The 57,671-nt window shown below is 59.6% G+C and carries 36 protein-coding genes and 1 pseudogene (1 of these 37 running past the window's edge); 11 read left to right on the forward strand and 26 right to left on the reverse strand.

The window, feature by feature from the left end; genetic code table 11:
• Nucleotides 1-952: 952 nt before the first annotated feature.
• Entirely contained in the window at nt 953-4,696 is a 3,744-nt protein-coding gene (locus tag IFT98_RS00005; RefSeq protein WP_192049944.1) for a hypothetical protein, read from the forward strand.
• A 1,126-nt stretch (nt 4,697-5,822) separates the two neighbouring features.
• On the opposite strand, the gene IFT98_RS00010 is transcribed toward IFT98_RS00005, so the two are convergent.
• Nucleotides 5,823-6,389, reverse strand: coding sequence for a hypothetical protein (locus IFT98_RS00010; protein WP_128588747.1), 567 nt, complete (start codon nt 6,387-6,389; stop codon nt 5,823-5,825).
• Nucleotides 6,390-6,577: 188 nt separating this feature from the next.
• On the opposite strand from IFT98_RS00010, the gene IFT98_RS00015 reads away from it, so the two are divergent.
• Entirely contained in the window at nt 6,578-6,871 is a 294-nt protein-coding gene (locus IFT98_RS00015) for a helix-turn-helix domain-containing protein (protein WP_192049942.1), read from the forward strand.
• A 645-nt stretch (nt 6,872-7,516) separates the two neighbouring features.
• Here the strand turns inward: IFT98_RS00015 and IFT98_RS00020 are convergent.
• The 7 genes and pseudogenes from IFT98_RS00020 to copM all read right to left on the reverse strand — a co-directional run bounded on the left by IFT98_RS00020 (nt 7,517) and on the right by copM (nt 14,948).
• Nucleotides 7,517-8,047, reverse strand: coding sequence for a hypothetical protein (locus IFT98_RS00020; protein WP_192049940.1), 531 nt, complete (start codon nt 8,045-8,047; stop codon nt 7,517-7,519).
• The gene (locus tag IFT98_RS20955; RefSeq protein ID WP_244650978.1) at nt 8,044-9,231 is read right to left on the reverse strand and encodes a site-specific integrase; all 1,188 of its coding nucleotides are present in this window, start codon (nt 9,229-9,231) and stop codon (nt 8,044-8,046) included. The genes IFT98_RS00020 and IFT98_RS20955 overlap by 4 nt, the downstream gene beginning before the upstream one ends.
• Nucleotides 9,232-9,273: 42 nt before the next feature.
• Nucleotides 9,274-10,155: a hypothetical protein gene (locus tag IFT98_RS20960; protein WP_244650977.1), complete on the reverse strand. Its 882-nt coding sequence runs from the start codon at nt 10,153-10,155 to the stop codon at nt 9,274-9,276.
• A complete protein-coding gene (locus tag IFT98_RS00030; RefSeq protein ID WP_192049938.1) occupies nt 10,155-12,605 on the reverse strand; it encodes a tyrosine-type recombinase/integrase in 2,451 nt (816 codons plus the stop codon). The genes IFT98_RS20960 and IFT98_RS00030 overlap by 1 nt, the downstream gene beginning before the upstream one ends.
• Before the next feature lie 2 nt (nt 12,606-12,607).
• Nucleotides 12,608-13,333: a site-specific integrase gene (locus IFT98_RS20965; protein WP_244650976.1), complete on the reverse strand. Its 726-nt coding sequence runs from the start codon at nt 13,331-13,333 to the stop codon at nt 12,608-12,610.
• Nucleotides 13,334-13,995: 662 nt separating this feature from the next.
• Nucleotides 13,996-14,520: pseudogene (nadE, locus tag IFT98_RS00040) on the reverse strand (NAD(+) synthase); the annotation flags it as partial.
• Between the two features lie 86 nt (nt 14,521-14,606).
• On the reverse strand, nt 14,607-14,948 hold the full coding sequence (gene copM / locus IFT98_RS00045) for a CopM family metallochaperone (protein ID WP_192049932.1): 342 nt from the start codon (nt 14,946-14,948) through the stop codon (nt 14,607-14,609).
• 239 nt (nt 14,949-15,187) lie between these two features.
• Between copM and IFT98_RS00050 the strand changes: the two genes are divergently transcribed.
• Complete coding sequence (locus IFT98_RS00050) at nt 15,188-16,741, forward strand: sensor histidine kinase (RefSeq protein WP_192049930.1); 1,554 nt, start codon at nt 15,188-15,190, stop codon at nt 16,739-16,741.
• 116 nt (nt 16,742-16,857) lie between these two features.
• Here IFT98_RS00050 and IFT98_RS00055 read toward each other — a convergent pair whose 3' ends face one another.
• From IFT98_RS00055 to IFT98_RS00075, 5 genes are all read right to left on the reverse strand, one after another.
• Nucleotides 16,858-19,743 (reverse strand): ribonucleoside-diphosphate reductase subunit alpha, encoded by a 2,886-nt coding sequence (locus tag IFT98_RS00055; RefSeq protein ID WP_122797220.1) that lies wholly within the window; start codon nt 19,741-19,743, stop codon nt 16,858-16,860.
• Between the two features lie 534 nt (nt 19,744-20,277).
• A complete protein-coding gene (locus tag IFT98_RS00060; protein WP_192049928.1) occupies nt 20,278-24,714 on the reverse strand; it encodes a SpvB/TcaC N-terminal domain-containing protein in 4,437 nt (1,478 codons plus the stop codon).
• A gap of 112 nt (nt 24,715-24,826) precedes the next feature.
• Nucleotides 24,827-29,608 (reverse strand): Tc toxin subunit A-related protein, encoded by a 4,782-nt coding sequence (locus IFT98_RS00065; RefSeq protein ID WP_192049926.1) that lies wholly within the window; start codon nt 29,606-29,608, stop codon nt 24,827-24,829.
• A 166-nt stretch (nt 29,609-29,774) separates the two neighbouring features.
• Nucleotides 29,775-33,350, reverse strand: a complete 3,576-nt coding sequence (locus tag IFT98_RS00070; protein WP_192049924.1) for a Tc toxin subunit A — start codon at nt 33,348-33,350, stop codon at nt 29,775-29,777.
• 181 nt (nt 33,351-33,531) lie between these two features.
• Nucleotides 33,532-35,055 (reverse strand): fumarate hydratase, encoded by a 1,524-nt coding sequence (locus IFT98_RS00075; RefSeq protein ID WP_192049922.1) that lies wholly within the window; start codon nt 35,053-35,055, stop codon nt 33,532-33,534.
• A 330-nt stretch (nt 35,056-35,385) separates the two neighbouring features.
• On the opposite strand from IFT98_RS00075, the gene IFT98_RS00080 reads away from it, so the two are divergent.
• Both IFT98_RS00080 and IFT98_RS00085 read left to right on the forward strand, forming a co-directional pair.
• Entirely contained in the window at nt 35,386-36,492 is a 1,107-nt protein-coding gene (locus IFT98_RS00080) for a diguanylate cyclase domain-containing protein (protein ID WP_192049920.1), read from the forward strand.
• Nucleotides 36,485-37,414 (forward strand): iron-sulfur-binding ferredoxin reductase, encoded by a 930-nt coding sequence (locus tag IFT98_RS00085; protein WP_192049918.1) that lies wholly within the window; start codon nt 36,485-36,487, stop codon nt 37,412-37,414. Before IFT98_RS00080 ends, IFT98_RS00085 begins: the two co-directional genes overlap by 8 nt.
• Nucleotides 37,415-37,613: 199 nt before the next feature.
• On the opposite strand, the gene pyk is transcribed toward IFT98_RS00085, so the two are convergent.
• Nucleotides 37,614-39,068 carry a pyruvate kinase gene (pyk, locus tag IFT98_RS00090; RefSeq protein WP_192049916.1) on the reverse strand — a complete coding sequence of 485 codons (1,455 nt, stop codon included), beginning with the start codon at nt 39,066-39,068 and terminating at the stop codon, nt 37,614-37,616.
• A gap of 190 nt (nt 39,069-39,258) precedes the next feature.
• On the opposite strand from pyk, the gene IFT98_RS00095 reads away from it, so the two are divergent.
• Together IFT98_RS00095 and IFT98_RS00100 are read left to right on the forward strand one after the other, a co-directional pair.
• Nucleotides 39,259-39,633 (forward strand): tetratricopeptide repeat protein, encoded by a 375-nt coding sequence (locus IFT98_RS00095; RefSeq protein WP_056843377.1) that lies wholly within the window; start codon nt 39,259-39,261, stop codon nt 39,631-39,633.
• Nucleotides 39,634-39,755: 122 nt separating this feature from the next.
• Nucleotides 39,756-40,118 carry a PilZ domain-containing protein gene (locus IFT98_RS00100; protein ID WP_122797469.1) on the forward strand — a complete coding sequence of 121 codons (363 nt, stop codon included), beginning with the start codon at nt 39,756-39,758 and terminating at the stop codon, nt 40,116-40,118.
• Between the two features lie 15 nt (nt 40,119-40,133).
• Here IFT98_RS00100 and IFT98_RS00105 read toward each other — a convergent pair whose 3' ends face one another.
• Genes IFT98_RS00105 through IFT98_RS00115 form a run of 3 tightly spaced genes read right to left on the reverse strand, consistent with a single transcriptional unit; the run spans nt 40,134 to nt 43,263 of the window.
• Entirely contained in the window at nt 40,134-42,023 is a 1,890-nt protein-coding gene (locus tag IFT98_RS00105; protein WP_192049914.1) for a DUF4350 domain-containing protein, read from the reverse strand.
• On the reverse strand, nt 42,020-42,727 hold the full coding sequence (locus IFT98_RS00110; RefSeq protein ID WP_192049912.1) for a 4'-phosphopantetheinyl transferase family protein: 708 nt from the start codon (nt 42,725-42,727) through the stop codon (nt 42,020-42,022). Before IFT98_RS00110 ends, IFT98_RS00105 begins: the two co-directional genes overlap by 4 nt.
• Before the next feature lie 41 nt (nt 42,728-42,768).
• Nucleotides 42,769-43,263, reverse strand: coding sequence for a SprT family zinc-dependent metalloprotease (locus tag IFT98_RS00115; RefSeq protein WP_192049910.1), 495 nt, complete (start codon nt 43,261-43,263; stop codon nt 42,769-42,771).
• 164 nt (nt 43,264-43,427) lie between these two features.
• Between IFT98_RS00115 and ttcA the strand changes: the two genes are divergently transcribed.
• Nucleotides 43,428-44,252, forward strand: coding sequence for a tRNA 2-thiocytidine(32) synthetase TtcA (gene ttcA, locus IFT98_RS00120; protein ID WP_122713312.1), 825 nt, complete (start codon nt 43,428-43,430; stop codon nt 44,250-44,252).
• Between the two features lie 128 nt (nt 44,253-44,380).
• Here the strand turns inward: ttcA and IFT98_RS00125 are convergent, their stop codons facing one another.
• From IFT98_RS00125 to minC, 6 genes are all read right to left on the reverse strand, one after another.
• Nucleotides 44,381-46,519 carry a mechanosensitive ion channel family protein gene (locus IFT98_RS00125; RefSeq protein WP_192049908.1) on the reverse strand — a complete coding sequence of 713 codons (2,139 nt, stop codon included), beginning with the start codon at nt 46,517-46,519 and terminating at the stop codon, nt 44,381-44,383.
• Between the two features lie 117 nt (nt 46,520-46,636).
• The gene (locus IFT98_RS00130; protein WP_192049906.1) at nt 46,637-47,926 is read right to left on the reverse strand and encodes a M18 family aminopeptidase; all 1,290 of its coding nucleotides are present in this window, start codon (nt 47,924-47,926) and stop codon (nt 46,637-46,639) included.
• A 123-nt stretch (nt 47,927-48,049) separates the two neighbouring features.
• Nucleotides 48,050-48,685: an RluA family pseudouridine synthase gene (locus tag IFT98_RS00135; protein WP_122797233.1), complete on the reverse strand. Its 636-nt coding sequence runs from the start codon at nt 48,683-48,685 to the stop codon at nt 48,050-48,052.
• A 90-nt stretch (nt 48,686-48,775) separates the two neighbouring features.
• Nucleotides 48,776-49,030 (reverse strand): cell division topological specificity factor MinE, encoded by a 255-nt coding sequence (minE, locus tag IFT98_RS00140; protein WP_122479337.1) that lies wholly within the window; start codon nt 49,028-49,030, stop codon nt 48,776-48,778.
• The gene (gene minD, locus IFT98_RS00145) at nt 49,030-49,842 is read right to left on the reverse strand and encodes a septum site-determining protein MinD (protein ID WP_122479336.1); all 813 of its coding nucleotides are present in this window, start codon (nt 49,840-49,842) and stop codon (nt 49,030-49,032) included. Before minD ends, minE begins: the two co-directional genes overlap by 1 nt.
• 152 nt (nt 49,843-49,994) lie before the next feature.
• Nucleotides 49,995-50,732, reverse strand: a complete 738-nt coding sequence (gene minC, locus IFT98_RS00150) for a septum site-determining protein MinC (protein WP_192049904.1) — start codon at nt 50,730-50,732, stop codon at nt 49,995-49,997.
• Between the two features lie 139 nt (nt 50,733-50,871).
• On the opposite strand from minC, the gene IFT98_RS00155 reads away from it, so the two are divergent.
• On the forward strand, nt 50,872-51,801 hold the full coding sequence (locus IFT98_RS00155; RefSeq protein ID WP_122801167.1) for a lipid A biosynthesis lauroyl acyltransferase: 930 nt from the start codon (nt 50,872-50,874) through the stop codon (nt 51,799-51,801).
• A gap of 107 nt (nt 51,802-51,908) precedes the next feature.
• Here the strand turns inward: IFT98_RS00155 and IFT98_RS00160 are convergent, their stop codons facing one another.
• The 3 genes from IFT98_RS00160 to IFT98_RS00170 all read right to left on the reverse strand — a co-directional run bounded on the left by IFT98_RS00160 (nt 51,909) and on the right by IFT98_RS00170 (nt 54,672).
• Nucleotides 51,909-52,688, reverse strand: coding sequence for an MlaA family lipoprotein (locus IFT98_RS00160; protein ID WP_122713308.1), 780 nt, complete (start codon nt 52,686-52,688; stop codon nt 51,909-51,911).
• Nucleotides 52,681-53,979 (reverse strand): serine/threonine protein kinase, encoded by a 1,299-nt coding sequence (locus IFT98_RS00165; RefSeq protein WP_122479332.1) that lies wholly within the window; start codon nt 53,977-53,979, stop codon nt 52,681-52,683. Before IFT98_RS00165 ends, IFT98_RS00160 begins: the two co-directional genes overlap by 8 nt.
• A 180-nt stretch (nt 53,980-54,159) precedes the next feature.
• Complete coding sequence (locus IFT98_RS00170) at nt 54,160-54,672, reverse strand: DUF2062 domain-containing protein (protein ID WP_122713307.1); 513 nt, start codon at nt 54,670-54,672, stop codon at nt 54,160-54,162.
• A gap of 146 nt (nt 54,673-54,818) precedes the next feature.
• On the opposite strand from IFT98_RS00170, the gene IFT98_RS00175 reads away from it, so the two are divergent.
• Together IFT98_RS00175 and IFT98_RS00180 are read left to right on the forward strand one after the other, a co-directional pair.
• Nucleotides 54,819-57,050 (forward strand): DNA internalization-related competence protein ComEC/Rec2, encoded by a 2,232-nt coding sequence (locus tag IFT98_RS00175; RefSeq protein ID WP_192049902.1) that lies wholly within the window; start codon nt 54,819-54,821, stop codon nt 57,048-57,050.
• Between the two features lie 80 nt (nt 57,051-57,130).
• On the forward strand, nt 57,131-57,671 hold the 5' portion of the coding sequence (locus IFT98_RS00180; protein WP_192049900.1) for a MotA/TolQ/ExbB proton channel family protein. Its footprint extends 95 nt past the window's final position; 541 of the gene's 636 nt are visible here — the first part of the coding sequence; it begins with the start codon at nt 57,131-57,133; the stop codon falls past the right edge of the window.

The raw sequence follows: 57,671 nt of genomic DNA on the forward strand, positions 1-57,671 counted from the left end.
CGGCCGACTTGGATTTTTTGAACCTCAAGCAGCGAGGGCCTCAAAAATCGGTGGGTACTTCAGACCTTCCCTAGGTGATCCCAAGGCACAAGCATGAACAGCAAAACAAGGGTCGGAAGGCCTGATATCAGAGCTGGGAAGACACGTGCCTTGAGGCTATATGTGTCGAATTGGCTGAAAATTTCCATGTATTTATCCGTGACTATCCATAACACGATCTCGCAGCAGATCTTCAGTGTTACCCGGCGCCATTTTTGCGACGCGAGGATGAATGACCATGGGAGATGAAGGTCGATCATCGCACGGTGGTCTTTGAACTGGCTAGTGGCCATCCAAACATTTTTCGCGTGATCAGCCAGGTATTTTTGGCGTTCTGCTCGAATTTGCGAAAGATCGGGTGTCACGAAATGCAAGGAGTTGGCGAAACCGTTTATTGTTGCGAGTTTTATTCGCCGGTCCATTTACACGGGGTGGCGTAGGGATAGAGATGCTTATTGGTCAAACGGGCCTTCTGGAGGAAGACTCGAAGCGCCCAGTAGAAGCTGCGATGGTTGGCGAACTGAGCTTTTATAGCGGGTTGAGATACTGCCGCTGTCCCACTTCTGGGAGCTTCCGCGCAGCGGCTTTTGCATGATCGAACTAGTGCCTTAGCCCCGGTTAACCGCAGGGAGGCTGGGCAGAACCTGCGAAAGTTAGTAGACCTAGAGTGCCTATTTGGATAGGCCATACTGAAACAGTGCCATGTCCATGATCCGCGCTTTCGGGTAAAGAAGCTTTTTCTTCGCTGTGTAGAGTGTCGGAAAATGAAATTCATTCTGGCTGATAAGGTCATTGGGTCGATATCCGACTTGTCTGCGGGGAGGTCCCCTTTCAGGCATCTCAGGCATAATCGGATCCATGTTCTCGGTGATCGAGATTTCAGTCTATTAGTCATGTGAAAAAGGATTGCGACATGCAGTGGATCGATGAGGCGGGGTTAGCAAAATGGGCGAAGAGGATTGACGCTCGCGCGCACCTTCCTGACCTGGTAGCTGACTTGATAAGGGCGTCCATCACCGATGCTAGCCGATTTCGATTTCCGGGCGGGGATGCTGGCCAAGTTCGAGGCTGGGATGGCGTCCTTGAGACAGCTGAGCCGGCTGAGTTTGTACCCGCTGGCAAATCCAAATGGGAATTTGGAGCTGGTGCGGGTGCAAGAAAGGCCACCGATGACTACAACAAGCGGACAGGGAAAACAGACCCCGTCGAGATGGCTGAGAGCACTCTGGTGCTGGTAAATCTGGAAAAATGGGACACGCCTCGGGAGCTTCTCACGGAATGGGAAAACGAGAGGACTAGGGAGGGTAAGTGGAAGAAGGTCATTTATCTCGATGCCGTCGAGTTGGTCCACTGGCTTGATCTACATCCAGCTGTGGCGGCGCTGTACGCAAGAGACGTCTTGGGTAATGCGCCACGCAATGGTGCGCTCAGCACGGACGAGTTTTGGGAGATGTACAGCTTGCGTTTCAAGCCTCGTTTGCACGAGAAGGTTGTGCTGGGAGACCGTCAGGAGATTGCCGAAGAGTTGCTTCAAAACCTCGCTGGGCCAGCTCAAGCAATCATGCTTGGGGCTGAGACGGGGATTGAAGTTGTTGCTTTTGCAGTCGCGGCGATCAGGATGGCCCCTCCCGACATCAAAAGAGCGTTGGAGGTGAAAACGTTGATTGTCGAGACTGAGGCCGCAGCACGTTTCCTAAGCCAGCGTACAAACCTGACATTCATTACTACAAACGATGGCGATCGGATGTCAGGTGTCCTTGCCGCTAAAGGGCCGACTTTGTCCGCAGTAACTGGGGTTCAGGCCAGAAAGCACAAGTCGCTTAAGCGATCATCAGCGACTGGAATGGTTGACGGCTTTACGGCGATGGGAATTGAGCGCGACGAAGGGTATGAATTAGCTCACCGATGTGGGCGTAGTCTCACAATTCTTGAGCGACTGATTTCCAATCGACCCTATTCTCCGCCCGAGTGGGTAAGTGGCGCCGCGTGGATGAAGGCCGCATTTCTAGCAGGCGGTTGGTCCATCAATCAGAAACTCGACCGGCTTTTGGTGGCGGAGCTTTCTGGGGTGGGGGAATACGCGGATTTGGAAGAAAAGCTGCTTCCTTCCACTATGTTGGCTGATCCCCCTTTTGATCGGGTCGGTGAATATTGGCAAGTGCGGGCCCCGGTTGATGCGTTCAGCTTCTACGGGCAGTTGATTGGTGAGCAGGATTTGCAGCGTTTCAAAGCTGCGGTGCTGAAGGTTTTCAGTCATGTAGTGGAAGAGCCGTCTCGTGATGAAAAATTTACCCTTCATTACGTCTCCCCTGCGGACTACAGCAAATGGTTGAGAGAAGGGCTGGCGCTTACGCTCCTGATTATCGCGACGATGGACCAGGTCGGTGGGTTGTATATGAATCAGGCGACCGCCCAGCAGTTCGTTGATGAAATAGTTAGCTCACTGCCTGAGTGGGGGAAGAATCACCTGACATTAGTGGGGCTGTCGGGTCAGACAACCTTGATCGCAGAGGCTGCGCCTAGCCCTTTTTTGACGGCCCTCGAATCTATGTTCGAGGGCGAGCAGGACAAGATCGTTGGTTTGTTTCATGACAAAGATGACTGGTCATTTGGCGCATCGGGTCCTTACATCCAGATCCTCTGGGCGCTTGAGGTTTTAGCTTGGGATCCGAAGCTTTTGAATCGAGCTGCGATAGTGCTAGCAAAGCTTGCCGAGCTGGATCCAACACCGGACTCAAACAGAGTCAACCGTCCGATCAATAGCTTGAGGGACATTCTGCTTACCTGGTCGCCCAACACCCATGCGACTCTTCGCCAGCGTATTGCATGCATCGATAGCGTGCTTTCCAAGGTTCCAGCGGTAGGATGGCAGCTTTTGGTCAAGCTGCTCCCACGGTCGCATGACTCTGTGTCGCCAACCCAAAGACCCAAGCTTCGCGATGTCGCATCTGTAAATCCAGAGGAGCTTACATTTGGAGTAGTTTGGGATGCACAGCATGCTGTGGTAAGTCGTGCAATCAAATTGGCTGCTGATAATGAAGAAAGGGCAATAGTGCTGGTCAACTCCTTCTCTGCCTTCAGGCCGGACGACCGAGCGGCTGTGCTCTCGTTTATTGATTCGTATCTGGCCACGCATCAGTCGGACGCAGATAGCCCTGTCTGGAGTGCACTTCAGGCGATGGCAGCCAAACACGAGTTTTATGCAGACAGTGACTGGGCTATTGAGGAGGAAGAGCGGCTGAAGATTCAATCTCTTTTGGATAAGCATCGCCCTGTCGATCCGATTTACCAGGACAAGCAGCTGTTTGATGACTGGTCTCCACATGTCGGGCGTTATCAGGAGCTTACAGACTTGGATCCTGATGTTCTAAGAAAAGAGGCTTTGGCCCGTATCCTAGAGCACGCCGGCCCACTTGGTATACTTGAACTCACAAAAAAGGTCGCCATTCCGACGCTCGTGGCTCAAGCAATCGATATCGAACAGATCACTCAAACAGATCTTATCAAGCTAGTTGAGGCCACGGTAATTCAGTCTCCCGTTCCCGAGCTGGCCCTCTACGCATCAGCACTTGGCGCACAAAGATACGGAGATTCTTGGTCTCAGATTATTGAGGCCAAGATATTTCCATTGGTGCCTGACGCAGGAGATAAATGTTATTTGCTGCTCGGTTGGCCGGTTAACAGCTGGACTTGGGATTTTGTTGAGTCTCAAGGGCCGGAAGTTCACGAACAATACTGGCGGCGTCTTAACATCGTTCCGAATGATGGGGCTTCGGACGATTTGATGAGGGTCGTGAAAGAGTTTCGTGCTGTCGAGCGGAGCCTTGACATCCTATGCCTAGGGCACCGCAGGCTAGCTGAGTTTGATTCTGAGATGATTATTGCTCTCCTTTTTGAAGGGTTACGGCAATCTGATAGCAAACAAAGTGGAACGATGCTCTCTTATTACTTGGAATCAGCTTTCAAAGAGCTTGACGGGCGTGATGATGTTGAGCCCCTTGCCATCGCGCGGTTGGAGTACGCGTATCTACCTGCAATTCAGGATCAGCGACGACCCTTGGTTATCTATAAGCAGATGGCCGATGACTCGGAACTTTTTGTAGAGATTCTGTCCCACGTTTTTAGAGGTACGAACTCGCCTGCAAGGAAGGATTTGACAGATCACGAAAGGAATATAGCGAGCGTGTCATTCAGGTTGCTTTCAGCTTTCGAAACATTGCCTGGAGCTACCGCAGAGGGTGTTGATCAAGCGAAGCTTGAGTCTTGGATTGCAGGTGTACGTACGGCGGCGTTTGAGAGAGACATTGCCGATATTGCGGACCAGCATATAGGTAAGACTTTCGCGCACTCCCCGCAATTCGATGTAGCGGCAATTTGGCCTCCGACTGAGGTTTGCATGGTCATAGAAAACCTTGCTTCAGAGCAAATTGAAAAAGGTTTTGAGATGGAGTGCTTTAACAAGCGTGGCGCTTACATCAAATCGTTTGGAGAAGGTGGGGCTCAGGAACGAGTGCTTGCAAGTCAATACTCAATTTGGGCAGCACTGGCCGTGGAGTTCACCCGGACATCTGCGATGCTTGAAAGGGTGTCAGAGTCGTGGGGGCGGATGGCGGATATGGAAGATCTTAGTGCGGAAGTCGATAAGCTGAAACGCTGATTTCCCGAGTCATTATTGCGAGTCAGGTCTCCTGACTCGCAGTGACTCATCGTGCGTTTTGCAGATCTAGGATAGCTCTTCTAGGGGATGGGGAGTGCCGGCTAGTGCGGCCTCAATATTGGGTCTAGTGATGGAGGAGTTAGAAAGTGGGCGCAGCATTACGACCCAAAGAGGCCGTTCGTGGAGGTTAGCTGCCCGCCGCGAAGGGCAGTTATGGGTAGGTTCTGTTGAAAAAGTCAGCTTCGAATTCCACGCCAGAAAAGTACGCGCCTGAGATTGAAATCTGAATTTCAGGCAGAAGGTTCAGGACTCGGATTTCACGTAGCAGCGTGCAACAGAGATGTTTTCATCCCACAATATTCGAGTGTTTTAGGAAAGCCGACTTTTTCAACACAGTCGGTAGATAGCGGTCTGTCAGTGCACTTGGGCGACAACAGGACCGACCTGCCCAACATTCGAATAGCAAAGTGCAAATTTTGCACAATGCTAATCAACCCGGCCTCTAGGTATGTAGATAGCGGCACTCGGTCCTGACAGCTGTCGATTCGGAGCCCTTTCACATGCTAAACGCACAATGACGTAACGCTATTTTTTGTTCGTAACATAGCTACGTTACGCAAAAAAAATGCGTTACGACCATAAGAACTCGTTTTGACAATTGAACCAAGCACGTAGCAAAGTGGCTTGTGACACGACGCTACTCGCCTTCTCCGAAAGGTCGCGTGGTTTGCGCATGAGGTTGACAACGCACCCGCTGCCAACCGTCGATGTACAACAGTCTGCCATTCGCTCCACAGAGTTCACACGTACGAGCCGCGTGCTGCTCCGCAAACATGATCCATTCGTTAGCACGAGCATCACGGCCAGCTACCAAGATCCGTAGCGTTCCCATCTTCTCCACCGCGCCCACTAGGTAGGTCGGGGCATGTCCAGTAGATTCGTTTGCGTGAGACAAGAGCGAACAGAGTGTCTCTACGATTGCGAGCCACCCGTCACCACAGTCAAACTGAAAATGCATCGAGGCATGAAACGCGGCAGGGAATCGGCACCTGAGATCTAATTCGAGATCAACCTGTTTGTCCATTCGAGAACCTCTTTAGGCTGAGTAAATACAGTATGCGATGGGCTAGCGGCGGAGCTTGAAAGTGTTCACACCATTCCGCTCCAGAGTCTCAATTGCCTTGTCAACAAACACCTCCATTTGGTCCATATACTTTGTATTTTCCTCGGGCCCGAGTAGGTCCCGCTTCAGCACAGCCGCGTTGCGCGACTCTGCCTCACGGCGAGGTCGCTCCCTTAGCTTCATAGCAAGGCCAGGAACCCTTTCCGGAGACAACGTCATATGCCAAATTGGTGAGCCTGGGACGTGCTGATCAAGCTGGAGGTGAGCTTTATAGAGATCAGCAAAATACGTCCAACCTAAGGACGCGAAGGAAAGGATGCCGTAGTCGCTCCCACTTCGCGTGGTGACCCACAAGCTTTCGCCACGGGAATGAATCTCGGAAATGTCCGACGTCTCGATCCGGTGCCCGTCCGCGAAGTTTCCAAATCCATCTGCACATACGTGTCCCCAAACCTCACCAGTCAACATGGCGGGGGGCTCAACCCTCGCATGCGTAATAAAACCGGTGAATACGACCCCGATGGCATCTGCTTTCAGCTTTAATATGTCAGCTTGAATTCTGTCATTCATTCCGTAGTACTCATAACAAATGAGGGGGGACGTGCCCCAAAGGCAGGTGTGCCAAGCGGTGGCGGGCAACCAAAGCCCGAGAATCGTTGGACTCCAACCGAATAAGATATATCTTATATTCGCCTATCGTTGATTCAAAAAATAGCTCATCCCTGCGTCCAATGCTAGCTTTGCTCGGGCGATGATTGATGGATTTCAACGAAGCTGTCGGCTTGGCCGTGCAGGCATTACGTCGTCACAAAGGACTCACGCAAAAAGACTTCTTAGGCACAGTATCCATTCAATATTTAAGCGACTTAGAACGTGGCAAGCGAACGCTCTCGCTTGCAGTTTTAGCGCGAATCTGTGAGCGGCTGGAGGTGCATGAGGCTTTGCCCCTGATTCTGGCCAAGCATTTCATGCAGTCCGCCACCCCTCTGCTCCAGACCATTAGAGAGATTGAGCGGCAGCTCTATATGGCAGGATTTATTGAAAATCCATAAAGCTGGTGAGGGTCAGGCCTACCCTTTTGCCCAGAGCTGGCGGATGTCCCTGGGTCTCAAGATAATGTTAGGGCTACCATGGAACGTCTTCATCGACGGGCTGCGGCTCTGGCCATGTCGCCGGTATGAAAGAGGCAGAGGTGGTGCAGACGCTGCCGGGCCTTGAGCCGGACGATTCTCCGTCCATCCACGAAACTCTGCATCGCCTGAACACGGAGTTGGAGAATCCTCGGCGGCACGGATTCCAAACGGTCTGAGTTCACTACGCCACTCTGCGGAACTACATAGGCCCAATCACTAGAAACCGGAACCTCGGGGAGGTTGCGTTAAAAGGACTCAAGTCTCTGGTTGGGGAGCCTGGCTTAAAGCTTACCAAGTCCGCTCATTCGATGAGTTCCAGTACATTTGCATCTGCCATGACCTTCGGAGCTGCATTTTCGCCTGCGGGCATGGGACCTTCAGCATCCAAAAATCGTTAGATAATCCACTTTCCGAGGAGCAGCGGCATCGCTTGGGGCTCTTGCATCGACTAGCTAGCGGTTGCAGAGGTACATAGCCGAGCTTCTCAGCAGGATCCCTAGCGGAAACCCCACCAACCCAGATCCAAATCCCACTTGGACTTGTTCGGCGCAGCTGATATAGCACCTAGCTTTCGGGGGGAGGGGACCTATCGTCAGTGCAAGATTTGATTTTTGTAAGCTCGTCTTCCAGAACGGCTATTGCATATTTAAGCTTGGAAATATCGATGTTGAGCTTACCAATCGTGTCCTGATCTTTCTTGTACTCGACCATGTAGAAGTCGCGTGCTTGTGCCGTCAGCTTATTCGTCGCAGTCAGAGATTTAACGCTTGTCCGAGCATCTTCCAACTGTGTAAACCAGTACAGAATCTCTAGCCTGCTCTGCTCCAGGAGCTGCTCTGGCGACTTTGTATTGGCTTTCGCAATCACCTGATTCTTTTTCTGCTGCTCACGCCCGGCTTTTATTCGCTTAAGCTCTACCGCTGGCCATTCTCGATGATAAATGGTGTTTCGGTGCACGTTGGCCAATTTGGCTAATGTCGTGACGTTCACAGGCAATGAGAGGTCCTTCTCTATTCTCTTGAGAGCTTCGTTTAGGCTGTAAGTTACGGTATCAAAGCTTTCAGCGTTCTTTGTGTCGTATGGTGCTGCACTCATATAGAAATCTCCATGCCTAAGCTTTTCAACACACCTTCAGCTTCAGATATCGCTAGTTTCAACTGTGCGATTGACGCCGCGATTTCATCGGATGCTCGAAGTTCGGCATAAGGTACAGAAGGGTCGCTTTCGATTTTTCTTAATGCCAGGGTGTTCTGAACGTAAACTTCTCGCCATTTTGGCGCATTCGCCGACGTTACAACCGCGTTTTTACAACGATTAGGGTTGCAGCGTAGCGAACCGATGCACGGAAGCGATTCATCCTGTTCGTCAGTGGCGTTACCATAGCAATAGCCTTGGCCGACGTTAATGACCGCGAAATTCAACTCGGCCATTCGATCAAAAATTTCCTCTTTCGAGTATCCAGCTTCCAGATAGCCTTTGAAATAGGCTGCGAGGCGGTTGCGGTGGGCGGCTGCGTTATCGCCAGCATACCCGCCATCTGGGTCGCATGCGTTGACGATAAACTCTCTTTCAGCATCAAACCGAGAAGGCGCGTCTCTACCACCGCCAGATACCAAAGCGTCACCGATGCCGCCATAGTCGATGGTCACGGTTTTATGAGGACGCTGCTCAACTCTGCTCGCCAAATGGCCGAAGTGCTTGAGCTGGTACGAAATGAAAGGCAACCCTACTGACGCCCGGAACATCTGATTAGCTAACGAGTGTCGCAGGGTGTACGGCGATACTTGTAGCGATTCAAGCTCTTCATGCGTCAGTACCTTCGCCAGAAATGTTAGGATTTGGTGACTCAACCCATGTCCACTAACCGAGTTTGCTCCTTCTTGCATCGAAGGCTTGATAGTGTTCATGTTTGTAATGAGATACGGGTTTTGCTTGAAGCGGTTCAGAGTACGTAGCACTTTCACTGCGTCCAGAACGGCGGGAATCGCTACCCATTTGTCTTCGAAAAGTTTTCCGTAGACATCTTGGCCTTTGAGCACTGTGCTGACGATCAAGTCGTGGCCGAAGTCATCTTTAGCCAGACATTCATCAGCAGTGCAGCCTGACAGCTCCGAGGGGCGCATGCCAGTATACTGGGCGATGATATAGGTAGCACTGTTATTGACGTGCGTTATGTACTCATAGAAGTTGTTGTCAAACTGGGTATCCGTTAGTTTGCCAACCGCTTCCTTGTCTTTAAAGAAACCGGGCCGTTGTGAAGACCAGTAATCTCTGTCCATTTCATAAAGGAATGGAATAATTTGTTCGCCAGTGTATCCCCGTCACGTCATACGTATTGTGATATAGATGTCATATGACCTTCGCGTGAGCTTAACTCGCTTGGCTTCATCGTAGCCAGCCAGGTCCAGTCGGCTCAAAGTGTCGACGTCAGTAATGTCTTCTTGTAATGCTTTTAAGAAGTCTACTACGGCAAAAGACGCTGCGCGCGAGCATTTTTCAAATACGTTGTTTGGAAGCCACTTTTGCTTATTTCTCGTTTTTTTATTGGTTAAGCAATTGCTTTGCCAGCCCAACCCTTCCAAATCAACGTGAGCAAGTGGCTCTGCTAGAACATTTTCGAGCATGAAGTTAGAGCTAAGAATTTGAAACCCTTTCAGAGTTACGGTTCGAAACGAACGCTCGAATGTCTTGGCCTCTATTTCATAATCTTCTTCGGTAAAGTCGGAGAGACTGAAGTGCGACTTTTCAAAGAAATCCTCACCTTGCTCCAAACGCTTGCGTTCAGACATTTGGTCAAAGAACGGAATGGTGGATTTAAAAATGTCGAGGACGGTGTGGGGCTTGTAAGATTTTGGTGTGCGCCTGATTCGCAAGGCGCCAGGAATTTCCAATGTGCACAGTATCGCCATCTTAATTTCAAACAAAATGGTCGTGTTGAGGCTGTCGTATGCTCCAAAGTCGATTCTGGATTTCGCACCTTGGATATCCCTGGCCAAAATGGCAGTGCCATCATCAAAGTCCCATATTGAGTCTTTCACTTGGCTTTTTTTGCTAACAGGCAATTCCATCATCGCATTCGTCAAGCTCAGAGCATTCAAGCCGCTTTCCGGATTAGCGAAGGTAGCTATAATTTCATTGCCTAAGTGGCGAAGAAACTGCTGCCTAACCGGTTTTATTTTGCGTACCAATGTTTCAAAATTCATCAGAGGGTTACGCCTTCAACCAAGGGACTCGTAATGATATGCTCTGACAAACGCTCCGCTTCGTCTAGTTGTTCAGCGGTAAACCCCTGTTCTGACGGCGTCAGGATGCTGTCCAATACCTCTAGGTTCTCTTTGATGATTGCGCCGTAAGGTGTTTGGCCAATAGTACTCGTTGCCAACATTGATTGATACTCCCGGCGCATTGCGAATAGCTCAGGCAAATGTCCTGCTGTAATGATTGAGTTGCTGCACGAAAGGCATTTATTCAGAAGTGAGCAGGCACTGCCTTTTTTGTACGTCGCCAGTTTTTTGATCTCTTCAGGCGGATCATACACATTTCGGCATTTAACCAAGCCGTTACTGATGGCGATCGGAGAGTTTTCAGTCTCTGGAGTCGTAGTTATTTTTGAAGCATTAATTTCGGGTGCTTCCTGCGCGACCGCTTCTTTGTGGATTTTTGCGAGTGCGCTCTCTAGTACGTCACGGGCTGTTTTGCTGAATTCTAACTTATCTAGATACTGAATAGTCGTAGAAAGCGATTTGTGACCGAGGATAATCTGAATCTCGCGCAGGGACACGCCTTTTTCAACCAGTTCCGCTACCAGGCTAGGTCTTAGCCTAGAGGCTGATATATTCAGATCTTCGCCATCCTCATTCTTCAGGCGATGGTCTCGCGCAAACTGATTCATGACTAGATTGATGACTGTTGAGTCTTCGAAGGACCTTATCTTCCCTAGCTCAGTCTGTTTCCTGGATTCATAAATGAATAGCCTACTTTTTACCGCGTCATCAGCGCGCGCGCGTATGTTGCGAGTCAGGTAGGCCACCTCTGCGAAGATTACTTTAACTTCCTTGCTTTGGTTGATAGTCAGCCAGGTTAAATCGGCCTCTACCAGATCCAAGTGTAGTTGCTTCTCTCCGTCCGAGCGCTCTTTCCAATAGCGAAGATATGGTCGTTGAGTTAGCTCATGGCACTCAACGAAATCATCGATGTTTAGTGATTTCAGAGAGTCGGCATTGAGGCCTGTAATTTGCGCGAGCCTGGTGATGTAAGGTGCCATGTGTCGGGACGTTATTTGATAAATTACACCCCAGCTCTCATACGTTTCGATCAGGCCAAGGCCTACATACGATAGTATTCTAATGAATCCTTTTTCGTATTTGTCGCTCAGATTAGCAGAGCCAGGGCCGATTATTCGGCAATTTAGTTTGTTTTCAAAGATCCACCGGGCATTATCCAGAGATGCGAATCCTCTCTTGAGTTCACCATTGCTGTCGACGGGATCAAGACCCCCTCCGAAAGAAGCATAATCCCTCGTGAGATTGTTGAGCTTTAGTCGCTCACTATCACACGCCTGTTTTATTTGAGTCCGTACTGCCGCAGGGTACGGTCGATACTCATCGGTCTTTCTATGCGTTTTAAAACCTTCAATGTCGATGAAGGTTGTCAGTCCCAATCCTTTGATCTTTATTGCTCGCTTGTACATCGAGCGGACCGCAGAGAGCAGTGAGTCAGCAGTATGGGTGGACAGCCCACCGCACTGGATCTTGTCTACTAGAAATTTTCTAAAGTTAGCTAGATAGTTGGCAAAGAAATATTCTTTAGTGTCCTCATTTCCAGAAAACCCAATCTCTTTTAAGTGCTTTACAGCGTATCTAAAACCTTCACTGTAGTTGGATTTGGTCGAGTCTGTTCTGCTCCCCATGGAGGCAGCAGCAAATATATGAAGTAATTTCTTGAAAGGGATCGCAGGATCCTCTGTAACTAAGTCCTGGTAGGAGGTTACAGGGCTCTCTCTTAGCTCGGTTAGCAGTTTTCTAAATGAAGGCTTGCGGGGCGATGTCAGCTTTTTATAGTCATCCTCAGCATTTCGTTCGGCAACGGTCTTATAATCAGATGCGATTACACCTAGCCCTTTCAGGTCTTCGATTATTTCATTGTAGGTCTGGGCTACCAATGGAAGCTTCGCACGTGCCCATTTCAAGTTTTTCATTCCTTCCATTTCGTAAAGACTGGCTCTGGAAGCAATAACTTGGGCGGCCACTGGAATTTCTTTTTTCTCGGTCTCGGAGAGCCCTTCGTACCAAAACAGTAGCTTGCGGCGCCATTCATTGGCAATTGATGGATGACCGAGAACTACGATGTTCTCGTTGATCATCTTTTGAAGCACTGAATTGATAATTTCGCCACGCGAGCAAAATACGGATCCCTCACACTCCAGTTCTCTTTTGAGGTAGGTATACGCTAAACAAGGCTCTCCTTTCTGGCCGAGCTGCACCGTAAGCAATGACTGCCTACTGCTCTTCATTCTGTCAGCCCAAGACTCAATGGACCGCGTGATCACATCCTCGTCACGCTTTTTGGGCCTGGCCGCTTCTGGCTGTGGTTCTTGGCTTTGTTGTGCTTCCTGCTCTTGGCTTTGTTCGTCTGAGGATTGGTCACTCGGCATCATTACTTCTTATCGCTTGCGTTTATGCGCTTGGTGGTTCTTTCTCGCAGCAGCTTCATCTCGCCCGCCTTCGTCCTCAGCTCAGTACCGGGCTTGCGCAGCTTCTCGTAGATGTCGTGGGGTATCTTGGTGTATCCCTCGGACGTCGTTGTGCTGTTGTGGCCATAAGCCTTGGCGAGCAGTGCGAGCCTCTCCTCGTAGTTTTTTCCAAGATCCGGACTGCCAAGCATTAGATAGGCTCCGCCATGACGGAATTTATGCGGTGAGATCATCCGCTTTATCCGTCCCGCACTCATGGCACGCTTGCACACACGTTCAAGCAACTTTTCCACGCTTTTCGTTTTGAACGGGGTGCCTTCGGCATTGAAGAATGCAGGGGTCTCTGCTGGGCTTTTGTAGCGACGAGCCCATCGCCGGTAAAGTGGCGTCTGGTGGTATTTCTCGATGCGTTCTAAGGACGTCCTGCTCATCAAGGTCAGCCGGGGCTTGATGTTGTTTTTCTTTCCTTTGCTGCCTTTGACGTTTAGAGGTGAGTAGTCAGCGTTGATCGGGATGTTCGTTTCTGGGGAGACAAGGTGCAGGGTCTGATGGGCTAGGGCATCACGAATGTCTTGAAGCGTAATTCGTGGCACTTCAGACACACGTAGGCCAGAGTCATACATCGCTTGCAGCAAGCACCGCTCACGCTCTGAGTGTGCTTTGAGGATCACTGCTTCCAGTTCTGCCATGCTGCCGGGCTGGATGATGCCTCGTGTGTCTGCACTACCCGGTCGAAGTGGGCCATGTTCATATGGGTTGTCTGCCCGAAGGGGAGGCGTAGTACCAAACGGCTTGCACAGGTGCTTGGAGAACAGGTGGTTGTATGTTGTGTCCCGTGATTGGACTGTCGTCGAGGCGAGACCGTCTGAGTCGAGCTTGGAGAGGTACGCTTCAAGGTGACCCAGTCCTACGCTCAGCAAGGCATCATCACGATCACATGTCCTGTACTCGGGCTTAGCATTCAAGTACGTCAGGAGGTAGGAAATTCGTCGACCGTATGAAAGGACGGTTGGGTCTGCGAGGATGGTGTTTCTGTAATGTCGGTTGAGGTAGGACGACACTAAAGGGAGAAGGCGCTCATCGTCAGCGAACAGAGCACTGCCGGTTACCCTCACTAGCGGCTCTATGGATTCAGGCTGAGCGAGGAATCGCTCTCGGAATGGGCCATGGGCCAAGACCGATTCAGTGAGGTCTAGCTCTTTGCGTCGAACTGCTACCACCTTCATTTCTTACTGCATCCATATCAGTTTCACAGCTACTGATGTTCAGTATCCTCTGATTGTAAGTTCTTAGGAAGCCTCTGAGACGGGGGGTTTAGAGGTGGTTGTGCAGTTTAGTGTAGGGGGGAAGATATGACGGCTTCGGCGGCGTGGTCGGTGCCGATCACCAGCCCATTGTTGGCATTGGCAATGGTGTACTGCGCGACCATGCGGATCCGCGCCTTGACATTGCCCATGACGAAGTCGCGGCGAGCATCGCTCAGCTCATGCAGCTGGGTGGTCTGCTGGGCCAGGCCCTGTACGGCACTGGCGATGTTGACCGTTTCCTCGACATCGGCGCGAATGAAGCGCATGGCAGCAGACGCGTCGTCCTCGTCGTGCTGGACATTGTAGGGCAGGCGCACTGCGATGAATCGGTAGTCGGTTTCACCCGTGCTCTCGCGCAGTTCCTCGATGGCCAGCTGTGCCAGGCGTCCGGCCGTGAGCGAATCGACCCCGCCGCTGATGCCCAGCACCAGGACCTTCAAGCCGGCCGTGGTCAGGCACTGCTTAATGAACGCCTTGCGGCGTTCTATTTCCTGGTCGATGGCGTGGTCGTCGGCGAACGGGGGGACCACGGCCAGGGCGGCGGCGATCTCGCTTTGGCGGTTGCTCATGGGCGGACTCCTTGAAGGTGGGGTTCGAGCGGGGAGGATTGAAAGCTTACATCGAAATGGCCGGCGCTACCGGCCGAGCTTTCGAATCACTTCTTATGCTTCTTGACCCATGTCTCCATCTGATCGATTTCTGCCTGCTGGGCCTTGATGATGTCTTCGGCCAGCTTGCGCATTTCCGCATCCTTGCCGTATTTCAACTCGATCCTGGCCATGTCCAGTGCGGCCTTGTGGTGGGCCAGCATGCCTTTGGCGAAAGCGACGTCGGCGTCGGTTTCCATGCCGCCTTCGTGCATGGATTTCTGCATGGTCTCCATGCTCATCATGTATTCATGCTGCATCGGCGTCATCTCGCTGTTGCTGTGCGACATTTCGGCGGCAAAGGCTGGGGCGGCCATACAGGCCAGGAGCAGGGCGGCAATGGTTTTCATGGTGGTGACCATCCGGAAGTGGGTTCGATGGGTTGACGGGTAACCGTTGGGAAGGTTCCGTATTCGGTGTACCAAGATGTACGTCACGCTTGTAGGTGCGTGACAGCACTGTGCCGTGGACGTGCATTTGTGTAAATTACGCACGCGTCAGGTCCTCATTTTTTTTAACCGAACCTGCCCTCCAGTCACGGACGACATTCTCCAATAAGCTTCTTCACTCTTCGTTCGGAAACTGAACAATGCATGAGATGTCGCCGAGCGAAACGGTTCGAACAGCCCTTCAAGTTTCCCCTGGCCGCCTCAGGAAACAACACGAGCTGGTCGTTGAGTTCGGCGTCAGATCGCTGCGAGTGCGTGATCTGGACGGGTTGTTGAGCGAAGCGTGCGAAGTTGTCGCGCAAGGCATGATGACCCCCTTTGCAAAGATCCTTCGGCCCCTCCCGGAAGGCACGGACTTTCTTTTGGCCTATGGCGTCGGCTGGGATGAGTCTGATATCGGGACCGCTACCGTCGGTGCCGATGAAGCGAGTCCTGCTGGCTATGCCTATGCCGCCGATCGTCCCGTCCTGTCCAATCATCTGGGCCAGGAACATCGATTCCGAACGCCCGAGCTTCTTCGCAAATATGCCATCGAGCGCGCGATCAACGTTCCTATACGAGGCGCCAGCGCACCTTATGGAGTGCTCGAGGCCGACAGCAGTGAAGGTGACGACTTCATCGAGACTGACGTGGTATTCATGGAGGGAATTGCCAATATCATCTCCATGGCTGTGGATCGCATTGCAATAGACGAAGACGCGCGTAGGCATAATCCATACTCGGAAAGTATTCTCAACGCGAGTCCCGATTGCGTGAAGATCATGTCTGCCGCAGGCGAGATCGAGTTCTTCAACGTCACCGGATTGTGCCAGATGGAGTTCGATCATCTTGATCAGGTGTATGGGTTGCAATGGGCTCAGTTGTGGCCCGAGGAATCGCAAGGGGTGATCACCGACGCTCTGCGGCGTGTGAGTGCAGGGGAATCGGTAAGGTTCGAGTCCTATTGCCCAACCGCCAAAGGGGACCCACGGTGGTGGGACGTGACGGCTGCGCCAATCGTAGGGCCGAACAACCAGATCGAAAAAGTCATTGCCGTATCGCGTGACATCACTGAGCGGCATAAGCACGAAGTGCAGTTGGCGTCCCTGATCGAGATGCAGAACAATAAATTAAGCGCCTCGGATCTGCACCTCGAGGAGATTCACCATCGAGTGAAGAACAGTCTGCACTTGGTCAATACGCTGTTGCTGCTTCAGGCAAACCTGGCAGTGGAGGATGCGGTCAAGTCTCAGCTCAAGACTGCAGCAGCCCGCGTCTTGACCATAGCCAGCGTGCATGAGCGGCTCTACCAAGGTGCCGGTTCACGTACCGTAGACACGGCTGAATACCTGGAAGCCCTGCTGTGTGATCTGGGCAAGGCGTTCGGGGAAACCCAGATAGCCTTGGATGTCGACGCCATTCAGCTTTCACATGAGCGTATGGCGCCCTTGGGTCTGATAGTTTCAGAGCTGATTACCAACTCCCTGAAATACGGGAAAGGGAGAATCACCGTAACTGTCAGGGATGCCAAGGATCACGCCCTGATCACTGTTTCCGACGAGGGCGATGGTTTTCCGGAAACCTATCCCAAGCCTGCTGGCACAGGACTGGGAATGAGGTTGGTCAAAAGCTACTCGGGATTTGGCAAGAATGCGGTGTCGGTGGATAGATCAGCGCAGAAAAGCACCATACACGTGCGCTTCAAACTGAGCTGAGCTGAGCTGAGCTGAGCATGACCAGGCCTTGGGCTTAAAACGCCTGAAAGCGAACACAAAAAAGCCCGCCTTACGTGACCGTGAGGCGGGCTTTTTTGTGTTTCAGCGGTTGCTGTTTACTGACAGGCTTCGCAATCCGGCTCGTCAATCGCACACGCCTTGGGCACCGGCGCCGGGCCAGCTGGCGCGGCCTGCATCGGGGCGCTGTTGCCACCGCTCGACACTGCATTGAGGTTGCTGGTGCTGATGGTCGACTTCTCGGTGCTGGTCGCGGCCAGGGCACGGAGGTAGTAGGTGGTCTTCAGGCCACGGTACCAGGCCATGCGGTAGGTCACGTCGAGCTTCTTGCCCGAAGCGCCGGCGATGTACAGGTTCAGCGACTGAGCCTGGTCGATCCACTTCTGGCGACGGCTGGCTGCGTCGACGATCCACTTGGTGTCCACTTCGAACGCGGTCGCATAGAGGTCTTTCAATTCCTGCGGGATGCGTTCGATCTGCTGCACCGAGCCGTCGTAGTACTTCAGGTCGTTGATCATGACCGAGTCCCACAGGCCGCGCGCTTTCAGGTCGCGAACCAGGTAGGGGTTGATCACGGTGAACTCGCCCGACAGGTTCGATTTCACGTACAGGTTCTGGTAGGTCGGCTCGATCGACTGCGAAACGCCGGTAATGTTGGCGATGGTCGCGGTCGGCGCGATGGCCATGATGTTCGAGTTGCGAATGCCTTTCTGCACGCGGGCACGGACCGGCGCCCAGTCCAGCGATTCGTTGAGGTCGACATCGATGTACTTCTGGCCACGGGCTTCGATCAGGATCTGTTGCGAATCCAGCGGCAGGATGCCCTTGGACCACAGCGAACCCTGGAACGTCTCGTAGGCGCCACGTTCGTCGGCGAGGTCGCAGGACGCCTGGATGGCGTAGTAGCTGACCGCTTCCATCGACTTGTCGGCGAACTCGACGGCGGCATCGGAACCGTACGGGATGTGCTGTTTGTACAGCGCATCCTGGAAGCCCATGATGCCCAGGCCGACCGGGCGGTGCTTGAAGTTGGAGTTGCGCGCCTGCGGCACCGAGTAGTAGTTGATGTCGATCACGTTGTCGAGCATGCGCACGGCGGTGTTGATGGTGCGCTCGAGCTTGGCGGTGTCCAGCTTGCCGTCGGCAATGTGGTTCGGCAGGTTGATCGAGCCCAGGTTGCAGACCGCGATTTCATCCTTGTTGGTGTTCAGGGTGATCTCGGTGCACAGGTTCGAGCTGTGGACCACGCCCACGTGCTGCTGCGGCGAGCGCAGGTTGCACGGATCCTTGAAGGTCAGCCATGGGTGGCCGGTTTCGAACAGCATCGAGAGCATCTTGCGCCACAGGTCTTTGGCCTGGACGGTCTTGAATACCTTGATCTTGTTGTACTCGGTCAGCGCTTCGTAATACTCGTAGCGCTCCTCGAAGGCCTTGCCGGTCAGGTCGTGCAGGTCCGGTACTTCGTTGGGCGAGAACAGGGTCCACTTGCCGTCGTCGAAGACACGCTTCATGAACAGGTCGGGGATCCAGTTGGCGGTGTTCATGTCGTGGGTACGACGACGGTCATCACCGGTGTTCTTGCGCAGCTCGATGAATTCTTCGATGTCCAGGTGCCAGGTTTCCAGGTACGCGCAGACCGCGCCCTTGCGCTTGCCGCCCTGGTTCACTGCCACGGCGGTGTCGTTGACGACCTTCAGGAAAGGTACGACGCCCTGGGATTTACCGTTGGTGCCCTTGATGTACGAGCCCAGCGCGCGCACTGGCGTCCAGTCGTTGCCCAGGCCGCCGGCGAATTTGGACAGCATGGCGTTGTCGTGGATCGCGCCGTAGATGCCCGACAGGTCGTCCGGTACGGTGGTCAGGTAGCAGCTCGACAGCTGCGGACGCAAGGTGCCGGCGTTGAACAGGGTCGGGGTCGAGGCCATGTAGTCGAACGACGACAACAGGTTGTAGAACTCGATCGCACGGTCTTCCTTGTTCTTCTCTTCGATCGCCAGGCCCATGGCCACACGCATGAAGAAGATCTGCGGCAGTTCGAAACGCACGCCATCCTTGTGGATGAAGTAACGGTCGTACAGGGTCTGCAGGCCCAGGTAGGTGAATTGCTGGTCGCGCTCGTGGTTGATCGCCCGGCCCAGTTTTTCCAGGTCGAAGGTGGCCAGCACGGGGTTCAGCAGTTCGAACTCGATACCCTTGGCGATGTAGGAGGGCAGCGCTTTGGCGTACAGGTCGACCATCTCGTGGTGAGTGGCGCTTTCGGCCACTTCCAGGAAGCTCAGGCCTTCGGCGCGCAGGGTGTCCATCAGCAGGCGGGCGGTGACGAACGAGTAGTTCGGCTCGCGCTCGACCAGGGTACGCGAGGTCATCACCAGGGCGGTGTTGACGTCGGTGAGGGCCACGCCGTCGTACAGGTTCTTCAGGGTTTCCTTCTGGATCAGACCGCCGTCGACTTCGGCCAGGCCTTCGCACGCTTCGTTGATGATGGTGTTCAGGCGACCCATGTCCAGCGGGGCCAGGCTGCCGTCGGCCTTGGTGATGCGAATGCTGGGGTGCGCTTCGACCGGTGCGTCGGCGGGCGTGCGAGTGGCGCGCTCCTTGGAGCGCTCGTTGCGGTAGATCACGTAGTCGCGTGCGACCTTCTGCTCGCCGGCGCGCATCAGGGCCAGTTCGACCTGGTCCTGGATCTCTTCGATGTGGATGGTGCCACCCGATGGCATGCGTCGCTTGAAGGTGGCGGTGACCTGTTCGGTCAGACGCGCGACGGTGTCGTGGATGCGCGACGAGGCGGCGGCGTTGCCGCCTTCAACTGCAAGGAACGCCTTGGTGATGGCCACGGTGATCTTGTCGTCGGTGTAGCCGACCACGGTACCGTTGCGCTTGATCACGCGCAGTTGGCCTGGAGCGGTCGCGGCCAGATCCAGATTGGCATCGGTGGCCTGCGGCGCCTTGGCCGGCGAGTTCTCGCGAGTTGTGTCGGTTTGCATGGGGTGAGTATCTCCACGTTCAAAAATTCGAGCGGACGCCAATCATTGGGTCCGTCACCAAAGAGCTATCAGCGGAAGGCCGAGGCCTTCAACGCTTGGATGTAGGAAAGAGCTGAAAATGCTGCCATCCGCAGGCAGCGGTAGGCGGGGAATTCTTTAGTGCAAAACAAGGAAAAAGCACACTGCAGGGGCTTGAGTTCAGGCTTTGACTTATGCTTGGATTTTTTCGGCGAAACCCTACATGTAGTGGTTTTGCGCGCCGGGGATACAAGATAATGCGGTCTGGGGGTCATTGCAAGGTGCCAGACTGTGGATAACATGTGGGTATTGTGTGGGTGACGGCGCCAGCCCGCGCCGTGTCTGGACTGGAGACAAATGACCGTTTGTCCCCGGACTTTTGCTGAACGTAGCCACAGGCCCAGTAGACAACCGACGCTCACCGGGCTCGGCGAGCGACGCTATCGCTTCCTGGCTCGACAGGTCGGCGACATGCCTCCCTGCGAGCAGTGTCCGCCGGGCTGGCGGCGGCAGGTATCAAGCGCTGGCAGCGCGCATCGCCAGCACCTCCTCGGCCGTGTCGTTCTCGTCCTCGCTGACCCCGTACCACGGCGTATAGCGCTGGCGGCGCAACCAGCCCGCTGCGGTCCAGGTTTCCGTCGGCCGTCCCAACGCGTCATAGCACTGCAGGTCATGGTAGCTGTGCTCGGCATCGCGATGGCTGGCGTCATCGACGTAGCGATCACTGTTGGCGAAGTACGGCCGGTACAGGCGAATCACCTGTCCCTTGGTGTCGTACTCCACGCGCTGGCTGACCCGCCAGCGCGGATCGGCATGGGCATCGTCGGCCAGCAGCATGCCGTCATCGTCCACCTGGTGAGCCATGCCGGGCTCGACCCGCTGCTTGCTTTGCAGGTTGCGCCCGAAGCCGTCGAAACTCTCGATGCTCATGCGTACCTGGCGCTCGGGGTCGCCGGGGTAGCGATCGGCCTGGAACACGGCCACGCGCACCGGCTGGCGAGGATAGCTGGCCAGTGGCGCCAGGGTCTCGGCGACCGCGTCGGCCAATAGGCCCTGCTGCCATCCCTGGCGAGCGGAGGCACGCAATTGCCCACTCAGGGTCACGCGACCGGCCATTACCTGCTCGCCCAGCGCGTAGCTGTCGGTCACACCAAGGGCGGGCAGCTCGCCCATCCAGGTATCGCTTTCATGGATATAGGCAATGGCCCAGTCGCCCAGGCCGGCGGCGTTGTCAGCAATCGCTTCGGCAATGCTGCCGGCCATGGTCTGGCCCTGCAACGGTGCAAAGCCCACCGGCTCGCCCATCTCGGTGCCGAAGAAGCTGCTCAGCGACAAGCGCCCGAAGGCGTCGTAACTGGCTTGCTGGCGGTTGTCGTTGGGGTCGACCACTTCCACCGGCTGCAAGTGCCGGTAGTCGTACAGTGCCTGGGTAGTGCAGCCATCGGCGGCAATCACCTTCACCGGCAGCAATTGGTAGGCATCGTATTGCACCCGTGTTTCACCCACCGCCGGGCTCTGCCGATAGGCCTGGACCTTGTAGAACGCCTGGGCATCACCATAGGTGGCATACCCCTGGCGCACCGACCACAGCACGCGGTCCGGCTCTTCGGGCAGAAACGCCGGCATGGGTCGATAACCCAGTTCCACCAGCTTGGCGTTCAGCGCCTGTGGTTCCAACACCTCTGCATAGGCTTGCAGCGCCGCATCATCCAGCTCGGCCGCCTCGGCGAAGTCGGCCAGGGCGACGAAGCTGGCGTTGCCGTCGCTGCACCCCTGGTAACGTTGCATGCTCAAGGCGGTCAGGGTCCGGGGCGCCGCATTGCCCAGCAAACCGTCGTCACGCAGCAGCGCTTCGTAGCTGAGTTGGGCCAGTGTCACGTCGGCCTTGGGCAGCGACCAGGCATTGCCACGCGCTCGGTAGGGCAGGTGCAAACGCCAGTACTGCGGGTCATCGGCCAAGTGAATGGCTTGAGCGCGGCTTTCGCTGAAGTAATAGCGATGCTGGGCCGGGTCGAATGCGTCTCGCCACCAGGTCCGCTCGTGTTCATCGCTGCAGGGTGGGGTGTCGATCTCGTGCTTGCGCCGGGCATAGGCGATGCTGACTGCGTGAGTCACTGCGCCGAACGCATCGGCGCGCAATTGCACGGCGTGGCTGCATTGCGGGTCGTCGGCGATTCGCTCGTACTGATAGCTCAGGGTTTCCAGCGTCATGGGCAGCAGGGTGGCGTAACGCTGCTGGGCGCTGCGCGGCTGCAGCAGGCGCAGGGCAGGGCGCTGTACCTGCACCGAATAGGGCACCGCCGCGCAGGCTTGACCATCCAGGCCGAACACTTCGGTGCGCAGCACCTGACCGCTGAGCGCCCGGGCCATGTCATGGCGCAAGGCTTCGCCCCGCTCCGTGACGATGCTGTCATTACCGGTCTGGGCGTCGTGGCGCAGCAGCAGGATCGGGCCCAGCGTTCTCGCCTGCGGGTCATGCTCGGCGATGCCATGCAGGACTTCGTCCACTGCTCGGCCAGTGTGGTACCAAGTCTTGGTCAGCAGGGCTGGCGAGGTCGACTCGGCACTGGCCGACGCAGCTTCGGAGTCCGTGGCGATCACCAGGCCGAAGCCACGCATCTCGCGCTCATGGCCATCGTAATGACCGCGGCGATACTGCACGCGCTGGCTCAAGGTATTGCCAGTGATCTCGTCGTGCTGGGTCTGGCACACCACCACGTGCACCGCAAATGGCAGTTCGGCGACCGGCACCAGCCCTGCGACCAGCTGCTCGGCTTTTTCATCCAGCCATTCCTGTGCCGAACTGCGGTAGCGGGCCTGGGTGTCGGCGCCCATGTTGTTGTTCGAACCCAGCAGCAGGTAGGGCTTGCGACCCGAGGTGAAATCCAGCCGCCAATGCTGCCCCGGCAGGTGCGGCACGCTGATCACCAGGCTCGAACAGCCCAGCCCTTGCAGGTCGGCGACACTGACCTGCCAGGTGTTGTCGTAACGCAGGCCCTGGGGCCAGGCCTGCAGTACCGGTTCGGCGAAGCCGTTGCCGCTCTGGTTCAGGAACACCTGCGCATGCTCGCTGCTCAGGTAGATCAAGTCCGCGGCGCCGGAGCCATCCAGGTCGGCCAGGCGTACCCGCGACGCATCGAACTCACCGAAGGCAAACGGCAGGCTGGCCATCTTGAAGCTTTTGCCGAATACGCCGCGGCCCAGGTTGGGCCAGCAGCGCAGCTCGTCGTGACGAATACGGATCAAGTGTTGTTGACCACTGCCCAGTACGTCGCTGAACGCCACCAACTCATGCTGGCTGTTGCTGGGCAATGGCAGCGCGTCGTCGGCGTGGGCAACGTCACGGGGCAGGGCAAAGCCTTTGTCGCGCGCGCTGGGGTACAGCCGCACGCTGCGGCTGCCGATCATCGCGAAGTCGCGCAGGCCATCCCCAACGAGGTCGGCCATCTGCCCTTCGGCATTGAAGAACTCCAATGGAAAGGCATCGAACGGCTGGAAACCGGACCAGGCTCGATCGTTGCCCAAGGTGAAGAAACCACTGTAGCCAGGCTGGGCGACGATCCAGTCCAGGCGGCCGTCGCCGGTCAGGTCACTGAGGAACTGGCGAGCGGGTTTGCGCGCATCGGCCACTGGTTGCTTGGGCAGTTGCTGCCACGCTGCGTAGGCCACGACATCGGGGTCTTGCTGGGCGGGGTCGCGTACCGGTTCGCGGTAGAGCCAGCTGTTGTCCTGGCGGTAGAGTACGCCAGGCAGGCCCTCGCCGTAGAGGTCGACCAACTGATAAGCCTGGCCATCATCGAGGCCCGGCATCGGTTCGAACTCGCGGTAACGGGCGTCTTCGAAGCTGAAGTGCTCGTAGCGAAATTCCAGCGGCGGCTGCTCGACCATCTCAGTGCCTTCACAGGCCTGAGCAATGGCGGCCGTGAGCAGGCTGTAACCGTGACACTGGCGATATTCCAGCCACAAGCGGTTGACCAGCACGGGTTCGCTACCCAGTACGTCAAATCGATGGAACATCAGCACCTGATGGCAACGGCGCAAGGTGCGCAGTTCGAAACCGTAGGCAAAGCTGGCAATGGGGTCAGGCCGCAGCGGCCAAGGCTGGCTGGCGGCGTAGGTCGGTACGCCGCCCTGCTCGATGGCGCGTTCGCCATAGTCCAGCACCAGCTCGAAATGCCAATGCTCGGGCAGGCTGTTTTCATCCCACAGGTAAAGCGCTGCATGGGCACTGGGGTTGCCGTAACGCACGCGGCTCAGGTAGCGCTGGGCGCTGTGGTCGCGTTCATCGTCTTCAGGAAGGCCGATACCGTCTTCGGCGCGGTACTCGTAGAGGATGTGATCGCCGCTGGGTGTTACCGACTCTTCCAGCAGCCATTCGCCGACCTGCTGCGGCGCATGGGCGGGGAAGACGCGTGCGCTGGCGCGTTTGCCATACAGGTGCAGGCCGCCATCGCCGCCATGCACCAGCCAGAACCCGGCGTCGGCATCGTCCGACTGCCAGTGTTCGATACGCGCGAAGCTGCCTTCGACCCTGGGGAAGTGACGAGTCACTCGGTAACTGGCCCCCAGCGCCTGGCCACGAAAGGTATGAACGGTGGTGCTGACGATGGCGCCCTGGGCATTGCGCTCGGGCAGCAGGACATCGCCGCCCGGGCCGACCATCTCGTCGTCGGCGGTGTACGCCGGCACGCCTTTTTGCGTGCGCCGGGCGATGCTCTCGCGGCTCAGGCCCCAGCCCATGCCGCAGGGGCCGTTACCGGCGCCGCTGCTGTAGCTCAGGCCCAGTTGCGGGGTGGCGCCGCGGCCCGGTGACAGCGGCAGCGCAATGCTGAACGAGGCAGCGCCGCTGGCGCCCACCGAGCCCCAGCCCTTGCCGATGCTCTGGATGGCGCCGCCGCCTTTGGGAAGTGAAGGCGTGTTGATCGCCAGTGAGGTGTCGTGGTGTGTATTCATGAGTAGGTATCACTGAAAATGGCACAGAGACCGGGCGCTAGGCCCGGTCGTTGAATGCTGAGTCGCCTGGTTCGCGGGCAGAGGGCTCTGCCCGCGAAGGCGGTCGCCTGATCTACGCCGACTTGGCGGTGTAGCTCACTCGCACGATCACATCGCTCAACGCCGCCAACAGCTCAGGCGTGGAACGGGTGAAGCGCAGGTTCCAGGTCGACACCGCCCCTGTGCCTTCGAACGGCAGGTAGCGCTCGTCGTCGAAGTTCAGGGTGAACATGCCGTCGTCGTCGACCCCGCTGGACAGGGCGATCTGTTGGCTGGCGCGCATGTTTTCCCAGACGTTGGCGCCCACTGTGTCGCCCATTTCGACCTTGCTGTAGGTTTGGGTGAGCACGGCCGCCAGGTCCTCGTAAGGGCCCAGCACCGCCGGCAAGGTCACGCTCACACGTTTGATGCGGCGCAGGTACTGGCCGGGGTAGTCGCTGTCGAAGAGGCCCTGTTCCAGCTTGATTTCCAGCCCACCGGTCTTGCCCAAGTCCTCGACGATGGTCGCCCACGGCTTGGCCTCGGTTTCCTGCAGACGGCGCACCGACACGGTCTTGGTGATCTCCAACGAGCGCGCATTGCGCTGCAGGTACGCCGCTTCCATCTTCATCAGGTTGAGCTTGAGCGACTCACCGGCGGTGAGGCCGCGGTAGCTGTCCTTCCAGGCTCCCGGCTGAATGAAACGGGTCTTCAGGTCGGCAATCTCGTACTGCCAGCACGCCTCGGCCGCCAGGCACAGCGACAGGGTGGTGTCGTAGGCCTGGTAGTAGAAGGTGGCGAACTGGCCGTTGAGCCATTGGTAGAGCTGGGCATTGGTGAAGCGCTTGTTGAGGAACTGGAAGGTGGTAGCCGCTTGGTCGACCATCAGCTCGGTCTGTCGAAGTTGCTCGGCGGTGACCTTGGCCTGCTCGTCGTGCACCGCCAGCTGCGCGTCTATCTGTTCGATTTCACGCTGGGCCTGCTCTTCGGCGTGCATCCATTCCTGATGGCGACGACGGTATTGCTCGGTGCGGTCCAGGGCTTCAGCCGCGCCATGGAAAGCAGTGGCCATGCCTTGGGCCACGGCGGTGGCAATGCCGGTGACGCCTTCCAGGCGCCAGCCGCCGGTGGTGGCGCCGACGATGACCCCGCCGGCCATGCCGGCGATCACGCCGCCCACTGCACCGACCTGGTTGGGCGCTACCTTGAGGCCCTCGCCAATGGCCTGGGAGACGAAGCCCACCCCTTCGGCGACTCGACCTTGCAGATGCAGGGCGCCGGCAGACACTTCCCCGGCGCTCACGACTTCAGAAGCCAGGGTGGCGTAATGGCTCAAACGGTTTTCAGCGATCGCACGGCTGGCCAACAGCGCCTTGCGGCCTTCGGCCTCCACACCCTGAACCAGCTGCTGCAGGACGATGGCCAGCTTGGCCATGTCCCAGGCTTGCTGCTGTTGCATTTCCTGCAGTTGGGCATTGTCCTTGCGTTCTAGCAACGAGAGCAGGGTGCTGCCGAACTGGATCAGGTTTTCTACCGCAGCGCTGGCACGATTGTGCATGACGCTGAAGCGGTAGTGCGGGATTTCCTGGCCGAGCAATCGACCGCTACCGCCCCCGGCGGCTGCGGAGCCGAACGCCGACATCAGCGCGCGTGGATCCAGCGGCGCGGCGAACAGTGGCAACTGCAGCGGCTTGCCGTCCAGGGTGCGGTTGTGGCGCAGGTTGCGCAGGCGGGCTTCGGCGGTGTCCCAGTTCTGCACCAGCTCGCGGTTCAGGGCCACGCGCAAATGCGGGCTGTCCAGTTCAGGCACCGTCGGGTCAGTACTGAACGGCATCAGTGCCAGCGGTGGTTGCTGGAAAATGATCAGAGAACGGCCATCGTTTTCGGCGGCGCTTTCGGCCACCAGGCGCTCCTGCTCGATCAGACGCTGCTCGAAAGCCCGCAGGTTCAGGTTGACGGAGTCGGACAAGGTCTTCAGGGTCAGCGGGCTCCAGCCACTGACCAAGCGCTTGTCCGGGCGTGGGCCGAGCAAATCCAGCACGCGCACGTACCACAGCTTCGCTTCGTTCAAGGCATCCGGGGTCAGCTGGCGATACGCTGCATCACCGCGGTCCAACAAGTTTTTGATGAAGTGGCTGTACACCGCCTTGCGGTAATGCACGGGGTTGTCGCTGGCAATGCCGTCGGGGTCGATCGGTGCGCGAGTCGAGCGCTCGCGGCTCAGCTCGTCCACCAGGGGCCGCACGTTCCAGTAGTCCGGCCGGCCGCTGCTGTCGCTGCGGCGGCCGGGGTCGAAGATGAAGCTGAGCCAGTATTCGGCTTCGCTGAACTGTTGCTCGGTGTTCAGACGGTGGCTGATGAGGAAGGGCAGATGGAAGAACAGTTCCCAGAAGTACAGGCCATTGGCGCCTTTGAAGTCCATCATGGGATCGATCCCGCCACTGCTCAGCGCTGGCTCGGGCTGGGTCTGTGTGTCCCAGGAGAGCAGGTTCTCCAAGGCAATATTGGCACGCTCGATCAGATTGCGAGCGAACAGGGTGTTCATGCGGATCGGTTGGCGATTCGCGTTGTTCTCATCGTTCTTGACGATAGTCGAGCCGGTGAAGTCGATGTACTCGGCGGTGCCGAGTGTAGGGTGGGCATGCAGTGAGATTTTTGGTGATCGCATGGCATCGCCGGCGCCGATCGATTGAAGCTCGATTTTGGTGGCTTTGCAGCAATGCCCGATAGTGGTTTGGGCCGACCCAATGTGCTCGGTGACCCAGACACCATGGATCACGGTGAAGCTATTGTCAGGCCAACTGGTGGACCAGCCCGGACGTAGGGTTTCCGGATTGATGGAAATGGTAACGGTGCGCATATGCTGCCTGGGCAACAGTTCGAGGCTGCTACTTCCCACGCTTAGATTGACCTTGCCGGTCATGCTCGCAGGGGTGGGGGTGTGCATCGATGAGGGGCGGCCAAGGAAAGGCCAATAGCGGGTGACCCGTAACTCTGGGGTTGTGCACTGGGCGTAGAGGAAGATCGGTATCACTGAATGCTGAGGCTGCATTACCATTAGCAGCACATCGCTATTGGACAAAGAGATCAGGTGCCGGAGCATTTCGATTCTTACGTACTTGCCTACCAAGTCAGCGCTGCCGCCAGCGGCATTCACCGTCACAGCCCCGTCACTGGCAGTGTCGCTGAGCAGCGGAGTTGATCCCAAATTCCCGGAAAGCCAGAAGTAGGTTTGAGCGTTGCGTTTGTAAACACCTGTGGACGAAAAGCTGGAACCCTCAGTGAGCCGTACCCAGCCCGAGGTAGCATTGGTCGCTGGCAGAGTCAGAGACATGACCAAGTTGCTGTTGCCCGTAATCGTCAGCACGACTTGTGTAGGGCTGCTGTGGCTAGTGAAGGCTTGCGCCACGTCGGTGGTAAAGGTGACCTTATTATTAGCGGGATTGAATGTCACCGAGCTCCCACTCTGATTCTGGGCGATCCTGCTCTGCCATCCTGCATGGTTCCAGCCTTTGGCACCTGCCGTATTGTCGGCATGGGGGGAGGAGGAGGTGACCGATTTGATCGAGATCACTGCGCCGGCTATCGGGAACTGAAAACGACTGGCATTCGCATGTCCCATCAACCTGCACGCGCGCAACACCAACGAACGCATGTTGCCGGTGTCGCCGACATCGTTGTCCACCTTGCCGCGGGCGGGGAAAAGTGCCATCGCATTGAAGTTCTTGTCGAGCTTCAGGGCTTTGAGCATTTTGTAGGTATCGGCGCTGCCATCGCCGCTGGTACCGGGGGTATAGCCGCCATACATGGCCAGGAACAGAGCTTCTGGCGAGGTGGAGGTGTCCACCACCGCGACCACATTAATGTCCGGCGAGCCATCGGCCAGGACGACGGCGTTCTGGTCCGCCTCAACTTCCAGATAGCAGAGCGGAGCGCTCCAGCTTTCATCGTATTTCTTGTAGGTCAGGTGAAGCCGGAGTTTGGATGCCACTACGGGTTTGGCGACGCCCAACGTTCTGGGGGGATAGGTGCCATTCTGAGGCGACTCGGTTTCCAGCGTGCCTGCGGATGAGGCATCCACGGTGTCGGCCAATTCTACCCATACCACGAACAGTCGATTGTTGAAGTACACCGGCCGGATGGTTTTCTCGATCGCGTTGTCGGAAATTGGCAGATTGGCCCGCTTCCAATCCGACCATGCGCCAGGACTTGGGTTATCGACCTTCGGCCCTTGGGTACCGCTGACGTAGGTGCGTTCGGCCATGTTCACCGACCGCCAATAGTAGGCCCCCTCCGCGCGGGATTTGCCGATGAAGTAGTAGGTGGATTCCTTGAAATCCGTGCCGGCGATATAGCCATTGATGATCGTCAGGTTTGCCACTTCCTCGAAGCTGGCAAGGTAGTTCTGCACGGCCTCTTGAGTGGTGTCCACGCTAATACGGTTCTGGTTGATGTCATTTTCCAGCTGCTGGAAATACGCCGACTTTTTCATCCGCAGCGAGGGATCGATATACAGCGACGGGTACCAGGCCAACTGCTGGTTGGCCGCCCACAGCGGGTACTGGCTGCGCTGGTCGCGCCATTCGCTGAGCAGCGCTTCGCTGAAGCGCACGTCGTCGTAACCTGGCTCCATGCCCAGCAGGGCGCTGTTTACGTACTGCTGAACACTGGCGATGGCGCTGGCCACCGGGCTGGTTTCCACGGCCTGGGTGACTTGGGTGTCCAGCAGCAGGTATTCGTAGAGGTCGTTTTCGGTTTTCAGTTTGCTGGTCAGGCCAAGGTCGGCCAACTTGGCATCATTGGGTACGACTTCGCCCAGGTAGTAGGCCACGAGGGCGTCGCGAAAGCTTTCGTTGAGTGTGGCTGCAATGGTCATGCAATGAGTTCCGTTATTGAGGATGTATGAATGGGTGTCAGGCCCGGCCCCTTCGCGGGCAGAGGGCTCAGCCGCCCGCCCCGTTCCCACAAGGGGGCTGCGGTGCAGCGAAGATCCTTGTGGGAGCGGGGTGCCCGCGAAGAGGCCTGCCTGAACACTCGGTGAATCAGCGGCCCGCAGCCGCCATGGCAGCCTGGCCCACCGCCTGCCAGTCAGCCTCGGGGCTGTCGGCATTCAGGGTGCAGGCTTTGAGCAGGGTCGCGGCGTTGAGGCCGGTCTCCAGCGCTAGGGCCTGTGCGCGGCGCACCCAGTCGATATGGGCGACGGTCTTGGCGGTTTGCTGGGGCAGCAGCGCGGTGAGCATCGCCACTTCGCTTTCGCTCCAGCCCAATAAGCTGGCCAGGGCGGCGTTGCAGGTTTGCGACTGCACCGCCAGTTGGCGTTTGCCGGGGCGTCTGGATACCAATGCATTGGCCTGCTGCAAGTAGCCGAGCAGGCGCTCTTCGGGCTGGCCCAGGGTGTTGAACAAGGTGTTGTAGGCCTTGAGCGACTGCAGGTTTTTCAAGGTCAGCGGCCATAGGCTGCCGTCACCCAGCCAGGAAGGGTTCACGACGAAGTGGCGCAGCGCGGTAGCGTCCACATTCGCCCAACTGATGGCGCGGGCGCAGGTGCTGACCGTGGTTAGATTGGCCACTACGAGGTCGATTGCTGCCTCATCCTGATCGGCATCCACGGGCCATGCCAGGCTGACGAGTTCGAGCAATTGATAAGGCGAAACCTCCGCGCACCGGCTGACCCACAAGGCCAATTCGGGAATCAGGCCGGTATGTTCCTGCAACAGGCCTTCAACCAGGCGTTGCTGGTGACTCAAGGCGCTGAACAAGTAGTCTGTCAGCGTCGTCACGGTGGCGGCCACTGCGTCGGCAGCCGGGCCCACCGCATCGACCAGAGTGCTGACCTTGGCTATGAGTTGTTCGCGATCAGTATCAGTCACTGTCATCGACAGGGCTTTGACCAGGCCCGCGGTATCGACGATAGCCTGTGCACCGCCCGCTAGTTCAGCGTGCCAATCGATGGGTGCGCCGTCCGCTTTGCCTGGCAAGCCCAATCCAGCCACGGCCGTTGGCGTGACGGCTGTACCGCGGCTGTCGTTGGCCAGTCGTTGCAGGCGCTCGACCAGAGGCGATGCGGGAGCAGGGGTATCGTCTCCATCCATCAAGGCGAGCAGCCCAGTCACTGTCGTTTTGTGAGTGTTCAGCCAATGAACGGCCTCATCCAGCTCCATCAGGATGTCGAGGATGTCCTTGCCCATCGAATCCAGCGATTTCAGCTCGCCGTCAGCGATTGACCGGTGATACGCGTTGCCCCCCAGCAATGTGATAAGTGCCAGGCATTCGTCGACCGACAGCCCGAACATCCCTGCGATGCGGGCTTGTCGGTACAGCGATGACACCACCGGCAACGAGCGCGACAGCGGACGCCGCGAGGTGATCGTATGGGCGGCGATGGCGGCGAATGTCTCGGGCGATACGCCGAGCCCTGCGCACAACTGATTCACGGTGGTTTGTTGAGCGGGCTCCGTGCTGGTATGGCTGAAGGCAACTCGATCCAGCACCAGTGGGGCGCCGAACAACACTGGACTGTTGAATATCCGATCGAGCAAGGGTATGCGGGCACCGCAGGCAAACGGCGTGATGTCGTGAACGAACGCGGCAAATTCTTCGGCACCGATGGCGTAGTGTCGGCTGAAGTAGCGATAGGCACCGAGGACGCGCAGGGTGTTCTGGTTGGTATCGAGGCCGGAGTTCCTGTCACCTTCTGCACGCATGGCCGAGACGATCAGCGTATCCAGTTCGGCGAAAGGCAGGCCTGTCCAGCGCTGCAAACGCACCATGCGTTGCAGGCGATCGAGGCGATCGGGCGACGTGTGCAGCAGGCGAACCGTGGCTTGCCCGTTAGTGCTCGGGTGCAGATTGATGGCATTGGCAAACAGGTGATGCTTGTCTGTCTGCTCGGCATCCAGGCCGCCGTTGCCGTTGATGAAGCAGGCCCCGTAGTTCATCGGACCGGGCGACCGACGTTCGATCCGTATATTGGCCAGGCTGTGCTTCATGGGGCAATTGGGTGACAGCTTCGGGTAGGCGCCTTTTTGACACAGGAGTGCTTCCAGTTGGTCTGCATCCAACTCGGTTTTGCCGCACAATGTGTTGAATGACGCCAGCGACATGCCCCGAGCTTCCGATTCCGCAGTCCCCAGGTGATCCTTCATGAACTGCGCTTCTGACTCGCTCAAGGGGCAGCTACCCACTCCGTTCTGGCGAGTGTAGAGATCCAGCCGCCACTGACGGGCCAGGTAGTTGCCGCGATCTGTCTCCACTCTTACATTGATCAGCAGGCGCGCCCGGTAATCCCCCGAAAGGTCCACGCCGGGGTTTTCTGCCGGATCAAAATACAAGGCCATGCAGTGGCCCTGATTGGAATTGCTCTGGGAGCTGATGTTGGAGTTCAGGAATTTTTTCTGTGAGGCACCTGTTCCAAGATAGAGGACATAGGCTTGCAGCTTGAGCGTCTTGCTCTCGGTGCCGTTGCTGAAGGCTATTGTCAGTGTTGTCTGTCCACCCTGGTTGGCAACAGGGGTTTCTGCCTGAGGGTCGGAACTCAATAATTCGGGTTGTGTTGGCAACAGCAGGCAGACTTTATGGTCAGCCCACATGTAGGTGGTGCTGAACACCGGAGACATCCACAAGCGGGAGGCCTCTTGAGTGCGATCCAACTCGTCCATGGAAATATTGAACGTGGCGAAGTCCAGCGGCTGGGTCAACAGCTGTTGCTGGCGAGGGCTGAGCCCAGACATCAACGGCAGCGCCGCTGAGTTGATCTGAGCAAGGGGGCTGTCGACAGCCGACCCACCGGCCAGGCACAACGCATGGTTGATCTCCCCCAGCCCCGGCTTATCCCCACCCAGCGCCAAACTCACCTGCTGATGCGCAAAGTGATACGGAAACACGAACGGATGTTTCTTATCCGCCAGCAACTGATCAATCGGCCGCGTGTCGCCTTTCACCTTTTGATATTCGGCAATGCCCTGGCTCAACACGTTGTTCACCAGGTCCAGCATCGGCACGCTTTGGTAGGTGCTCTGCTCATCGATCACCAGCGTGTCCAGATCGGGCCGGCGCACGGCCAGCGGGATGCGCTTGGGCGAGGTGGACGCGCCTTCGATTTTCTCGGCGGCAAAGCGGCGTAGCGAGCCCAGGTAGGCCACCGGCCCATCCATGGCTTCAATAGCGCCCACCTTGCAGAACTGGTCCCAGTTCTCCTTGAACAGGTTGGGGTAGCTTGGGCCGATGTCCACCAGTGCGCGCACGCCGGTCTGCGGGGCGATCAGTGGCAGGTCGCGGCCTGAGGACACGACGTCTTCGCGGTAGGAACGGGCGATCTGGGTGGCGTAGCACATGGCATTGTCGTAGGCCAGGTCGCCGTCGGCATCGCTGAGGGTGCGCAGCTGGCGGGTGAACTCGGCCTTGGGCTTGCGGATGATGTCGAACACCGAGCTCATGCCCATTGCCGGCATCGCGTCGGCGAAGCTCATTTTGTCCAGTGCCCGAGTGTGCGGGGTGGCCGGTACCAGGTTGTCGAACAACGGGTTCGGCGTGGTGTTCGGTTGCACCGGTAGCAGGTTATCGGCAGGCGGTTCGTTGCCGTGTTCAGAAACAGGATCTGGACGTTCAGGGGTGGTCATCAGGTATCTCGCTCATCGGAGTAATCAGAGGCCGACTTTTTAGCGGGCATGCCGAGAGCGGGGTATCCACAGAACTGATAGGTAGGCAAAACCAGACAACGCCGCTATGGCCGCGGGGTGCGGCTCGGAAAAGCAAAAAGCCCGGCACAGGGCCGGGCTTTTCAAAGTAACGCAACGAACGTTACTGCACTTCCACCGCCAGGCTTTCGGCGATCCTGGCTTGCCAGATGGCCGGCCCGGTGATGTGCACCGACTCACCCTTGCTATCGACGGCCACGGTGACCGGCATGTCCTTCACGTCGAACTCGTAGATGGCTTCCATGCCCAGTTCTTCGAAGGCCACGACGCGCGACTTCTTGATGGCCTGAGCCACCAGGTAGGCGGCGCCACCGACGGCCATCAGGTACACGGCTTTGTGGTCCTTGATCGCCTCGATAGCGGTCGGACCGCGCTCGGACTTACCGATCATGCCCAGTAGGCCAGTCTGGTCGAGGATCTGGCGGGTGAACTTGTCCATGCGCGTGGCGGTGGTCGGGCCCGCTGGGCCTACCACTTCTTCGCGCACGGGGTCGACCGGGCCGACGTAGTAGATGAAACGGCCCTTGAGGTCCACCGGCAGGGTTTCACCCCTGTTCAGCATCTCGACCATGCGCTTGTGCGCAGCATCGCGGCCAGTGAGCATCTTGCCGTTGAGCAGGATGGTTTCGCCGGGCTGCCAGCTTTGCACCTCTTCGGGCGTCAGGGTGTCGAGGTTCACGCGGCGAGCCGACGGGCCGGCTTCCCAGACGATTTCCGGGTAGGCGTCCAGGTCCGGCGCTTCCAGTTCTGCCGGGCCGGAACCGTCGAGCACGAAGTGGGCGTGGCGAGTGGCAGCGCAGTTGGGGATCATGCACACCGGCAGCGAGGCGGCGTGGGTCGGGTAGTCCATGATCTTGACGTCGAGCACAGTGGTCAGGCCGCCCAGGCCCTGGGCGCCGATGCCCAGTTGGTTGACCTTGTCGAACAGCTCCAGACGGATCTCTTCGATACGGTTTTGTGGGCCGCGTGCCTTGAGCTCATGGATGTCGATCGACTCCATCAGCACTTCCTTGGCCATCACTGCAGCCTTTTCGGCCGTGCCGCCAATACCGATGCCGAGCATGCCGGGTGGGCACCAACCGGCACCCATGGTCGGCACGGTCTTGAGCACCCAGTCGACGATCGAGTCGGACGGGTTGAGCATGGCCATCTTCGACTTGTTCTCGGAGCCGCCACCCTTGGCCGCCACGTCCACTTCCACGGTGTTGCCGGGAACGATGGAGTAGTGGATCACGGCCGGGGTGTTGTCCTTGGTGTTTCGGCGAGCGCCTGCCGGGTCGGCCAGGATGGAGGCGCGCAGCACGTTTTCCGGCAGGTTGTAGGCGCGCCGCACGCCCTCGTTGATCATGTCGTCCAGGCCCATGGTGGCGCCGTCCCAACGTACATCCATGCCTACGCGCACGAATACGGTGACGATGCCGGTGTCCTGGCAGATCGGCCGGTGGCCGGTGGCGCACATGCGCGAGTTGATCAGGATCTGGGCGATGGAGTCGCGCGCCGCCGGGGATTCTTCACGCAGGTAGGCCTGGTGCATGGCCTGGATGAAATCCACGGGGTGGTAATAGGAAATGAATTGCAGGGCGTCGGCGACGCTCTGAATCAGGTCGTCTTGTTTGATCACGGTCATGGGGCGCGCTCCTCTTGTTGGGGAACATTCGTTGAAAAAGCGGGTCAGGTCTTGCCTGGCGCATGGCTTTCGAGGTGCGTCAACTTGTAGCAGGTCGGCGCGAAAAAGGCGCGGCAGTATAACGCGGCTGGATCGAGCTGACACTCTGGATTGGCGGGTTGGCGTGGTGTCGAGGCGGATACGCCGTTGGTCCGGTAGCCAGTAGACTTCGTCGAGCAATCCAAAATTGAATAGTTATTTTACCCCTTGGCCATTACTATGGCATCACGCCTTTGCACTATTACGGTGCAATCAGGGGAGGGATTCCCATTCAGCACAGCGAGCCTGCGAGTGACCGAGTCCACCCTGCAACATCTACTGATCAAGCGTTTCTCACTGGCTGCCGGCACTTACGCCTTGGTAGTGGCGCTGGTGTGGGTGGCGGTGCTGACGCAGTATTGCCGTGTGTCACTGGTGACCGCAGTCGGCACCACCTGCCTCGTCGCGATCAGCCAGGGCGCGCTGTATTGGGTTTTCCGCAGCGGTGCCAATCAGCGCTTCAGCGATCCCAGTCTTACCGAGTTTCAGGTGCTGCTTGCGGTGGCCTGGCACACCTGGTTGATCGGCAACCTGGAAGTGGCACGCGGCACCTTCATGGTGATGTATGTGCTGATCCTGCTGTTCGGCGTTTTCCACCTGCCACGTCGCGCCTTCGTGCGCTGTGCGCTGGTGGTGTTCGTCGCTTTCGTCGGGGTCAACCTGTGGGAAGCCTACCGCATGGCCTTGCCGGACCCGGGCCTGGCTACCCTGCAGATATGCGCCATGCTGGTAGTGCTGCTGTGGTTGTGCATGTATGCAAGCTATGTACAGACCTCCCGCCAACGCATGCGCCAACGCCGTTATGCCTTGCAGGCCCACCAGGACACCCTGCGGGGCATGATGCGCCAGCTCGAAGACCTGGTCGCCACCGATGAGCTGACGGGCTTGTTCAACCGTCGACATTTCCTGCGCCTGGCCTCGCGCGAACTGGCCACACTCAAGCCCGGTGTCGAGCATGGCCTGGCGCTGATAGACCTCGATCACTTCAAGCGCATCAACGATATCCACGGCCACGCGGCCGGTGACCAGGTGCTGCAAGCGTTTGCGGCCTTGACCCAGGACTGCCTGCGCGACGGCGACGTCCTGGCGCGGTACGGCGGTGAAGAATTCGTGCTGCTCATGCCCGAAGTCGACGCAGACCAATTGGTGCGCTGCTGCGAGCTTCTGCGTAGCGCTTTTGCCGACGCCGATCCGCAAGGGCTGGGCGCAGCCAATCTGAGCCTGTCGGTGGGCATGACGATGCTGGTGCCGGGCGACGACCTGGATGACGCGCTGCAGCGAGCCGACCAGGCGCTGTATCGCGCCAAGGGCGAGGGCCGCAATCGCTGCGCGGCGGCGTGGGACATGGCCGATGCCTGAGCTGGACGTCGGAGGCAGGCGCTGGACGGTGGCGGCAGGCAGCAATCTGCTCGACGCGCTCAACCAGGCCGGCCTGCAGGTGCCCTTCAGTTGTCGCGCCGGCAGTTGCCACGCTTGCCTGGTGCGCTGCGTTGGCGGCGAACCACAGGACCGCAAGCCCGACGCCTTGAATGCCACCAAGCGTGAGCAGGGCTGGCGCCTGGCCTGTCAGTGTCACGTTGTCGAGGATCTGCAGGTGGCGGTGTTCGATCCACAGGGCGACGGTGTGACGGCGCATGTGATCGGCTGTGACTGGCCCTCGGCACATGTGCTGCGCCTGCGGCTGCGTGCGGAACGGCCGCTGCGCTATCACGCCGGCCAGCATATGGTGCTATGGACCGCCGCACCCGACGGTGGGCAAATCGCCCGGCCCTATTCCATTGCGAGCATCGCCCAGGCCGATGATTTCTTGGAGTTTCACCTGGACTGTCGACGTCCCGGTGCCTTCATCGACCAGGCTCGTCGTTTCAAGGTTGGCGATGCCCTGCAACTGGGCGAGGTGCGCGGTGGAGCCCTGCACTACGACCCTGAATGGCAGACTCGGCCATTGTGGTTGTTTGCCGCCGGTACGGGACTGGCACCCTTGTGGGGGGTACTGCGCGAGGCGTTGCGGCAAGATCATCACGGCCCGATCCGGTTGTTGCACATGGCCAACGAGCATTACCTGGATGAACCTCTACGCGCACTTGCCCAGCTTCATCCCAACCTTGCGGTAGAGCAGTTTCCGGCAGGCGAGCCACCGCCGTTGCGCCTGCTGTCGCGCCAGACCATCGCCCTGGTGTGCGGCTCGCCGATCAGCGTGGAAGAGTTTTCCCGACGGCTGTTCCTGGCGGGTTTGCCCAGAAGTCAGCTTTACAGCGATGTCTTCGTCGGCCGCGGCTGAGTCGTAACACGCATTCGCGGGCAGAGCCCGCTCCCACAGGGGCAACGGGATCACCACTGTGGGAGCGGGCTCTGCCCGCGAAAGGGTTTGGATGATGCATCTGACCCAGTGCACCCTTCGCGGCTAGACCGCTCCTACAGAAATGCAAAAGGCCCCGAGGTGTTCACCCCGGGGCCTTTGGTCTTTCAACGATCAATCATCAATCGACCAGCGGGTCACCCACGTGCAGGATTTTCATCCCGTTGGTGCCACCCGTTTGCGCGTAGCTATCACCCTTGGTCAGGATGACCCAATCGCCCTGCTGCACGATGCCCATCTCGAGCAGCTTGTCGATGGCGGCCTTGCTCACTTCGCTCGGCGGCAGCACCGCCGGATCGAAGTCCACCGGGTAGACCCCGCGGAACATCGCGGCACGGGCCTGGGTAGCCCGCTGTGGCGAGAAGGCGAAGATCGGCACCGAAGAACGCAGGCGCGACATGATCAGCGAGGTGTAGCCGGTTTCCGTGAGCGCGATGATTGCCTTCACGCCCGGGAAATGGTTCGCGGTGTACATCGCAGCCAGCGCGATGCTTTCGTCGCACCGCTGGAACTGCGTATACAGACGATGGCTGGACTTCTTGCTGGTCGGATGCTTTTCCGCGCCGACGATGATCCGCGCCATGGCCTGCACGGCTTCGATCGGGTAGGAGCCGGCAGCACTTTCGGCAGACAGCATCACGGCGTCGGTGTAGTCGAGCACGGCGTTGGCCACGTCGGACACTTCGGCGCGGGTCGGCATCGGGTTCTGGATCATCGACTCCATCATCTGGGTCGCCACGATAACCGCCTTGTTGTTGCGGCGAGCGTGCTGGATGATCTTTTTCTGAATGCCGATCAACTCGGCGTCGCCGATCTCCACACCCAGGTCACCGCGGGCCACCATGACAGCGTCGCTGGCGCGGATCAGACCGTCGAGGGTCTCGTCGTCGGCGACTGCTTCGGCGCGTTCGATCTTGGCCACCAGCCAGGCGGTGCCGCCCGACTCGTCGCGCAACTGGCGGGCGTATTCCATGTCCGACGCATCACGCGGGAAAGACACGGCCAGATAGTCCAGGTCCATCTCGGCGGCGAGCTTGATGTCCGCCTTGTCTTTCTCGGTCAGGGCCGGCGCGGTCAGGCCACCACCGCGGCGGTTGATGCCCTTGTGGTCGGACAGCGGACCGCCGATCAGAACCGAGCAGTGCAACGAGTCGGCAGTGGCGGTTTCCACGCGCATGACCACGCGGCCATCGTCGAGCAACAGTTCGTCGCCCACGCCGCAATCCTTGACCAGGTCAGGGTAGTCGATACCCACGACCTCCTGGTTGCCGTCGGTGAGCGGGTGGCTGGTAGAGAAGGTGAAGCGGTCGCCGACCTTCAGTTCGATGCGTTTGTTGGCGAACTTGGCGATGCGGATCTTCGGACCTTGCAGGTCGCCGAGCAGGGCGACGTGACGCCCCAGGCGCGCAGCGATCTCGCGGATCAGACGGGCGCGAGCCTTGTGCTCATCCGGTGTACCGTGGGAAAAGTTCAGGCGAGCGACATCCAGACCGGCCTTGATCAGTTGTTCGATCACTTCCGGCGAGTTGGAGGCGGGGCCCAGGGTGGCAACGATTTTGGTACGGCGAACGGTCATGCACTGACTCCTTTATTGAAGCGCTGCCAAAGGCTACTCCTCAATTGCGCTGTAGTCATCGTTCCTCTGCACAACATGAAGAGGAATTGGCCGGGAGGATTCGCGTACACCGGCATCCAACCCTTGGGTATTGAAGATTCCCGGCAACGGGTCGATAAACCCTGATACCCCCCTGCGGCAGGAGAATCCCATGCGCGCGCTTGTATTGATTGCCCTGGCCATCGCCGTGTCAGGCTGTACCCGCTGGTCGATGGACCAGCACTTGAACAGTGCCTACCGCGCCTACGACGACGGCAACTGCGAGAAGGTCGTGCTGGAACTGTCCCAGGTCGACCGCAAGAGCCGGTCGCGACCCTACGTGCAACCGGAAGTCTCGATGCTGCGCGGCCAGTGCCTGGAGCGCCAGAAGCTGTACGTCGACGCCGCCCAGACCTACCAGTACATCATCAACCGCTATCCTTCCAGCGAGTATGCCTACCGCGCCCAGGCGCGTCTGCAGACACTCGATCAACTGGGCCACGTGCGTCCGGGTGTGCCCGCGCAGCCACGGCCGGCGGCATTCTGAGGTAAATTTCCTGTACCCTGAAACGGCCTTGCAGAAGGCTTGGGCTACGCTGGACGAGTGGACCTACGAAACGACAGAGGATGAACACGACACATATGCCGGATATCTACAGCAGGCCCATCATGTACACCGAGCGTCGGATCGAGCGGCATCAACTGCCGTACTACCTCAAGGTCTACAACCGTCACACCGGTCGTGCCATGGGCTACATGGGCAACGTTTCGGATGTAGGGCTGATGCTGATCAGCGAGCTGCCGCTGCTGGTCGGGCCGGTGTTCGAACTGCAGGTGAAAATCCCGTCGGTCGAAGGCGAGCCCAAGCTCATAGACCTTTCCGCTCATTGCCTGTGGTGCCATGAAGACGCCACGCCGGGGCACTACGATTCGGGCTTCGAACTGCAGGGCCAGGCGCCCACCGAGTTTCTCAAGTTGGTCGACGCCCTGCGCCACTATTTCACGTTCCATCCCCATGGCACGTCGGCCTGAGGGCGCTTTCGGGGTTCAGGTGCGCGGCTGACTCAGGCTTCGATAACGCATCAGCAACTCCGCCGCGATCTCGCCAGGCCATGCGTCCACGACATTGACGCCGCCTGCGGCCAGCCGATCGTGCAGACGCTGGCGCAACAGCAGGTGTTGCATCGCGCCACAGTAGAGCAAAGCGTCGCTGTGGGTGCGGACCGGCTGTTGACGCAGCCGTTCGAGCGCCTCATCGCGCAGGCTGGCCAGTAACACCGGGCAGTGCGATGTGACCCTGCTCAGTGCATGGGGCAGCGTCGACTCGATGCCGGCATGAAAGCCGGTCACCATCACCGCCAGCGCGCAGTCGTACCCCTCGCCGTGCAAGGCATCCATGATCGCGGCAGGATCGCCGGTTACCGAGCGGGGCTCGAGCTGCGCGAGCGCTTCACCCATGCGCTGCAACTGCTCGGCGCCGGATTGCGGCATCAGGTGCACGAGTGGTTCGCTGGAAGATACGTACAGGCCGACGGCGAATCCGTCAGCCAGTACCGCCTCGCCCAGTTGCAGGCAGGCCTGCACGGCATGCTTCAGGTCGCTGGAATGCGCCCCTCGGTGACCGGACCAGGCGCCACACTCGAGGAAGATCATCACCGCTCGACCGGCCGGCCCCCCTGACGGCTCGACCGCCCCCACTGCAGCACCGATCGAATGGCCGATACGTGCTGCGGCCGAAATCGGGCCCAGGCTGTCGCGCAGGCTTTGCAGTTGCGCCACGGTGCCGGTGAACACTCGAGCGGGCATTCGCCGACTGCGCACGGGCATCAGCGCGGCACCGATGCTGCGGGTCGATTGCTGCGAGAGTTGAGCCAGCACCTGCCATTGTTCGGCCACCGCGAGCGTCTCGAAGCCCGGATGATGCAGGCAGGCGCGCTGCAACAGGTCTCGCTGCAGGGCGCCCAGAACTTCCCCCGGCCCCAACTCGCGCAGGGACCGACGTCCCTGCTCACGAACGACCCGTAGCTGACCCTGGTTCAGCAGGGTCGGCGTACGATGTGGACGCTGTCGCGTCCTGATCCACCACAGGCCTGGCACGGCTGCCAGCAGCAGCGCGGCAAACACCCACGGCGCGTATTGCCGATGCGGCTCAGGCACCGGCTCGAACAGCCAGGTCACCTCGCTGCCCTGATTCAGGTACCACAGCAACCAGGCGTTGTCGTAGCGTTGGATCTGCTCGTCGGTCCACAACCGCGCGTCGCTGACCAGCGTGATGAGGCCCTCGCCGTAGGTCATCTGCATCAAATGCGTGGCGCCGTTGCTGTTGGCCCAGGACTGAACCTTGCCGGTCGGGTCATCGAGATGGCGTTGCGTGTCGAAACCCATGTAGGCCGGCGCCGATTCGTCTTCCAGATAGAGCTTGGTCAGCGAGGGGTAGTCGTCGCCCGCGGCCGGCGGCAATTGCGGCAACTGCGAGCTCGACTGCACGCGAATCTGCAGACGATCGAGCAGCGCATCCCCACTGCTGGCGTTGGCCTCGTTCCACAAGGCGTCGGCGACCGCCAGCAAGCGTCCGCCACGCTGCACCCAGCCCAGCAGTCGGTCGACTTGCCGGGGCGACATCGGCGTTTTCCGGTCCAGCAGCATCAAGCTGTGGCCGCGTGAAGGCAGCGTGTCCAGTTCGTCCCAAGCGGTTGTCGTATGGCTGGCCAACCCTTGTCCCTGCAGGAAGTCCTGGGCGCGTTGATAGGGCGTAGTCACCGACGGCTGCGAGGCGAGGATTCGCGCGATGGAGTGCCGGGAGTCCTGGCTGTTCAGCGTCTGATCCAGCAGGCGCGGGCTGTCGAGATCGACGGCGGCGGTCAGACTGACCCACAGCCCCAGCGCGATGAGCAAGGCCGCAGGACGCCGAGCACGCTGCCGTCGAGGTGGCCTCAACGGACCGCCACCAGGCTCAACAGATGTCCATCGAGCCAGGCGAACTGCCCGTCGATTTCAAATCCGCTGACGAACTGCGGCGACAGGTCGATCAGCAGGCGCAAGCGTGCCTGTCCCTGGGCAGACCAATGCAGCACTTCGGCATGTTCGAAATAGAAGCGCTTGCCTACCAGCGGATACAGCGCCTTGAACAAGCTTTCCTTGAGCGAGAACGTCAGGGTCACCACTGTGTCCACCTGGTTCGGGTCCATCCGGGCCTGTTCGGCCGGGGTCAGTATTTCCGCGCGCAGCCGTTCGGCGCGCGCCAGCGGCAGCAGGCTCTCGATATCCAGGCCGAGGCCCTGGCAGTGATCGCGGCTGGCGACCACAGCCATGGCGCGACCGCTGCCATGGGTAATCGACCCTACGGTCTGTGCTGGCCAGATTGGCGCGCGGTCGGCACCGATCACCGGTACCTGCGCTTCGCCGGTGAGGGCCAGCAGTGCGCCGCGTGCACAGACACGTCCAGCCAGATACTCGGCCTGGCGCTTGGCCACCGAGCGCTGGATCGACGCAGGCGGCACGATGCCGCACCGCGCGAAATCCTCAACCGTGAACGCACTGTGGTCGAAACGGTTGCTGAACAACTGTGCGCCGGGCACGCATTCAGGCAGTGGCCAGTGCTGGCGCAGATCGCTCAGGCAAGCGGGGAGGGCTGTATTCATGTGCGCATTCTGCCCAGCCTCGTCGTGCAAGGGAATGACGATCATTGCACGCGCGTTTCACCGCTGAACACCAGGGTATGGCGGCACCGCCGGCACAGGTAGCGGCGGCCTTTGCTGACCATGCCGTGGCGCTGGGCCGAAAAGGCGAAGTCGCTGTCGGGGCAGGGGCATTTGTAGAGGTAACGGATGACCTGGCGACGTTTCACTTCATAGCTGTGGCAACGGTGCGGTGTCAGCTCGTAGACACCGCGCATGATCAGTTGCCATTCCTCGCCATGGGGCGCGATACGGTCGCCGAACAACTGATGGGCGACCAGGTGTGCGACCTCGTGGGGCACTGTCTGGTGGAGGAAGTCCTCGCTGTTCTCGCGGTAGAGCTGTGGGTTGAAGCGCAGCAGGTTTTCATGCAGGTGCGCGACCCCGGCTTTCTGCCCGCGCAGCTTGGTGCTGACCAACGGACGCCGAAAAGGCCGTTTGAAAAACAGTTCCGCCTGGCGGAAACAGGCTTCGACGCGTTGATTGAGTTGCTCGGGCATTCTTTGACACACTCCAGGTGCACCGATTATGCCGCAACGTTCAGGCATTGCCGAGCCACCCGTCGGTGCCACGCGCAGGGATCGCCTGCAGCGGCGGTACACCCAACGCACCAAAGCGCGTAAAATGCCCGGCTTTTGTCACACACCTCGCGGATCCTGTTGCCATGGGCACTCTTTCGGTCAACCAGAACAAACTGCAGAAACGCCTTCGCCGGCTGGCGGGTGAAGCCGTCGCCGACTACAACATGATCGAGGACGGCGACAAGGTCATGGTCTGTCTTTCGGGAGGCAAGGACAGCTACACGATGCTCGACGTGCTCCTGCACCTGCAGAAGGTGGCGCCCATCGCGTTCAGCATCGTGGCGGTGAACATGGACCAGAAGCAGCCCGGTTTCCCTGAGCACGTATTGCCTGCCTACCTGGAACAACTGGGCGTGGAGTACCACATCGTCGAGAAGGACACCTATTCGGTGGTCAAGGAGCTGATCCCGGAAGGCAAGACCACCTGCTCGCTGTGCTCGCGCCTGCGTCGCGGTACCCTGTACAACTTCGCCGACCAGATCGGCGCGACCAAGATGGCTTTGGGGCACCACCGCGACGATATCGTCGAGACGTTCTTCCTCAATATGTTCTTCAACGGCTCGCTCAAGGCCATGCCGCCCAAGCTGCTTGCCGACGATGGGCGCAACGTGGTGATTCGGCCGCTGGCTTACTGCCACGAGAAGGACATCCAGGCCTACTCCAACTTCAAGCAGTTCCCGATCATTCCCTGCAATCTGTGCGGCTCTCAGGAAAACCTTCAGCGCCAGGTGGTCAAGGACATGCTGGTTGACTGGGAACGCAAGACGCCCGGCCGGACCGACAGCATCTTCCGCAGCCTGCAGAACGTGATGCCATCGCAGCTGGCCGATCGCAACTTGTTCGACTTCCACAACCTGCGCATCGACGACAGCGCCCCGGTGCGGATCGCCAATGTGGTGAATCTGTAGCACCGCGGCGCCCCTTTCGCGGCCGATGACCGCTCCCACGGGAGATCTGGATCGCTGTAGGAGCGGCCATTGGCCGCGAAAGCCTAGACCCCCTGTAGGAGCGGTCAGTGGCCGCGAAGGGCGCCCCGCTATTTCTCGCCAGCCGCGCCTGCCGTGATCACCTGCACACTCAATCTCGGCGTCGCCAGGTCCAGCCCGGCCTCGTCCATCTGCCGCTTGAGTGCCAGGTTGAAGGCGCGCGACACCTCCCACTGCTTGATCGGCCCGGTCTTGAATCGCGCCCGCAGGATCGCCGTGCCCGACTCGAAGCTCTCCACGCCCTGAAACTCAAGCGGCGACCAGATATCGCGCCGATGCAACGGATCGCTGCGCATCTTCTGGCCCACTTCGCGCATCATCTTGATGGCGTCGTCGATGCCCATGCTGTACGGCACTGCCACGCGAAAGATGGCATAGCCGAATTCCCGCGAGTAGTTCTTGATGCTCTTGATTTCGCTGAACGGAATGGTGTGCACGATGCCGTCGATGTCGCGCAGGCGCACGGTCCGGATGGTCAGGCCTTCCACAGTGCCCAGGTGCCCACCTACATCCACGTAGTCATCAATGGCCAGGGAATCCTCGATGATGATGAACAGCCCGGTGATCAAATCCGCCACCAGCGACTGCGCACCGAAACCGATCGCCAGGCCGATCACGCCCGCACCGGCCAGCAGCGGCGTCACGTTCATGCCCATGTTGGCCAGGGCAATGATCGCGGCAATGATGAAAATGGTCACGAACAGCACATTGCGGATCAACGGCATCATGGTCTGCGCACGCGCGTTGGCCATGCCCTTGCGCGAGCGCGTGAGGGCATGGTGGATACCGGTGTCTGCCAGAATCCACACCAGCCAGGCGAAGATCAGGGTGCCCACCAGGCTGGCCAGGCGCACCGAGATCTCGTGGCCATCGCCTTCGGTGAAGCCGATCAGCGACATGCCCCACACGCGCAGGCCCAGATCGATGAAAACCACCCAGATCAGCAGGTGCATCAAGGTGTAGGCAAAGTGACTCAAGCGCTCTGAATACAAGGCATGGCGGCGTGGGCCCTTGGGCGGGCGCAGGGCATGACGACGGATCAAGCCATTGATGACCATGCACAGGATCAACAGCACCGCGCACATCAACGACTGGCGCAGGGCCGTGCTGGTGTCGCCGGCCGAGAAGAACGTGGCGAACAGCGAGATGCCCACCAACACCAGCGCCGGCAGGTACCAGAAGCTGCCGAGGATCTCGATGGTATCGCTCAAGGCTCGCCGGGTCAGGCGTCGCGACAGCGGCTGGTTGCGGATCAGGTGGGCGATGGGCCGGCGAAAACGCAGGATGAACAGCCCGGTCGACAGTGCTGCCAGCACATTGGCCAGGGTTGCCGCGCTGTGTGCCAGGTGCTGGCCGAGCGCGGCGACCATTCGTGGGTCACTCAACGCCTCGCCGAAGGCGGCAAAACTGCCGATCAGCCACAGCGGCCGAAACGCACGGTGACGCAGAATGTTCAGCGCGCGGTGTCGATGCGGCCCGTCGAGCAGGGAAAACGCGATCACGCAAATCGCGGAAAACAGCGTGCCGACCACCAGCGCGTAGGCCATCACCATCGCCAGGCTCTTGCCCAACGACGAGGGCAGGGCGTAGCCCACATACACGGTGATGACCAGCGCCACCAGCCACGGACCGAGCTTGCGCAAGGCGAAGCGCAGCAGGTCGAGGGTCCGCGGATGCTGCGGCAATTCTTCCGACAGACCAAAGCGAACACGCACGCGATGGCCGATCCAGATCAGGCTGTAGGCAAGCAGGCTCCACACCAGAATGATCAGCAGAAACGCACCAATGATCGGCGGCCATTCGGCCATCGGCAGGGCCAGCGCCTGCAATTCCTCATGGGCCAGGGCGACTTCCGCGCCCCAACGCTGGAACGGGCTGTTATCGCCGGAAAACTGCTGGTCGACGTGTGCCAGGGCACTGCCGATCATGCCCAGCACGCCCTGCTCGGCGGCGGGTTGGGCTTGCCGGGTACTGTCCCGCAGCTTTTTCAGGTCGCTCAACAATTTGGTGCGTTGCTGGTCGTTTTCCAGGGTCTGGATCACCTGATCCAGGGACTGACCCAGGGGTTGGGCTGGCTGCTCGGCGGGTTTCTCCGAACTGCCCCCCAGCAACCCGGGCAAAGCAACGGCTTGGGCGGTGATCGGCAGTAGCAAGAGGACTGCAAGCGCCAGGCGCAGGAAAAGGGCCATCAGTGGAATCACCTGTAGATCGGTGTTTGGGTGGTCCGCCCTGAGCCCGCCGAGGGCCGGCCACGAAGAGTGGAAACGTGAGCGTCACCTGCGTGCCGGCCGCTCACGTGCCTGCTGCTAGGGTAGCTCGTTGCTGGCGTAGAACGCCCCGAGCACCTTGACCAGATGCGCCAGGTCATGGCTGCCGGCAAGCTCGCGAATCGAATGCATGGCAAACGTCGGCAGGCCGATGTCGACGGTCCTGACCCCCAGGTGGCTGGCGGTGATCGGACCGATGGTCGAGCCGCAACCCATGTCGCTGCGTACCACGAAGCTCTGCACCGGCACTTCCACCGCCATGCACAGGTGGCGGAAGAACCCCGCCGTCTCGCTGTTGGTGGCGTAGCGCTGGTTGCTGTTGACCTTGATCACCGGCCCGGCATTGAGCTTGGGCCCGTGGTTGGCGTCGTGCCTGTCGGCATAGTTTGGGTGTACGCCATGGGCATTGTCGGCCGACACCAGCAGCGAACGCTGGATGCTGCGGACATACTCGTCGCCCTCGGGCAGCAGGCGCTGCAGGACCTGTTCGAGCATAGGCCCGTCGGCGCCACAGGCTGAGCTGGAACCGATCTCTTCGTGGTCGGTGCACACCAGCACGCAGCTCTCATCGCCCTGGGCATCGAGCAGGGCCTGCAGGCCTGCATAACAGGACAGCAGGTTGTCGAGCCGCGCGCCGGCGATGAAATCACCGTGCAGGCCGATCACCGCGGCGCTTTGCGTGTCGTAGAAACTGAGCTCGTAATCGAGCACCACATCGGCGTTCAGCCCGTGTTCGCGTGCCAATTGCTCGGTCAGCAGCGCGCGGAAATCGACCCGCTCGTCACCGGCCACCTGAGCCAGCACGGGCGGCAGTTCGTTCTGTGCATTGATTGCCCAGCCCTGATTGGCCTCGCGGTTGAGGTGAATGGCCAGGTTTGGCACCACGGCAATCGGCAGGCGGAAGTCGATCAGCTGGCTCTCGACCCTGCCGTCACGGCGAAAGGTGACCCGACCGGCCAGCGACAGATCGCGGTCGAACCAGGGCGCCAGCAGCGCACCGCCATAGACTTCGACGCCCAACTGGAAGAAGCCCTGGCGCTGCAACTCGGGTTGCGGCTTCACGCGCAGGCAGGGGCTGTCGGTATGAGCGCCCACCAGGCGCAGCCCATTGAGCAGCGGAGAATGCTTGCCCAGCTTGACGGCGATGATCGAAGAATCATTGCGCGTCACGTAGTAGCACCCACCGGGCACCGTGTTCCAGCTTTCGCGCTCGTCCAGCCGCTGGTAACCGGCTGCCTCGAGGCGGCGAGCCAACGTCGCGGTGGCGTGGAATGGGGTAGGGGAGGCCTTGAGAAAATCGATCAGGCCTTGGTTCAAAGCTTCACGCATAGAAAACTCCAGACAGCAATGCCAGCGAGTTTACCCGATTGCCCACCCGTATGGCTGCTGCTCCCACACAGGACCTGGCATACCGGTAGGAGCAGTCATCGGCCGCGAAAGCCTTGCCGCCGTTCAGAAGGGTGCGGCGCACTCGAATTTCATCCGCTCACCCGTCACCGGATGGGTAAACGCCAGCATGCTGGCATGCAGGCAAAGCCGCTCGTGTGCCTGCAACGCCTCGGGGTGGGCATACAGCCGGTCCCCCAGCAACGGATGACCGATCGACAACAGGTGCACGCGCAATTGGTGCGAACGCCCGGTGATCGGCGTCAGCTCCACGCGACACCAGTCCCCGCAGCGCTCCAGCACCTTCCAGAACGTCAGCGCATGCTTGCCGTGCTCGTGATCCACCACATGCCGTGGCTTGGTGGGCGGATCGTAGCGCAGCGGCAGATCGACACTGCCGCTGTCCAGCGCAGGCTGACCCCAGGCCAGGGCGGTATAGGCCTTTTCCGTCTCGCGGTCGTGGAACTGACGGGACAGCTCGCGATGGCTGTCGGCATCGCGCGCCAGAAGGATGATGCCGCTGGTTTCCCAGTCCAAGCGATGCACGATGCGCGCCTCGGGAAAGCCGTTTTCCTGCAGGCGGGTGATCAGGCAGTCCTTGTTGTCGTCGGCGCGCCCGGGCACCGACAACAACAGGGTCGGCTTGTCGATGACCAGCACGGCGGCGTCCTGGTGGATGATGCGAATGTTCGACAACGGCATGAAAGGTCTATCTCTCAGAAACGCCAACGGCGGCGCGTCGACCCTTTTCAGCAAAGGGCCGGCGAGCCGCCGTGGAGCCGAGCGCGAGGCTCAGCGGTCGGGCAGGGTAATGTTCAGTTCCAGAATCGAGCAGCTACCCTGATTCTCGAGCGCAACCTGTACCTGGTCGCTCTCGATATTCACATACTTGCGAATCACTTCCACCAGCTCTTTCTGCAGAGCCGGCAGGTAGTCAGGGGTAGTGCGTTGGCCGCGTTCATGCGCCACGATGATCTGTAGACGCTCTTTCGCGACCGACGCGGTGTTGCCTTTCTTGCGGTCACGAAAGAAGTCGAAAATATTCATTAGCGACCTCCAAACAGGCGCTCGACCCAGTTCTTCTTCTTGAAATCAAGGAAGCGGTGGGGCTTTTCCTTGCCCAGCAAACGGTCGACGGCATCGCTGTACGCCTGGCCGGCGTCGCTCTGGTCGTCGAAAATCACCGGCGTACCCGAGTTGGACGCCTTGAGCACTGCTTCGGATTCCGGAATCACCCCCAGCAGGCGGATCGCCAGGATTTCCTCGACGTCTTCCACGCCCAGCATCTCGCCACGGCTGACGCGCTCGGGGCTGTAGCGGGTGATCAGCAGGTGTTCCTTGATCGGATCCTCGCCGTTCTCGGCGCGTCGCGACTTGCTCGCCAACAGGCCAAGCATGCGGTCCGAGTCGCGTACCGAGGACACTTCCGGGTTGGTCACCACGATCGCCTCATCGGCGAAATACATGGCCAGGTGAGCACCTTTCTCGATGCCTGCCGGGGAGTCGCACAGAATGTAGTCGTGGGTCTTGGACAGCTCGGTGATGATCTTCTCGACGCCTTCCTTGGTCAGGGCGTCCTTGTCGCGCGTCTGGCTGGCAGCCAGGATGAAGAGGTTCTCGACGCGCTTGTCCTTGATCAGGGCCTGCTGCAGGGTCGCTTCACCGTTCACCACGTTGACGAAGTCGTACACCACGCGGCGTTCGCAGCCCATGATGAGGTCAAGGTTACGCAGGCCGACGTCGAAGTCGATGATGACGGTTTTGTGGCCGCGCAGTGCGAGGCCGGTGCCGATGGCGGCGCTGGTGGTGGTCTTGCCCACACCACCCTTGCCGGATGTAACCACTAGAATCTTGGCCAAGGTGTATCACCCCTACTTAAAAAGGGACTGTTAATCCCCGAAAAAACATGACTTCAAAACATCGGCGGACTACATGAGCCTGCGGTACCGGAAGCGTACCGCTCGACAACCGCGCTATTTGAAAGTTGCGCTGAAAATGGCGGCAGTATCCGTTAAAGACGGGTGATGTTCAACACATCCCCCGATAAGCTCACCTGAACGGGCGCACCCCACAACGGGTCGCGACGCAGGTCTTCGGAGACCTTGTACTGCCCGGCGATGGAAAGCAGTTCGGCGCCCAGCTGCTGACAGAAGATCCGCGCCTTGCGGTCGCCCTTGATGCCCGCCAGGGCGCGGCCACGCATCGGGCCGTAGACATGGATGTTGCCATCGGCCAGCAATTCTGCACCCGAGCTCACCGAGCTGATCACCACCAGGTCGCAGCCCTGGGCGTAGATCTGCTGGCCGCCACGGATCGGCGTGGTGATCACCCGAGTCGGCTGGATCAAGGGCTCTGGAGGCTTTTCCGGAGGCTTCTCGGGCTTGCGCTCTTCGACTTCCAGCGGTCGTTCGCGGGCACCCGAGGGTGGCAGTACCGGCAAGTCAATGGCGATTGCCGCCGCGATGTCTTCGATGCGGCTGGCACGCAGCGCCAGGGTCCGCAGGCCATGATGACGGCAGATGCGCATCAGGCCCGGCAGGTCGATGCTGCCCTGATTGGCGGGCAGTTTGTCCAGCGCCAGCACCAGCGGCGTGTTGCTGAAGAAGTTCGGGGCCTGCGCGACCTTGGCCGCCAACTGGCGGTCGAGGCCGGCAAGATTGTTCTTCGCCAACTCGAGCACGGTGATGGCGAGCATGCTGCCCTTGAGTTGGAACACAGGTTCCTGGTCTAGCTGATCGGTCTGGCTCATGGTCGGCAAAACGCGCCTTGTAACTAAAAAAAGTGCCGAGACTTATAGCGAGAACCACCTTCCCCTGCAAGCCGCGACGCAGCGACGTGTGGTCAACCCATGTAGAATGCCCCGCCTTGTTGCCTGTTCGGAATCGTCAATGGACCGCCCGCGTTTTCGCCGATCTTTTCTTCATCCGCGCTTCTGGCCCCTGTGGCTGGGGCTCGGCGCGTTGTGGCTGGTCGTGCAACTGCCCTACCGCGCCTTGCTCCGGCTGGGTCGCTGGCTGGGGATGGGCATGTACCGCGTGGCCAGCGAACGTCGACGTGTGGCGGCGCGCAACCTTGAGTTGTGCTTCCCGCAGATGCCGCCTGTCGAAAGAAAACGCCTGCTCAAGGAAAACTTCGCGTCCACCGGCATTGCATTCTTCGAGATGGCCATGAGCTGGTGGTGGCCACAGGCGCGTCTGGCCAGGCTGGCGCACATCGAGGGGCTCGAACACTTGCAGGCGGCGCAGCGCGATGGCGAGGGCGCGATTCTGATGGCGCTGCATTTCACCACCCTGGAGATCGGTGCGGCGTTGTTGGGCCAGCGTCACACCATCGACGGCATGTACCGCGAGCATCGCAATGCGCTGTTCGATTTCGTCCAGCGCCAGGGCCGCGAACGGCACAATCCCGATTCGCTGGCGGTCGAACGCGAGGACGTGCGCGGGATGATCAAACTGCTGCGCAAGGGCCGCGCGATCTGGTACGCACCCGATCAGGACTACGGCGCCAAGCAGAGCATCTTCGTGCCGTTGTTCGGCATCGAGGCGGCCACGGTGACGGCCACCACGCATTTTGCCCGGCTGGGCAAGGCACGGGTCATCCCGTTCACGCAACGGCGGCTTGAAGATGGTTCTGGCTATCGGCTGGTCTTGCATCCACCGCTGCAGGGGTTCCCCGGCGAGAGCGAAGCGGCCGATGCCTTGCGCATCAACCAGTGGGTGGAGCAGGCCGTGACCGAGTGCCCCGAGCAGTACCTGTGGGCCCATCGCCGCTTCAAGTCACGGCCGGTCGGCGCACCGAAGCTGTACGAGAAGCGCTGAGCGGGGTGGGGTAGACGAACCTGCGTCGATCCCGCTCTCACAATCGCCTGCAGCGCAGCTCTTGTGGGAGCGGGTTCTAGCCGCGAAGGGGTCCGTGCGCGATGCGCTTACTCGGCGATCTGCAGCTTGCGCGACTCGGTGTAAACGTAACGCACCTTCTCGTACTCGAACGGCGAGTTCAGCTGACCATAGCGGAAGCTGTTGCTGTAGCGCCGATCCACGGCACGCAACGCCCACAACTCTGGATGATTGCTACTGACCTCGGACACATTGAGGAAGTTGATCTGGTTCTCGACTGCAAAATCGAACACCAGGCCGGTGGTGTCGCGCAGGTTGGACGGCCCCAGGATCGGCAAGATCAGATAGGCGCCGTTCGGCACCCCGTAGAAGCCCAGGGTCTGACCGAAGTCTTCGGCCTGCTTCTGCAGGCCGAACCAGGTGGCTGGATCCCACAGGCCCGCCACACCCAGCGTCGTGTTCACCAGCAACCGTCCGGACGTATCCAGAGCACGCTTGCCCTTGAACTGCAGCAGGCTGTTGACCAGGCTCGGCACTTCACCCAGGTTGCTGAAGAAGTTGCTCACCCCGGTGCGCAGGAACGACGGCGTGATGTACGTATAGCCGTTGACGACCGGCAGGAATACCCACTCGTCGAAGCGATAGTTGAAGTGATACAGGCGCCGGTTCAGGTTTTCCAGCGGGTCGTAGACGTTCAACGCCGTGAGCGTGGAGCGCTCGAACTCGCGCTGGTCCAGGCCCGGGTTGAACTTGAGTACCTGCAACGGTTGCTTGAAGCCGTCGCTGTCGACCTTCTGTACGGTGCTGTCGTCGGCCTGGGCAACGCCTGCGCACAGCAGCGTTGCCATCAACAGGAATGTTCTAGCCACGGAAGAACTCCAGCATAGCGTCGCTGTTGACGCGGTAATTGAGGTTGCCGCAATGGCCGCCATAAGGGTAAACGGTCAGGCGATCGCCAAAGGTCTTGCGCAGGAAGCCCAGATCGCCAGGGCCCAGGATCACATCGTCGGCGTTGTGCATGACGCTGATCTTGGTGCTGTTCTGCAGGTAGTCCTTGATGCCATACAGGCTCACCTGATCCACCAGCTGCAGCAGGCTGCCACCGTCGGTGCGGGCGCGCCACATCGGAATCACCTGCTCGGTCAGGTAGCAGTCGAAGTCGCACTGCAGCGCCCGGCGCAGGAACGGCGTGAGGCTGGTGCCTTCGCTGATCGGATACTTGGGCGGCGTGATCAGCCCGCGGCGGTTGATCAGGTCGGAGGTGAAGGCGATGTCGGCAGCCGAGAACCGGAACGAGGTGCCGATCAGCATGGCCATCTGCTCGTTGGAAAGGTGCTGCTTGGACTGCTGGAAATCGTAGAGCAGCGCATCGTTGAGGTCGATATAGCCCTTCTGCTGGAAGTAGCGCGTCAGCTTGTTGAGGACCAGCTCGTAGAACGTCGTGCTGTTGTTGATGCCCTTGACCTGGGTCTGCACCAACTTGTCGAGGTTGGTGATCGAGGTGTACAGATTGACCGGCGGGTTGAGCAGCAGCACTTTCTTGAAGTTGAAACTGCGGCGGGTTTCATCCAGCTGGCTGACGAACGCGGCGTCCAGCGCACCGAGGCTGTAGCCGGTCAGGTAGAAATCGGTGATCGGCAACTTCGGATGCTGGGCGCGCACGCCCTGCATGACCCGGTACAGGTCTTCGGCATCTTCGCGGGTCACGCCCGGAGTGGCGAAGCGCGACGCGGCGCTGATGAAGTCGAAGCTGGTGGGTGAGGACAGCTGCACCACGTGGTAGCCGGCCTGGTAGTACAGCTTTTTCAGGTATTCGTTGAGCGAACTGCTGTAGGGCGCACCGGTGCCGGCAATCAGGAAGATCAGCGGCGCGGCGTGGTCCTGCTGGGCCAGGCGATAGCGCAGCTTCTTCACGGCCCAGAAATTGTCCGGCAGGATGAACTCCCGCTCCGGGCGCACGTTGAGGCTGTAGTCGGCCTGATCGATGTCTTCGTCCAGGGGCAGCTTGGGCCGCAGCTCCGGTGGTGTCGAAGCGATCGTGGCCTCGAACGGGTTGGTGAGCGGATAGCCATAGGTGGCGGGGTCGATATCCTTCGCCAACGCGGACGCACTCATGATGAGGCCGCCAAGCAGGGCAGCGAAGCGCAATGATCGGAGCATGACGGAGTCCCTAGAGGAGAATGCTGTGTTGACGTTCGAGGCTAGGACAAGCGCACTGGTGGCAAGTTGCCAAGCCGCTGGGTTTTTAACACAACAACTCGTCCTGACCGGCGGCAAGATACACTGAATTCACCACTCGATGCGCGTGCTCCGACCTGCTGCACGCCACAGTGAGCAGTGCTACCGACGTTGCTTGCGTCGCCGCCACTGGCGACTGACCCACCAGCGCCAGTAAAGCATCGTCAGGAAGTATGCCAAGGCACCCAATACCACGCCCGTCACCACCGACCCGAGCAGGAACGGCTGCCACAGCGTGGACATCTGGCTCATCACCCAGTCCCAGCTGTACGAGTCGGGTAGCTGCCGCGGTGGCTGACCCAGCAGCCATGACCCCACCTTGTACGTGCAGTAGAACACCGGTGGCATGGTGATCGGGTTGGTCAGCCACACCAGGCTGACCGCGATGGGCATGTTGCCGCGCACCACGATCGCCAGCGCCGCCGCCAGCAGCATCTGCAGGGGGATGGGCATGAACGCGGCGAACAGGCCGACCGCCATCGCCCGGGCCACGGAATGACGGTTCAGATGCCAGAGGTTGGCGTCATGCAGGAGGCGACCCAGGAATCGCAGCGACTTGTGTTCACGAATCGTCTCTGGGTCCGGCATGTAGCGCTTGAACAGGCGACGCGGCATAGCGGTCTCGCACGTATCTGTCTGGATGTGTCGGCAGTATGCACAAGTTGCCTGAAGTCCGAGCTCAGACTTTGTGACATTTGATAAGGCGCGACGCGGCCCGTTTGCCCTTAGCCTTGGCCGGCGGTTTTTCCAGGGAGGAAGGTATGCGCACAGCGATGTTGGCGCTGGCGACAGGGGTGGTGTGTCTGCGCTGGCTGCCGGCGCTTCCGGCACTGGGCTGGCTGGTGGGCATGAGCGCAGGCGCGGTGTTGTTGCTGGCAGTGCGCCGCTGGCATTGCGGGCTTTTCCTGCTGGGTCTGTGCTGGGCCTGCCTGCACGCGCATTGGGCGACGAACGGCCAGTTGGTGGCGGCGCTGGATGGACAAACCCTGTGGCTCGAAGGGGAGGTGGTCGGCCTGCCGGCAACCAACGGCAATACGGTGCGCTTCGAACTGGCCGAGGCCTGGTCGCGCCGCGCGCAGCTGCCGTCGCAGCTGCGTCTGGCCTGGTATGGCGGCCCGCGGGTCGCCAGCGGCGAGCGTTGGCGGCTGGCCGTGAAACTCAAGCGGCCGCGGGCATTGGTCAACCCCGGCGGTTTCGACGCCCAGGCCTGGGCCCAGGCCAAGGGCATCGGTGCCACCGGCAGCGTCAAGGCCGGCCAGCGGGTGCGTGCGGCCCGTCTGGCCTGGCGCGATGGCGTGCGTCAGCGTCTGCTGGCGGTCGACAGCCAGCAACAGGGCGGCATACTCGCCGCCTTGCTGCTGGGCGACGGTTCGGGCGTGTCCCGCCAGCAGTGGGAAGTTCTCCAGGCCACGGGAACCGTGCATCTGTTGGTCATCTCCGGCCAGCATGTCGGCCTGCTTGCGGGGTTGCTGTATGGGCTGGTCGCCCTGTTGGCAAAACTCGGCGTCTGGCCCACGCGTTGGCCCTGGTTGCCCTGTGCCTGCGCACTGGCGTTCACCGGCGCCTTGGCCTACGGGCTGCTGGCCGGCTTCCAGGTGCCGGTACGCCGGGCCTGCATCATGATCGGCCTGGTGCTGTCGTGGCGGCTGCGCTTTCGCCATCTGGGCGTAGGGTGGCCGCTGCTGCTGGCATTCACCACGGTCCTGCTGGTCGACCCGCTGGTCAGCCTGCAGCCAGGATTCTGGTTGTCGTTTTGCGCGGTGGCAGTACTGCTGCTGACGTTCTCCGGGCGTCTGGGCGGTTGGCGCTGGTGGCAGGCCTGGACTCGCGCGCAGTGCTGCGTGGCTGTCGGTCTGCTGCCGGTCATGGTGGCCCTGGCGTTGCCGGTGAGCGTCAGCGGGCCACTGGTGAACCTGCTGGCCGTGCCCTGGATCAGTCTGCTGGTCCTGCCGGTGGCCATGGCCGGTGCCGTGCTGTTGCCTGTGCCCTGGCTGGGCGAAACCCTGCTGTGGCTGGCCGGGGGCGCATTGCGATGGCTGTTTGAATGGCTGACCTGGACCGCCGAGTGGGGGCCTTCCTGGCTACCGCCGGGGCTCTCGCCCGGGGTATGGCTGGTGCTGGTCATCGGCGTCTTGCTGCTGTTGCTCCCGGCCGGTATCCCGTTGCGCTGGCTTGGCGTGCCGATGGCCGGGCTGCTGTTGTTCAGCCCGCGTCAGGCACCGCCCGTGGGTCAGGCCGACATCTGGGTACTGGATGTTGGCCAGGGACTGGGTGTGCTCGTGCGCACGGCCCAACACCAGTTGCTCTACGACACCGGTCCCGGACTGGGCGAAACCGACGCCGGCGCCAGCGTAGTGGTGCCCAGCCTGATCGCCCTGGGTGTACGGCGCCTGGATGCGATGATCATCAGCCATGCGCACCTCGATCATTCCGGTGGTGCTGGCACCGTACGGCGACGCCTGCCGGTTGCCCAGACCTTGGCCGGCGAGCCGGACCTTTTGCCCGCCGCGTGGCAGGCGCAGCCTTGCGAGCCCGGGCGCAGTTGGGAGTGGGACGCGGTGAAGTTCGTCTTGTGGCGCTGGCCGTCGGCAGTGCCCGGCAATCCCGCCTCGTGCGTACTCTGGGTTGAAGCCAATGGCGAGCGCCTGTTGCTCAGCGGCGACATCGACGCGGCGGCCGAAAAAGCGCTGGTCGCAAGTGGTTTGCCAGTTCAGGCGCACTGGCTGCAGGTGCCGCACCATGGCAGCCGGACGTCATCGAGCAAGCCGTTCCTGGACGCGGTGCGCCCCCGGGCGGCGTTGATCTCGCGGGGCCATGGCAATACCTTCGGCCATCCCCATGCATCCGTACTGGCGCGTTTTCAGGCATTGGGCATCACTGCCCACGACACTGCCGAAGACGGCGCGTTGCGTGTCCGCCTGGGTACCTTCGGGCCGGTGCAGCGGCAGCGCTCCCTGCGCCGTTTCTGGCGCGAGGCACCGACCGACCCCTGAGCTTTCCAACGGTCATCGCACGCTTCGACCCGCCTCACCCCTATGGTAGAGTGGCGAACTTTTTCGAGGGGATCGTACCTGTGTGGGAATTGGTTAAGTCTGGCGGCTGGATGATGTTGCCAATCATAGTGAGCTCCATCGTCGCCCTGGCCATCATCGCCGAGCGTTTGTGGACCTTGCGTGCCAGCCGTGTTGCACCTGCCCATCTGGTCGGCCAGGTCTGGCGCTGGAAGAAAGACAAGCAACTGAGCAAGGAGAAGCTCAAGGAGTTGCGTGCCCACTCGCCGCTTGGCGAGATCCTGGCGGCTGGCCTGGCCAACTCGCGCCACGGCCGCGAAATCATGAAGGAAAGCATCGAGGAGGCGGCCAGTCGAGTCATCCACGAGCTGGAACGCTACATCAGCACCTTGGGCACCATTGCCGCCATGGCGCCGCTGCTCGGTCTGCTGGGCACCGTGATCGGCATGATCGAGATCTTCGGCTCGTTCACCGGAGGCACCGTCAGCGGCAACCCCGGTCTCATGGCAGGCGGCATTTCCAAAGCGCTGGTCACTACGGCGTCAGGTCTCATCGTCGCGATCCCGGCGCTGTTCTTCCATCGCCTGCTGCAACGCCGCATCG

This window comes from Pseudomonas sp. CFBP 8770, assembly GCF_014841705.1.
In the GTDB taxonomy this organism is placed as follows: domain Bacteria; phylum Pseudomonadota; class Gammaproteobacteria; order Pseudomonadales; family Pseudomonadaceae; genus Aquipseudomonas.

Excerpts from the sequence above, each read along its gene's own strand:
- IFT98_RS00005 (WP_192049944.1), top strand. The coding sequence starts at position 953 with ATGCAGTGGATCGATGAGGCGGGGTTAGCAAAATGGGCGAAGAGGATT.
- IFT98_RS00010 (WP_128588747.1), bottom strand. The coding sequence starts at position 6,389 with ATGAATGACAGAATTCAAGCTGACATATTAAAGCTGAAAGCAGATGCC.
- IFT98_RS00015 (WP_192049942.1), top strand. The coding sequence starts at position 6,578 with ATGGATTTCAACGAAGCTGTCGGCTTGGCCGTGCAGGCATTACGTCGT.
- IFT98_RS00020 (WP_192049940.1), bottom strand. The coding sequence starts at position 8,047 with ATGAGTGCAGCACCATACGACACAAAGAACGCTGAAAGCTTTGATACC.
- IFT98_RS20955 (WP_244650978.1), bottom strand. The coding sequence starts at position 9,231 with ATGGACAGAGATTACTGGTCTTCACAACGGCCCGGTTTCTTTAAAGAC.
- IFT98_RS20960 (WP_244650977.1), bottom strand. The coding sequence starts at position 10,155 with ATGAATTTTGAAACATTGGTACGCAAAATAAAACCGGTTAGGCAGCAG.
- IFT98_RS00030 (WP_192049938.1), bottom strand. The coding sequence starts at position 12,605 with ATGCCGAGTGACCAATCCTCAGACGAACAAAGCCAAGAGCAGGAAGCA.
- IFT98_RS20965 (WP_244650976.1), bottom strand. The coding sequence starts at position 13,333 with ATGGCAGAACTGGAAGCAGTGATCCTCAAAGCACACTCAGAGCGTGAG.
- copM (WP_192049932.1), bottom strand. The coding sequence starts at position 14,948 with ATGAAAACCATTGCCGCCCTGCTCCTGGCCTGTATGGCCGCCCCAGCC.
- IFT98_RS00050 (WP_192049930.1), top strand. The coding sequence starts at position 15,188 with ATGCATGAGATGTCGCCGAGCGAAACGGTTCGAACAGCCCTTCAAGTT.
- IFT98_RS00055 (WP_122797220.1), bottom strand. The coding sequence starts at position 19,743 with ATGCAAACCGACACAACTCGCGAGAACTCGCCGGCCAAGGCGCCGCAG.
- IFT98_RS00060 (WP_192049928.1), bottom strand. The coding sequence starts at position 24,714 with ATGAATACACACCACGACACCTCACTGGCGATCAACACGCCTTCACTT.
- IFT98_RS00065 (WP_192049926.1), bottom strand. The coding sequence starts at position 29,608 with ATGACCATTGCAGCCACACTCAACGAAAGCTTTCGCGACGCCCTCGTG.
- IFT98_RS00070 (WP_192049924.1), bottom strand. The coding sequence starts at position 33,350 with ATGACCACCCCTGAACGTCCAGATCCTGTTTCTGAACACGGCAACGAA.
- IFT98_RS00075 (WP_192049922.1), bottom strand. The coding sequence starts at position 35,055 with ATGACCGTGATCAAACAAGACGACCTGATTCAGAGCGTCGCCGACGCC.
- IFT98_RS00085 (WP_192049918.1), top strand. The coding sequence starts at position 36,485 with ATGCCTGAGCTGGACGTCGGAGGCAGGCGCTGGACGGTGGCGGCAGGC.
- pyk (WP_192049916.1), bottom strand. The coding sequence starts at position 39,068 with ATGACCGTTCGCCGTACCAAAATCGTTGCCACCCTGGGCCCCGCCTCC.
- IFT98_RS00095 (WP_056843377.1), top strand. The coding sequence starts at position 39,259 with ATGCGCGCGCTTGTATTGATTGCCCTGGCCATCGCCGTGTCAGGCTGT.
- IFT98_RS00100 (WP_122797469.1), top strand. The coding sequence starts at position 39,756 with ATGTACACCGAGCGTCGGATCGAGCGGCATCAACTGCCGTACTACCTC.
- IFT98_RS00110 (WP_192049912.1), bottom strand. The coding sequence starts at position 42,727 with ATGAATACAGCCCTCCCCGCTTGCCTGAGCGATCTGCGCCAGCACTGG.
- IFT98_RS00115 (WP_192049910.1), bottom strand. The coding sequence starts at position 43,263 with ATGCCCGAGCAACTCAATCAACGCGTCGAAGCCTGTTTCCGCCAGGCG.
- ttcA (WP_122713312.1), top strand. The coding sequence starts at position 43,428 with ATGGGCACTCTTTCGGTCAACCAGAACAAACTGCAGAAACGCCTTCGC.
- IFT98_RS00125 (WP_192049908.1), bottom strand. The coding sequence starts at position 46,519 with ATGGCCCTTTTCCTGCGCCTGGCGCTTGCAGTCCTCTTGCTACTGCCG.
- IFT98_RS00130 (WP_192049906.1), bottom strand. The coding sequence starts at position 47,926 with ATGCGTGAAGCTTTGAACCAAGGCCTGATCGATTTTCTCAAGGCCTCC.
- IFT98_RS00135 (WP_122797233.1), bottom strand. The coding sequence starts at position 48,685 with ATGCCGTTGTCGAACATTCGCATCATCCACCAGGACGCCGCCGTGCTG.
- minE (WP_122479337.1), bottom strand. The coding sequence starts at position 49,030 with ATGAATATTTTCGACTTCTTTCGTGACCGCAAGAAAGGCAACACCGCG.
- minC (WP_192049904.1), bottom strand. The coding sequence starts at position 50,732 with ATGAGCCAGACCGATCAGCTAGACCAGGAACCTGTGTTCCAACTCAAG.
- IFT98_RS00155 (WP_122801167.1), top strand. The coding sequence starts at position 50,872 with ATGGACCGCCCGCGTTTTCGCCGATCTTTTCTTCATCCGCGCTTCTGG.
- IFT98_RS00165 (WP_122479332.1), bottom strand. The coding sequence starts at position 53,979 with ATGCTCCGATCATTGCGCTTCGCTGCCCTGCTTGGCGGCCTCATCATG.
- IFT98_RS00170 (WP_122713307.1), bottom strand. The coding sequence starts at position 54,672 with ATGCCGCGTCGCCTGTTCAAGCGCTACATGCCGGACCCAGAGACGATT.
- IFT98_RS00175 (WP_192049902.1), top strand. The coding sequence starts at position 54,819 with ATGCGCACAGCGATGTTGGCGCTGGCGACAGGGGTGGTGTGTCTGCGC.